The organism is Streptomyces sp. CBMA29, assembly GCF_014596445.1.
In the GTDB taxonomy this organism is placed as follows: domain Bacteria; phylum Actinomycetota; class Actinomycetes; order Streptomycetales; family Streptomycetaceae; genus Actinacidiphila.
Genome location: NZ_MECL01000259.1, coordinates 1 through 43,781 on the forward strand (window position 1 = coordinate 1; position 43,781 = coordinate 43,781).

Here is a 43,781-nt window from a genome sequence, read left to right on the forward strand (position 1 = left end):
ACCGGACGGCGAGGCCGCGGACGGCGACGGATCCGCCGTGGTCGGCGCGGGCGCCGTCGTGGTGTCTGAGGCGTGCGCGACCGTGGTCGAGGGCGAGGAGGAGCTGTGCAGCGCGAGTCCGAGCCCGACTCCCGCGAGGCACAGCACGGCTACCGACGCCACGATGACCCGGCCCCGGGTGACCGCGGGTTTGGCCCGCGGGCCGGGCTCGGCGGTCGCTGCGGCCGCGCGGCCGACGGGAATGCCGTCGCCGTCCTGGGGCGGGGGCAGTTCCGCGTCCGGGTCGAGCCGGTGCGCGACCCGTTCGTCCAGCAGCCCGGTGTCCACCACGCCGGCCGAGTCGATGGTGAAACGCCAGCGGGGCTGATCGGTGCGGCCGACGACGACGACCGCCCACCGGCCGTCCGGATCGTCGGCAAGCCGCTGGAAGCGTTCGCGGTCCCGGCCGCCGGGCGCGCCGCCCAGCAGCAGCACCCCGCCCGCCTCGTCCTCCAGGGCCGCGTCGGTGTCGGCCGGGTCCTGCGGTTCGGCCGGCGCCGATGTGCCGGGGACCGGCTTGAAGCCGACCCGGACCACGCGCACCTCGCGGGACCAGGGGCTGGCGGCCAGTTCGCGGGCCCAGTCGTGGGCCAGCGCCCGCGCCTGCCGGGCGTCGCCCTCCAGGCCGATGAGCCCGCCGACCTCGCCGAGGTTGAGCAGCGCGAAGCCCTTGCTGGTGTTGCCGAGCGGGACCAGCCGCGGATACGGCTCCGGCAGCGACTCCGCCACGCTCGCGCTCTGGAGCCAGCGCAACTGGGCGTGCCAGGTCCGCCCTTCATGGTCCGCGGTCCACCCGGCCGGTGGCCGCTGATCGGGCGTCCTGAGGTGGAACCAGACGGTCTCGGGCCCGACGACCACCACATGGGCCACCGGAACGGCGCGGTTCTCGCGGTCGCAGGCGGTGGCCAGGACGCGGATGACCCGGTCCACGGTCCACAGACCGTGATCGGCACGCGGCGCCGAACCCGGTCGCTGCCCGGACCTTCGCGACCGGCGCAGCCGGGCGCTCCAGTCGGTGCGGCGAGGAAGGCGATCGGCGGATCGGGACGGGGGTGTCACCTGTGTCTCCTTCACTCACGTCGTCACTCGCGTCCGCCCACGCCGTCAGCACGTTCACTCACGTCGTCACCGGGCCGGTCGCGTCGCGCCCGCGGTGTGCCGCGCACGCTGTGTCCTGTGAACGGTGGTTGCCCGCCACGGGGGGTGTCAACGGCGGGCGCGGGGCGGCGGCGGCCCCTTGGGCCCAGGGGCCCAAGGTCGCCCGCGAGCCCTGGACCAGGCATCGCAGCCGTTCCTAGCATCGACCGCGTCCGGGCCCGGCGTGCCGCCGCGTACCGGCAAGCCCGGCAACGTCAGAAGGGACGCACGATGACGAATCTGAACATCACGTATCAGGAGATGTCGGACAGCGCGAGCAAGATGCGCAACAACAAGGCCGACATCGACCAGAAGCTCACCGAGTGCAAGAACATCGTCGACAACCTCACCGGCTCGGGGTTCGTCACCGACCAGGCGTCCGGCAGGTTCGACGAGGTGCACACCGAATTCGTCACGTCGGCCAACCAGGCCATGGAGACGCTGGACCAGTTGTCGCAGTGGCTCGACAAGGCCGTGGACGCGATGCAGGACATGGACACCCAGCTCGCCAGCTCGCTCAACCAGAAGTAACGGGCCGCGGCCGGTCCACCGGCGCCGCCCGCACCCCGCACCGGGCGTGCGGGCGTCCGATTCACGAGGGGGGAACCATGCCCATGATGATCACCATCGCCCGATCCCCCGACTGGTCGGCCGACGTCGCGGTGGACGCCGATCCCACGACCCCGCTCCGCGATGTCGTCAAGAATCTGCTGGACAGTCTCGACGGGTCGCAGCCCCCGACGCTCGGTGGCTCGGCGCAGTCGGCGGTCTACCTCGCCGACCAGCCGCTCGACCTCTCACTGCCCCTGGCCAGCAGCGGCATCCACGACGGCACCGTGCTCTGGCTCGACCGGCCGGGACCCGTCGAGACCCCGCCCGTCGGCCTGGTGACCGTCCGGGCCGTCGCGGGCGCGGGCGCCGGACGGATCTGGTACCTCGGCGCGGGTGAGTACCGCGTCGGATCGGGCGCCGACTGCCAGGTCGACGTGGGCGGCGGGCCGCCGGTGGCCGCCGTCGTCCGGATCTCCCTCGACGCCTCGGTACGGGTGCGCGCCGTCGGGCACTCCGCGCTGCTCGACCGCGTCGCCCTGCCCGACCACGACGTGGCCTGGCCCGAGACGGTCCAACTCCTGGTCGGGGAGACCTTCCTGGAGGCGCACCCCCTGCTGCGCCCCGACGCCGTCGTCGAGCCCTCGCCCGACGGGGAGTACCTCGACTACAACCGCCCTCCCCGGCTGCTTCCCCCCGTGCAGCACACCGTGTTCCGGCTGCCGTCCCAGCCCAGGCCGCCCTCCCTGAACGCGCTTCCGTGGCTGACCGCGGCCCTGCCCGCCGTACTCGGCAGCCTCATCGCGGTGATGTTCCACAACCCGATGTTCCTGATGATGGCGGCGATGTCGCCGGTCATGATGCTCGGAAGCTGGTTCACCGGACGGCGGCAGGGCCGGATCAGCCACCGCCGCCAAGTGGCCGAGTACGGAGCCCAGTTGGCGGCGACCGAGGCCGAGATCGCGACGGCGCTCGAACAGGAACGCCGCGACCGCCGCGCCGCGAGCCCCGACCCCGCCGAACTGCTCGTCATCGCCACCGGCCCGCGGTCCCGGCTCTGGGAACGCCGCCGCACCGACCCCGACCACCTGCTGGTCAGGGTCGGCATCGCCGATCTGCCCACGGCCATCGCCGTCGAGCAGGGCGACGGCACGCGGCGCGGCCGGGACCTGCGGGCGGCCCCCGACGTACCGGCCGCCTTCTCCATCGCGGAGGCCGGAGTCGTCGGCGTCGTGGGACCCGAGGGCTGGCCGCGGCACATGGCGCGCTGGCTGACCGGGCAGCTCGCCGTCCTCCAGAGCCCCCGCGACGTGCAGTTGTACATCCTGACCGATCCGGCGGGCGAGTCCCTGTGGGAGTGGGCCGCCTGGCTGCCGCACTCCCGGCCGCTGCTGGGCCAGCAGGCCCTGTCCCTGATGGGCGCCGACGCCGAAACCCTCGGCCGCCGGGTCGCGGAACTGAGCGAACTCATCCACGTACGCCAGCAGGCCCGGCTCAACGCCGGGCTCGGCGCCGCGTTCGCCGACCCCGACGTCGTCGTGCTGATGGACGGCGCCCGGCGGCTGCGGGCCCTGCCCGGAGTGGTGGCGATCCTCCAGGAAGGCCCGGCGGTCGGCGTCTACAGCATCTGCGTGGACGCCGACGAGCGGACGCTGCCCGAGGAGTGCGCCACCGTCGTCATCGGCGGCGGTTCGCGCCCGGCCACCCTGCGCAGGCAGCGCGCCGCGCAGGTCGACGGCATCGTCTCCGACGAGGTCCCGGAGAGCTGGTACGCCTCGGCCGGACGCAGACTCGCGCCGCTGCGCGACGTCAGCGAGAACCAGGGCGACGCCGCCCTGCCCGCCTCCGCGCGGCTGCTGGAGATCCTGGGCCTCGAGGAGCCGACCCCCGCGGCGATCGCCGCCCGCTGGCGTTCCTCCGGCCGTGGCACCAAGGCCGTCGTCGGCTATTCGCTCAACGGGCCGTTCGCCCTGGACCTGGTCAACCACGGCCCGCACGGACTCGTGGCGGGCACCACGGGCTCGGGCAAGTCGGAGTTCCTGCAGAGCCTGGTGGCCTCGCTGGCCGTCGCCAACCGCCCGGACGCCATGACCTTCGTCCTGGTCGACTACAAGGGCGGCGCCGCGTTCAAGGACTGCGTCGACCTTCCCCACACCGTCGGCCTGGTGACCGACCTCGACCCGCATCTCGTCGAGCGCGCCCTGACCTCGCTGAGCGCCGAACTCACCCACCGTGAGCACCAGTTGGCGGCGGCGGGCGCCAAGGACCTGGAGGACTACCTCGACTACGCGGGCCGCAGGCCGGAACTTCCCCCGATTCCCCGTCTGGTCATCGTCATCGACGAGTTCGCCTCGATGGCGCGTGAACTGCCCGACTTCGTCACCGGCCTGGTCAACATCGCCCAGCGCGGGCGCTCGCTGGGCATCCATCTGATCCTGGCGACGCAGCGCCCGTCCGGCGTGGTGTCGGCGGAGATCCGTGCCAACACCAATCTGCGGGTCGCCCTGCGGGTGACCGACGCGGGGGAGAGCACCGACGTCATCGACGCGCGGGAGGCCGCGGCCATCACGACGGCCACGCCCGGACGGGCGTACGCGCGGCTCGGGCACAGCTCGCTGATCCCGTTCCAGACCGGGCGGGTCGGGGGCCGCCGTCCCATGGCCGACAGGACCGCCGCGACGGCCGCGCCCTTCCTGCGCCCGGTCTCCTGGCTCGACCTCGGACTGCCCGCGCCCCAGCGCCCGCGCACCGTCGCCGAGACCGACGAGGTGACCGACCTGTCGGTCCTGGTGTCGGCCATCGGACAGGCCAACGCCATGCTGGGCATCGCCGCGCAGCGCCGCCCGTGGCTGCCGCCGCTGCCGCTGTCCGCGGTGGTCGACCTGACGGCGGACCCGGTCCGCGGCTCCCGGCAGGACCCGTCCTTCTCGTGGGCTATCCAGGACCTGCCGATGCGGCAGCGCCAGGAGACGGTGACGGTGGACCTGGCCACCTTCGGCCACCTGCACATCGTCGGCGCGCCCCGCTCGGGCCGCTCCATGGCGCTGCGCACCTTCGCCGCCGCGGCGGCCAGCCAGTCCACCGTCGCCGACCTGCACCTGTACGGGCTCGACTGCGGCAACGGCGCCCTGCTCCCGCTCACCCGGCTGCCGCACTGCGGCGCTGTGGTGCAGCGCTCGGAGACCGACCGCGCCGCCCGGCTGCTCAGGCGGCTGCACGCCGAGGTGCAGAACCGTCAACGACTGCTCGGCGAGGGCGGGTTCGCCGATGTGACCGAGCAGCGCGCGGCCCGGCCCGAGGCCGAGCGGCTGCCGCACGTCGTGCTGCTGCTCGACCGCTGGGAGGGGTTCATGGGCACCCTCAGCGAGTACGACAGCGGGTCGCTGACCAATCTGGTCCAGACCCTGCACCGGGAAGGCGCGAGCGCCGGGGTGCACCTGGTCATCGCGGGCGACCACATGCTGCTGAGCGGCCGGATGAGTTCGCTGTGCGACGACAAGCTGGTGCTGCGGCTCTCCGACCGCAGCGACATGGGCCTGGCGGGGCTGAACTCGCGGAAGATCCCGGAGAATCTGCCGCCGGGCCGCGGCTACCGCGCGCCCAGCGCGATCGAGACCCAGGTCGGGCTCGTGGCGGACGACCCGGCGGGCCCCGCGCAGGCCGCCGCCGTGCACGCGCTGGCGGCCCGGCTCACCGAGCGCGAGGCGGGGGTCCCCAAATCGGCCCGCCCCAACCGGATCGCGGTGCTGCCCACCCAGCTCTCCTTCGACCAGGCGTGGGAGATGGTGGAGGAGACGCCGAAGCCCATGTGGGCCCTGGTGGGGGTCGCGGGCGACGACCTCGAACCCGTCGGCGCCGACCTGATGGGCGATCAGCCGACCTTCCTGGTCGCGGGACCGTCCAGGTCGGGGCGGAGCACCGCGCTGACCGTCATGACCGAGTCGCTGCTGCGCGGCGGCGTCGAGATCGTCATCGGCGCCCCCATGAACTCACCCCTGCGGGCCTTCGAGGGCAGGACCGGGGTGCGCGGTGTCATCACCGCGGACGCCCCCACCGAGCAGCAGTTCTCCGATCTGCTCAACACCGGTGACGGACCCGTCGTCCTCGTGGTCGACGACGCCGAGACCTGGCGCGACCTGCCCTGCCGCGACTGGCTGAAGGCGTTCGTGAAGAAGGCGTCGGGAAGCAGGCGCGGCGTGGTCCTCGGCGGGGACGTCGCCTCGGTGGCGATGGGCTTCTCCGGCTGGCAGTCCGAGGTCAAGCGCAACCGGCGCGGCGTCCTGCTGTCGCCGCCCACCTTGAACGACGGCGACCTGGTGGGGGTGCGGCTGTCCCGTTCCCAGCTCGCCGCCAGGGTCGTACCGGGCGCCGCCCTGGTGCACCTGGGCAGCGGCAGCCTGCTGCCCGCCCAGATCCCCCTGCCGCCGACCGTCGGCGGGCCCGCGCACGACACCGCGGCGCACGACACCTCGGCGCGCGACAACTCCGCACACGACAACAGGGAGCAGTGATGGCGGACCTCGTGGTGAAGGACCTCCAGAGCCTCGCGAGCGACCTCGGCGAGCTGATCGGTCAGTTCGAGGGAGCGCTGGACTTCCAGAACGACGACAAGGGCCTGTGGGGTCAGCTCAACGCCAACCTGTCGATGGGCGACTTCGCCGACAACTGGACCGTGCACCGTGACGCGATGGTCAAGTCCATGAAGAGCCTGCGCGACAAGGTCAACAAGGTCGACGAGGCGTGGGCGCAGGCGGACCAGCAGTTGCTGGACTCATTCGAGGACGGCTGACGAGCGTCACAAGGAGAACAGCATGTCCATCAGAAACCTCGACTGGTCGCCACTGGACCGGCACTCGGACCCGATCCACACCGACCTCGACGTGGTGAGCGGCGCGCAGACGCGCTACCAGCACATCGCCGACACCATCGACGACGCGGTCACCAAGCTCCAGCGGATCGTCGACACCGACAGCGACAGCCTGGCGGGCCAGTACGTGGAGGGCCTGAGGTCCGAGGCGACCAGCGTCAAGGACAGCCTTACCAAGGCCGTGGTGCGCTACCACGACGTCGCCGCGGAGATCAAGAAGTACGAGCCCGACCTCGAACAGGGGCTGAACGAGACGGCCGCCGCGCGCACCGACGCCGAAGAGGCCAAGAACGACCAGACCAAGGCGCACGCCATGCCCGACCCGCAGAAGCAGTCGGACGGCACCACCACCCCCGAGGAGCAGCAGAAGGGATCCGACAAGGACAAGGCGAACGCCGACGCGGACGGGAAGCTGGCGGCGGCCAAGACGCGGCTGACCAACGCGATGGACGCGCTGAACGTGGCGGGCAAGCGCTTCGGCGACGCGGTCAACTGCAAGAAGTACGACGACGGCCTGACCGACTCCTGGAAGGACAAGCTCGACGCCGTCATGGCCAAGATCAGCCAGATCTTCGCCATCATCGGCATGATCCTCGGAGTCCTCGCGATCCTCATCCCCGGTGTGAACGCGCTGATCATCGCGGGAGTGGTGGCAGGCGCGATCACCCTGGTCGCCAACATCGTGCTGTACGCGCACGGCAAGGGCAGCGTCGTCGACGTGATCCTCGGGGCCGTCGGTCTCGGCCTCGCGGGCATCGGCGCCATCGCCTCGCTTGCCGCCAAGGGCCTGGCGAACGCGGCCAAGACGCTCGGCCAGTTGGCCGGCCGGCCGCGCCCGGTGACGACCAACCCCCCGCAACTGCACTGGGGTCCGGGCGCGCCGATCGAGCTGACCCCGATGGGCCCCGCGGCGGGCGCGGGCACCCGCACCGGGCCGAGCGTGATCGGCGGGGTGAACACCGTGCCCGGCGACTTCGTCATGCCGATCAACCCGGCCACCGGCTGGACGAACATGTCGGACTGGTTCAACAACCCCGCCACCAACTGGCTGTTGGGAAAATTCGGGGCCATCACCCCCGAACTCGGCTTCTGGGAGTCGGCGGGACTCCAGTTCAAGGGCGCCGGCGCGATGTGGGGAAAGCTGTTCACCGATCCGCTGAACTTCGCCAAGGACTGGGCGGGCGTCATCGGCGGTCTGAGCGGCTTCCGCGACCTGTCGGCCGTCATGGCCGCCATCGGCGGCAAGATCTCCCCGCTCTGGTACGTCTGGGGCGGTCTCAACGGCGCCTTCGGCATGGGCGGTCTGATCTACACCGGCGGACGCCTGGTCGGCTGGATCCCCGCGGTCAACCCGCCCGGTGTGGCCGCCTCATGACCAGTGGAGACGACATGAGCGACGACCTGGCCGCGGCGGACGGGCTGCCCTGGCACTGGGAATGGGTGCCCGGCATCCGGCCGGACGACGAGGAGTACGCGGCCTGGACCGCGCACATCGTGGCGCTCTTCGCCGACTGGACCTCCGAGGGCCTGGACGCGGCGCGGCTGGCCTGGCCCGCCGAGGCGGGCGTCGAATTCCCCTTCACGTCCGACATGGTGGGGCAGGGCGCCGCCGAATGGCTGCTGCACCGGGCGGGCCAACTGCCCGCGTGGTCCCGGCTCGCCTGGGGAGCGGCGTTCGTGCAGGGCAGCGCGCGCTGGGCGCCGGTCCCGGTGGTGGTGGAATTCCGCCGTCCCCGGGAGGAGGACCCCAACTACCTGATGGAGGTCGTCGGCGCCTCCGGCCGCGACGGCGACGCACGGCAGCCGACGATCGACTACGTGACGACCCCGATCGGCGACGGAGTGCAGGTCTTCGCCCTCGGACGGACCCCGGAGGGGGCGGCGTTCGGCCGCGCCGAAGCCGCGATGCGCCTGGACGTGCCGCCGGTCGGCGGCGCCGCGAGCGTCAGCTCCGACGTCGTACTGACCACCGTCGTCTTCGAGATGGGCCTGATGGCGCTGATCAGCGCCGGTGTGGAGCAGTTGATGCAGCAGATCGCCCACGACTGCGCACCCCCGGCCGACGGGGGCCCGGCCAGACTCGGGTTCGCCACCACCACCGAGGGGAGCCAGCGGTGATCGACTTTGAACTCGTCCTCCCCGACGGCTGGGTGCAGATTCCCACCACGCCCGACACGACCGCGCTGCGCCGCAGGACCGTCGACGCGGTGATCCGCCACCATGTGCCGGACTCGCTGCCGCGCGACTCGGCGGGCCCGTGGCGGCGGATGCTGCGCAAGGAGCTGACGGAGGCGACGGAGGAGGCCGCGCGGCAGAACGCCCGCTCGGTGCTGCTCCCGCTCCAGGAGTTCAGCGGTGTCCGGCTGCCCGGATCGATGCTGGTGACCGTTCTGGAGAGCCAGGACGAGACCGAGGACCCGGAGAAGCTGCTGGCCTCCCTCCTCGCCGACGCCGGAGCCGACGGCACCTATCTGGAGATCGGCGGAGCCCCGGCGGTACGGGTCGCCTCGGTGGTGGACAGCGGCCGGGTCGGCCGCAAGGCGCCGTCCTGGCGGGTCTCGTACTACGTCTCCAACCCCGACGCGCCCGGCACCTGGGGGCTGCTGACCTTCACCGTGCTGACCGACGGCGACCTCGACGCCGAACCCGTACAGGCCGTCGTGCTGCTCTTCGACATGATCGTCACGACGCTGCGGTGGGCGAACCGCGTCGACGTCCCCACCCAGGACGAGGTGCTGGCCCAACTGGCCGAGATGGACCAGCCCGCGCCGGGTCACCAGCCGACCGGCTCGTCGGCCTCCGCGCGCAGCGAGCCGTCGGCCGACGCCTCCGGCGCGTGAACCGAACGCGAAGAAAGTATGAAGCGGCCCCGGCCACGCTGGTCGTATGACAGTCGTCGCCACTTCCGCGCCGATCAGCCCGACCCGGGTGCGGATCGCCATCGTGAGCCCGGACATCCTCGCCCAGATCCGCCAGGTCTTCGCCCGTAAGAACCTCGACGTGGAATTCCTGCGCATGCCCTACGTCGAGGTGGCTGTCGCCCCCGCCGCCGCGCCCGCGCCCGCGCCGAGCGCGGTCTTCACGAAGGACCTGCGGCCCGCGCCCATCGGGCAGGTGCCGCCGCCCGCCGCGTGGCCCGCGTAGCCCTCGTGTCCCGCGTGGCCTTCGGGTCGGGTGGAGTCGGCGGGCATCTGCTGCTTCCCTTCGGGGAGTTGTCCGGGTCCTGGCGCCGTACGGTCGTCGCGCGTCATGCGGACTTCCGGATTTCGAGCAGGTCGGGGACGGGGGCGAGGTCTTCCAGGAGCTGACCGGTCGCGCCGTCGATCGTCGCGCGGGCCGCCGTGCCGAGCGAGCCGACCGGGGTCCAGGCGGCGCCCTTGTGCGCGCCGTCGAGCAGCGCCTGGAGGCGGGCCATGTCCGCGTCGATCAGGGTCAGTTGTCGCGGGTCCCGCCGGGTGATCAGCGGGCGCAGCACCGTCAACAGCTCTCGCGTACCGGCCAGGTTGGCGTTCGCGGTCGCCAGATTCGTCCCGCTGCCCTCGTCGGTGTCGCCGGTCAGCTCGAACTGGAGGGTGTTCTCCAGGATCTCGTGGCTGCGCAGCGGCAGGTCGGAGGGGTCGAAGTCCTGCGTGGGGAACGCCTTGCGCAGGCCCGCCGCGTCGGCGCCGAGCCGGACGGCGAGCGGCTTGAGCGAGGCCGCGGACTCCCCGTGCCACAGCCCGTACTCGATGCGGTGGAAGCCGGTGAAGGACGGGTCCTTCTCGCCGCCGGGCAGCCCGTCCTTGCGGCCGTTGATCTTCGCGTCGAAGTCGGCGAAGGTGCCGTAGGCCGCGCCAAGCGCGGAGTACGTGTCGTGCGCGGTGAGCCAGTCGGCGCGCGCCGCGGTGAGGTCGCCCGCCGCGAGGTCGGCCGTCAGCGTGCCGGTCTGGCCGACGAGCGTGCCGAGCCCGGTGTTCACATAGGCGCGGTACGACGCGAGCGGCGGCTGGAGTTCGGACGCCGCCAGCGGAAGGACGGCCTTGGTGGTGCTGCCGCCGGAGACCCGTACGGACGCCGAGGTGACCGCCTTGCCGCTGGTCGGCACGCAGCGCCAGGCGTAGTCGCCGCTGCCGACGGTGGCGACCAGGTCGCGGGTGGTGCCGGGGGCCAGGCCCTCGATCTCGCCGTAGACGGCGTTGGTGGAGGGGTTGATCAGATAGACCTCGGACGCCTTGTCGCCGGTGTTGCGCATCGAGAAGGTCTGGCGGCCGGGCTCGGGGGCGCTGAAGCCCTTGCCGCACTCGGTCGGCGAGACGGCGACGGTCTGCGCTCCCGCGGGCTTGCCGTCGCCGAAGGCCACGACCAGGCCGCCGATCAGGGCGGGGATCGCGACGACGGCGGCCGGGAGCAGCCATACGGGACGGGAGCGGGTACGGGCGGGGGCCGCCGTAACAGCGGGCACGGCGGCGGTGTCCGGTTCGGCAACGGGCGCCGTCTCCGCCGTCCTCGGCTCGGCCGCCTTCTTGGATACGGGCTTGGATACCGGCGCGGGCGCGGGCTTGGATACCGGCGCGGGCGCGGGCTTGCGCCCGCCGCGTACGAACAGCGTCATGACGATCGCGAGGTAGCCGACGTAGGCGGCGACCTGGAGCCAGGTCATGGCCGGGGTGAGGTTGAGGACGCCCTGGAGGAGGGCCGCGTACCAGGAACCGGCGTCGATGTGCGCGCTGAGGTCGAAGGCGTACGCCGTCTTCCCGGCGATCACGCCGCCTTCCTGGAGGTCGCGCAGGCCGTAGCCGAGGACGCCCGCGGCGATGACGATCAGGACGGCGCCGGTCACGGTGAAGAAGCGGCTCAGGTTGATCTTGAGCACCCGCCGGTACAGGCCCCAGCAGAGCCCCGCGGCCAGGACCAGGCCGATCGCGGCGCCGGCCAGCGGGCCGCCGGACTCCCCCGCGGCGCGGGCGGTGGTCCACAGGAAGAGCGCGGTCTCCAGGCCCTCGCGGCCGACCGCGAGGAAGGAGGTGAGGATCAGCATGCCGCCGCCCATGGCGAGCGCCGCCGTCACCTTCTCCCGGATCTCACCGGACAGATTGCGGGCCGAGCGGCGCATCCAGAAGACCATCGCGGTGACGAAGGCGACGGCCACGACGCTGAGCGTGCCGCCGAACGCCTCCTGCGCGGTCGCCGAGAGATTCGCGGCGGTGAAGGTGAGGACCGCCCCGAAGCTCATCGACAGGGCGATGGCGGCCAGGACGCCCGTCCACACCTGCGGGAGCCGGGACTTGGCGTCGCCGCGCACCAGGGTGGCCACCAGGATCGAGACGATCAGCCCGGCTTCGAGACCTTCCCTGAGTCCGATGAGGAAGCTCGGAAACGCGTCGTCCCACATCGATGTTCGTCCTCCCGGACCCGTGCTTAGGTGTGCCTGGCCTGACTTAGGCATACCTATCCTGCGGATCGGGGCCCGCGAAGTCTCTCTGCTCCGGTTCCGTATTGGGTAAAAAGGACACCGGGTGACACCGGGTGACACCTGATGCGCGCGGGCCGCGCGGGCCGCTCCCCCGCTCAAGGGGGGATCGGCGATCCCTGGACAAGTGGGGCCTTCATCCGGCCGTCGCCGCCGCCCACGCTGGAGTCATGACCACGCACACGGGCCCGAACGCGGACCCTCACCAGCACACGGACACGGACACGGACTCGACCACGGACAGGACCACGGACGGGACCGCACCCGCCAGGATCGCGATCGTCACCGGCGCCAACCGCGGGCTCGGCCGCGCCACCGCGCTGCGGCTCGCCGCGGACGGCGTCGATCCGATCATCACCTTCCGGTCGCACGAGGACGAGGCGGCGGCCGTGGTCGCCGAGGCGAGGGCGCTCGGCCGCACCGCGTACGCGCTCCGCCTGGACACCGCGCGAACCGCCGGATTCGCGGACTTCGCCGACGAGGTGCGGCGGCTGCTCAAGGAGGGGTGGGGGCGGTCGGACTTCGACTACCTCGTCAACAACGCGGGCTCCGCCGTGACGGAACCCTTCCTCGAAGCCACCGAGGAGGGCTTCGACACGATGCTGAACGTCCACTTCAAGGGCGTCTACTTCCTCACCCAGCGGCTGGTCCCGCTGCTCGCCGACGGCGGCCGGATCGTCAACCTCTCCACCGGGCTGACCCGCTTCACCAGCGAGGGCCTGTCGGCGTACGCGTCGATGAAGGGCGCCGTGGAGGTGTTCACCCGCTATCTGGCCAAGGAGCTGGGCCCGCGCGGCATCACCGCGAACGCCGTGGCGCCCGGCCCCACCGGCACCGACTTCGGCGGGGGCTTCATGCGGGACGACGAAGGCGTCAGGGCCGCGCTCTCCGGCCAGGCCGCGCTCGGCAGGGTCGGGGCGGCCGAGGACATCGGCGGTGTGATCGCCGCGGTGCTGTCCGGCGGGACCGGGTGGATCACGGGACAGCGGATCGAGGCGTCGGGCGGGTTCCTGCTCTAGTCCCGCGGGTTACCGCTCCAGCCGGGCGGGTCGCTCCTGCGACCGGGCAGTTCCCTCGCCCGCCGCACGGGATACGTATCCGCACGCCGTCCCCGCGCCCTTGTCTCTCCTCCCCCTCCGCTGGAAAGCGCTCGCGCACCCCTCTCGATGCGGCATCGCCCGCCCCCACTCACTGTCAGGAGCGAACCGTCATGACACGTAAGAACGCACTGGACACCGCGGTGCCCGATCTCAGCGGAAAACTGGCCGTCGTCACGGGCGGGAGCGACGGGATCGGGCGGGGGCTGGGCGGGCGGCTGGCGCGGGCGGGCGCGGAGGTCGTGCTGCCGGTGCGGAACGCGGCGAAGGGCGCGGCGGCCGTGGAGCGGATCCGGGCCGAGGTGCCCGGGGCGCGGGTGTCGACGCGGGAGCTGGACCTGGCGTCGCTGGAGTCGGTCGCCGCGCTCGGCCGGACGCTGGTCGCCGAGGGCCGGCCGGTCGACATCCTCGTCAACAACGCGGCGGTGATGACCCCGGCGACCCGGCAGACCTCCGCGGACGGCCTGGAGTTGCAGTTCGCGACGAACCACCTCGGGCATTTCGCGCTGACCGCGCACCTGCTGCCGCTGCTGCGCGCGGCGGGCGGCGCCCGGGTGGCGACCCAGTCGAGCATCGGCGCCCGCCAGGGGGCGCTGGCCTGGGACGACCTCCAGGCGGAACGCGGCTACGCGCCGATGAAGGTCTACAGCCAGTCGAAGCTCGCGGTGCTGATGTTCGGCCTGGAACTGCACCGGCGCAGCGTCGCGGGCGGCTGGGGCATCACCAGCACCCTCGCGCATCCGGGCCTGACCTCGACCAATCTCCAGACGGCCGGGCCGAATCTGGGCCGCGCGAAGCGGACGACCTGGCTGGACCGCGCCTTCCGGTGGCAGTCCAGGCTCGGGCTGTTCGTGCAGACCGTGGACGACGGGCTGCGGCCGGTGCTGTACGCGGCGACCGCGCCGGGGGCGGTGGGCGGCGCCTTCTACGGTCCCGGCGGTCTCGGTCATCTGACCGGCCCCGTGGTGGAGCAGCCGCTGTACCGGTCGGCCCGGAGCGAGGAGGAGGCGCGGCGGGTCTGGCAGGTGTCGCAGGAGCTGGCGGGGGTGCGGTTCCCGGACGGCGTGACCGCCGCCGAGAGCTGAACCGAGCCGTACCGGCGGGAGGACGCGACCCCGCAAGTGCGGGAGACCGCGGACGTACAGGCAGGTGGGCGCGGACGCACGTGCGGGAGACCGCGGACGTACAGGCGGGAGACTGGGGTCATGGACCGAGAACAGCTGGCGGATTTCCTGCGCACCCGGCGTGAGGCGCTGCAACCCGAGGACGTGGGGCTGCCGCGCGGGCCGCGGCGGCGTACGCGGGGGCTGCGGCGCGAGGAGGTCGCCGCGCTGTCCGGCATGTCGACCGACTACTACAGCCGGATCGAGCAGGCGCGCGGCCCGCAGCCGTCGGCGCCGATGCTGGGTGCCATCGCGCGCGGGCTGCATCTCTCGCTCGACGAGCGCGACCACCTCTTCCGGATGGCGGGGCACAGCGCCCCGGAGCGCGGATCGGGCAGCGACCACGTCAGCCCCGGTCTGATGCGGATTCTCGGACGCCTGGACGACACTCCCGCGCAGGTCATGACGGATCTCGGCGAGACGCTGACGCAGACCCGGATGGCGCTCGCCCTGCTGGGCGACGAGACCGGGCACACCGGGATGGCTCGCAGCTTCGGCTACCGCTGGTTCACCGACCCCGTCACCCGCCGCATCTACCCCGAGGCCGACCACCCCACCCACAGCCGGATCTTCACCGCCGGGCTGCGCGCGACGCTCTCCCGCCAGGGCCCCGGCTCGCGGGCCGCCGCCCTCGTCGACGCCCTGCTCGCCGTGAGTCCCGAATTCGCCGCTCTCTGGAGCGCCCACGAGATCGGCGTCCGCCACCCCGACGACCTCAAACGCATCCGTCACCCCGAGGTCGGCATCCTCCACCTGCACTGCCAGGTCCTCCAGGACCCCGCCCAGTCCCAGACCCTCCTGGTCTTCACCGCCACCCCCGGCACCGACTCCTACGAGAAGCTCCAGCTGCTGTCGTCCCTGGGCGAACGCGGCGCGACGGCGTAGTTCGGACGCTCTCGTACGGGTACGGGTGTCGGGTCGGGTACGGGGTCGGGTTCGGGGTCGGCCCCGTACCGCTGAGGCCCGGGGTCAGACCTGTTCCGACTCGCCTTCCACCGCGAGCTGCCACTCCGCCTGGAGGCGGGCCAATTCCGTCAGCTCGTCCGGGGTCCACGAGGTGCGGCCCGCGCTGAGCCGACGTATCCGGGCATTGAGCTCGGCCGCGTCGGTGAACGCGCGATCGGGAGCCTGAGGCGTGCTGGGCATGGGCGCAAACATATCCACGATCCGATAAACGCCCAGTATACGCCGAGCCCATCCCCCGGACCCCTCGGGTGTAATCCATCCCACTCCGGGGCACGCGCGTGGCCGTCCCCTTCGCGCCCCCGCCGCGCCCCCTCTGCGCGCCGGCTCAGCGCCGGTCAACACAGCTCAGCGCCGCTCAGTGTTCGGGGCAGAGCGTGTAGCGCAGCGTGAGATTGAGGGCGCGGCCCTGGTCGTCGGTGAGGGGGTGGGTGTCGGTGCCGAAGCGTTCCGCGGCGAGGTGGTCGACGTTCCGCGCGCCGCCGTCGAGAGCGCCGCACTGGTCGCGGCCGGTGCGCACCGCCTTGTCGGGGTCGTCGGCCAGCGTCGGTTCGACGGCCTTGAGCCCGGCCAGGAATCCCGAGCGCGTGGCCTCGTCGGGCTCCGGCGGCAGATCGGCCGCCGCGTCGACGCCGCTGGTGCCGCCGGAGGGCGCGGTGCCGTCCGACGGCGCGGTGCCGCCGGAGGGCGCGGTGCCGCCGGACGCTGTCGAGGACGGGCCCGTCCGGTCCGAGCCCTCCTTGCTGTCGCCGCCGGAGGAGCAGGCGGTCAGGCCGGTCAGTGCGAGCAGTGCGGCGGCGGCCATACCGGCGGCGGCGATTCGGGTACCCATCGCCCCAGCGTGCCGGACCGCCCACCGGCCGTGGCCGCCTGTGACGGCCCTGTGACCGGACCAGAACCGGACGCGCACGGCGGCGACCCGACAGAGCGGGCACCGAGGCCAGGGCGGGTGAGCCGCGCGGACACGGGGCTCGTTGGCCAGGTTTTTACGTTTCGCCGGGGCGGCGTTCCGGATCATGGCCGCCCCCGCCTCGCGAGCCAGATCCGGACCTGCGGGGGCCCGCGTGAGGTGGCGGCGCCGTGCCGTGCTCCGCTTGCCGGGCCGGAGGGCAACGCCGGGTGGCCCGGGGGCGGTCGCGGTCTTGTCGGCCGCCGGGGCCCGGCCTAGCGTCGGGGCCTCATCCACTCGTCACGCGTTCGGTACGCCGGCCACGGAGGCCGTCGTGCCGCGTGACGGGGTGCGCAGCCGAGGAGCGTGGCCGTCATGCCCGCCGAACACGTCACGCACAGCGCCGGAACCGGACCCGGCCGCCGGGGGCTGCTGCGCGCGGGCGCGGGCCTCACGGCCGCCGGGGCGCTCGGCGCGGCCGGAGTCCTCGCGTCCGCGGGACCGGCCGCCGCCGACCTGCCGGTCACCGCGCCCTTCTCGCTGAAGGGCGGCGGGGACCAGGTGTTCTGGCGCAAGAAGCTGCACGAGACGTCCTGGGCCATGCAGTCCTTCGCCTACGACAACGTCAACGGCCACATCTACTTCGCCCAGCACCGCCCGGGGGACAACGCCAACACCGCGGACAACGGCATCCACCTCGGCGACATCTGGATCGTCCGCACCGACCTGACCGGCAACGTGCTCGGCACCATGGCACTGCACCAGTTCGGCCACGGCTCCTCGATGGCCGTCGAACCCACCGGCACCGGTTCCGCGCCGTACCTGTGGATCGAGGGCGACAACTACAACGTCGCCAAGGGGGCGTACGAGGACAGCGGCTACCGGCTCACCCGCTTCCGCTACACCGAGGGCATCACCCTCACCTACGGCAACCCGTCGGTGATCCCGATCCAGGACCGTACGCCTACCGTCAACAGCTACGCGGGCCTGCCCCGCCCCGCGATCGACCCCGTCAACAACATGCTGCTGGTCCGCTACGCCACCCAGTCCACCTCGCCCAACCCCTGGCGGCTGGTGGTCTTCACGCTCTCGGACGCGGCGGCCGGACGGCTCTCCGAGGACGACCGGAAGGCCGAACGAGCGCTGCCCACCAACGTCCAACTGAAGATCCCGGAGGACGCCGCCTTCCAGGGCGTCACCCTCTACGGCGAGTACGCCTACCTCCTCTACGGCAAGCCGGGCGGCCCCTCCTACCTCGCCGCCGTCAGCATGAACGACACCGGGGGCCAGCACGGCGAGGTCTTCCACACCACCGCAGGGAAGACGATCCCGGGCCGCGAGCCGCAGGGCTGCGCGATCTCGGTGGCCGACGGCCAGCCCCGCCTGACCTTCGGCTTCTCCGGCAAGACCGGCACCACGACCGACCCCAGCTTCGACGCGAGCCTCTTCTACAAGAACACCTTCGCCTGAGGCCGCCCGCAGCCGCACCGCCATCCCGACACCCGGCCGCGCGAACAGTTCCAGTCACACCCCAGGGCCAATCCGCCGGCTACGGCACCACCGGCTGTCCACTCCAAGGGGACCTTGCGGATGAACGTACCGCCCACCCTGCGGTCCGCAGGGTGGGCCCGGACGCTGGCTGATCCGGTTATCCGGGCCTACCCTGCGGAATTCGGTGGTAACAGGGCTCTGCGGTGATGGAACTAGCTGCGATCCGACGACCATCCCGGTCGAGCGTGGTCGATGGATATGACTTGCCCCGATCATCCGGTCGCTCCCCCCTCCCCCCTCCCCCCCAAGCCTCGCCAGAAGTCTGTTCTGGCAGAGATTTCCATTGCCGGGCGGGCAGCCCGGATGTGGTGAAGGCCGTGCCGTGCTACGCGCTCGAGCGGGCGGGGCGGGCAGCGGTTGCCGGTGCGAGGGTGGTGGTTCGCCATCCGTACCAACCGCGGCACAGCACGTAGGCGAGGCCGGTCGCGATCACGAGGACGAGGTCGATCGGCCACGTCGCTTTCGCATCGGGTGTGTCGCCTGCTGCGATGGCGAACACGGTGATCGCGATCTTGTGGGCGAACACGAGTTCCCATGGGCCGCGCTGTGTGCGCGGTGACACCATGAGCATGGCGAACAGGCCGACGAACACGAGGTAGGCGAACGTCCGCCAGGCTTCCGACATCAGGCGTTCGGGTGCCACGGTGGTCATGATCGAGATCCCGTTGGCGAACGCGACGAGGGTGGCGATCCCACAGAGGGCCAGCAGCCCGCGTCCGATCCGGTCTGCCGTGGTCGTGGGTCCGTCGGTGGTGGCGTGAACGTCGGCTTGGCGCGTCATGGCGGGTTTTCCTCTCAACGATTTTCGGTGGGTGTCATGCGAAAGCCGTGGTCGCGCGACACTCGTCTGCGCGGTCGGCTTGGTGGTGGCGTGGACCCGGAAGCCGGGTGCCCGGATGACCCAGGTGGTGAATATCGACCACGGGTCGTGAGCGGCTGTTCGCTGGTCGAAGTCGGGCGCCGACTGGTGCGCGGCGGGCGTGGGTGACGCCTGGGCGAACGCGGCGGTTGCGGCGGCCGTGGGGGCCAAGCGGTGATCACCGTGGGATGGCCGGCCGGGCGGGGAGCGGCGTGTACGGGTGGATTCGACCTTCATGACAACCTCCGGCGTCACTTTGTTAGATGCACTCAGGTTTGTTAGAACTTCTAACACCATGCAGGAGGCGCGAGGGCGCGTCAAGGGCTCGGGCGGCATTTCTGTTAGATGCCATCACGACAGCGATGGGTTTTCACCACAGCGTGTGGGCGACGCGGAAAAGCGGCCAACCACGGCAGGGACCCGTACGTCACCTCGCGAGCCGTACCGCGAACAGGTGCGCGAGGAGGCGAAGAGCAGGTGCGCGAGGAGGCGAAGAGACTGGCCTGGGAGCAGATCGCCACGGCGGGGGCGTCGGCGCTGTCGGTCAATGCGATCGCCAAGCGCTGCTCGCCCTCGTCATCCGCGTACGCGACCTCGAAGCGTTCCACCAAGGCCGGGGCACCCCAGCCATAAGACCGACTTTCGGCACTGCGGCACTCTCCCGAGCAGCCTCCGGGCGTCGACCACAACCCCGCAACCGACCCCGCGGAATAGGTCAGAACCCCGCAAGGTGCACGCGGAACGGACACCTGCGCCCCGCCAGCCCTCCGGCTCCGCAAGACCCGCAGACCCGCAGACGCGCGGACGCGCGGACCCGCAGACCCGCAGACCCGCAAGCCGAGGGCTTGGGCCGCTGACCAGGGCCCTCCGCCAGCTAATGGAATTCACCGATGCCCGACGCCACGGTCTTCGACCAGGCCACCGCGGTGATCGAGAAAGTCAGGGCCCAGCCCATCGACGCGCTGGAGGCCCTCGCGCTCCAACGCCCCGTAAGGGACCCGCTGCTGCGCTCGGCGATGCATATCCGCCAGGCGCTCGTAGTGTCGTCCAAAGCGGTCGTCGTGCATCAGGATCGCCTGCACGCCATGCGCGCCAGCCTTCTACGACCTGGAACGGATCACCCGGTCGACGGCGGATCTGCGCGTCGTCCCGGCTGAGAGCCAGGCCCGCCCGCAGGCGATCGGCCACATCATCGACGCCGCGAAGCCGCCACGCCTCCGGACCGGCCTCCGGGAATCCGCCTTGCCAAGGCCGCTGTCGCCGGCTCCGTGCAGTCAGGACGCGCCCCGGGCCCGGTCACCCGGGCAGGCCGCCATCCCGGCCGCTACCGGACCGGTGGTGGCCGCCGACCGGTCCCGCCGGTGATTCCGGATTACGACTCAGAGACGTCGATGAAATGACCTTGTCCAGGCACAGGCGCCGAAAAGAAGTGGGACATCTCAGTCCGCGACGGCAGGTGGAGCGCCCACGGTCGTCGTGTACTGCGGCTTTCTGCCGCCCAGGCCGAGAGCCGAGTCCTGCTGGCGATCATCTATCACCTCGGCGCCCAGGAGGAGCACTACCCGACGATCACGCCCCAGCGGTCCGCCTGGCCGCCACACCGCGATGTCGATCCGCACCGTCCGAAACACGACGCCCCTTGAAGGACTTGCCCATGCCCACCGAACGCCCCGCATCGTGGACCCCCGCCTACCCTGCGCTGCTTCGGCTCCTCGATGCCGTCATCGAGGCCGCCGGCACCGCCCCGCGCCCCACTGCGGACCTCACCTCGCTGCGCCGGGTCCGCCGCGACCTCGTCCTGATGGGCCAGGGGCACCAGCCCTACCCCGACAGCCCGCTCGGATGGAGTCCGCACGCCGCCTTCCGGCTCATCCGCCAGGTCATCACCGCCGCTCCGCTCGGACACCCCGCCGTAGGCACCGTGCTCCGGCTCGCCGCGGACGTCGCCGACCAGAACGCGGCGGCCCGCGCCGCCGCTTCCGTGAAGGAGGGCTGAGGCTGAGTCGGTCGTGTCGTCGCGGTGGGTGCCCCCGAAGCGGGCGCCGATCGCGCGGGCCAGCTCCTCCAGCGTCATCTCCACGCGCCGCCCGTCCGCGGCCCGGCCCTCCGCCACCTCCGCCTCGGGGTCCGCCGGGGCGGGGAGGTCCACGGCCCACTGGCCGTCGTCGACCATCACGATGTCGCCGACCGTCCACGGCCGCCCGCCGCTGCGGATCTTGCGCTCCAGCCCGGCCCCGTCCCCGTGTCTGCCGCCCCGCTCCGCCATGCGGTTCCCCTCTGGCCTCGTACGGCCGTGCGCCGCAGCCCAGTTACGACAACCGGCCGCCCCGGTCCGTTCCCGGGCAGCCGGTTCTTCGGCCTCCGGGCCCAGTCCGCCCACGGCAGACACGATCCCGCCGGAAAGGACTACGTACCTCGGCACACCGGACGTCAACGTACGGGTGTCGGGAAAAACCACAAGTCAACGAGGGGACAGTCCCCGTTTTGAACACCACCGAAGGCAACCTCGCCACGCAACGCCCCTCCCTGGCCAGCGACGGCAGCGCGGAGCCGGTGCTCAGCCTGCTCAGCGAGCGCGGCTGAGCGCTGGTGGACACCCCGGAGGCCAACGTGCACTGCACCAGCCCGGCACCGTCCGGGCCACCCCCGCCGAAGCCGACGCAGAGCCTTGGGTGCAGGAGTTCGGCATTGGCGTTCCCAGCCGGGCCGTCGCCGCCTTCCTCGAAGCACTGACCGGCCACGTCGACCGCTGACCCACCGGCGCTCCGGCCACGGCCGGACCGCGCCTGCCAACTGCCGCCCGCACGAAGGAATCGCCTTTGCTCTCACACGCCACACACCGGTTCTCCGGTCCCGCCATCACCGCCTTCGGCCTCGCCCTGACGGCCACCACCCCGGCGCACACCACCGGGTTCGTACCCAGCCTGGTCATCACCGTCAGCGGCCTGGATGCACACCTGGGACTACGCCTACGAGCAGTCCCTCACCCGCGACACCGACATCGTCGCCCTCCTCGCAGCCCGGCCGAGCGGAGCCCACTTCGCCGACATCAGCCACGCGATGGGTGGCCGCCCCCTCCACACCGCCAGGTCACTGTTCCGTCTCCTCCACAAGGGCCTGGTGACGGTGGCCGACGAGAGCGCGCCGATCGCGGAGCGCCTGTTCCTGCTGGCCGCCTGAACCTCGTTCGCCACCGGTCAGGCCCCGCGCCGGGCCGACCGGTCCTCGACCGAGAGGACCTCCGTGGCCTTCCATACCCCGCTGACCAACCACCACGCCGACCGCACGCCGTGCCCGGCCGAGCACAAGCACACCAGCTCCGGCAAACCGCTCCACCCCACCACTTCGTCCCCGCCTGTATCCAGCTTCCCGGAGGTTCCCGTGCCCCAAGACCTGACCGTCGGCTACCTGCTCCAGCAGCTCCAGGACCTCAGCCCCAACCTGCAGATCCGACTCGCCGTCAACCCCGACTGGCCGTACGCCCACTTCCTCGGCACCAGCCTCGTCATCAGCGACGGCGTCGTGTTCATCGCCGAGGACGGCCAGGAAGGCTACCTCCCGCCCGGAATCCGCGACGCCCTCGCCTGGGCCTGAACCCGCTATCCCCACCCGATCCCACGCTTCCACCACGCTGCCGCTGCACACGCTCGCCTTCCAGCCGATGCCCACCGGCACCGGCGGCGCGCTCGTCCGCCGCATCTCCGGCCTCCCCGGCGGACCCCTCGACGTGATCTGGCTCCCAACACCCGCCACCCGACTCCCCCTCGGCCGCATCCGCCTGCTCTGGGAACCCGCCCCGCACGCAGGCTGGACCGTCCACGCCCACCTCGGCCTGGCCACCACCGAGGTGCTCCTCGCCCCACTGGCCGCCGCCCCCGACCACTGGCCCAACCTGATCCGCCCCACCCTCTACGAGGTCACCGGCCTCTGCCACGCCCTCGCCTACGCCACCACCGTCCTAGACTTGTCCAAACCAACTCGCCGAAGCCCGACTCCGCGACCGCGACTGCAGAAATATTTCTCCTGCTGAACCTTTCCGGACTCTCGCAGGTCAGTCGGGCCTGCCGATCCGGGAACATAGGCGCGGTTACGACATATCCGAAAGTCATTACCCCTCATCCCACTCCGGGGCATCCCGCAGGGTGGTTGACCTCAATGAAGAACCGGCACAAAATGCATCACTTACCCGGCTTGCTGAGAGCAGCGAGGCCATAGGTAAACGAACTGACGCCGAGAACTATGGCTCCCAGGATTCCCGAGTCATGAACCCACCCCAGAAGACGACTCACCCCGGCGACCAATACTCCCAGAATTAGGCAGCAAACTGACCGCACAAGCGGATGACGGATGCACATGGGATACTTTCTTTCAAATTATGCAGCCAGATCCCATGGCGATGGGATCTGACCACAGGTGTCAGATATCTGGAAGAATCTCCCTAGAATCGCCGGGTAAGTCAGGCGTCCACTCTTAGCCTAGAGACAGAATCCCTTAAGAGGTCCTAACAAAGGCTTTGCGCGAGTTGAGGGTTGAGGGTTGACCATGCAGGCGGCTTCAGTGGCCGATGTCGCATGCTTCGTAGCTTTTCAACCCAACCGTCAGTAGGGGCGGCACGAGTGTGTGCATGTACCAGCTCAGGTCGGTGAAGTCGACCGAATCAGGTAGACGCCGCCGGTTGATGGTCGGGGTGAAGCTGCAGCTCATGCGGCCGGGGTAGAACAGAAGCAGACCGCCGGTGTTCGCTTCCGCGTGGTAGATGCAGACGGCCACGTGGTGGTGCGAGTTCTCGGGTGCGTCCAGGATGGCCAAGACATCCTGCGTGTGGTCGCGGGTGGTGGACTGCCAGTCGTACAGGTCGTCGTCGTTCACCATGTACGAGAGTGGCTCCTCAAGCGCCCATCCTGCGGCGGCCAGGGCTCTGATGGAGGTGCGGACCATGAGCTCGCGGGCGAAAGTGAAGTCGATGTCTGCGGTCCGAGACGACACGGATGGCTCCTGGTGAAGGTTCGACGGCACCGCATGGTTGCCGAGGATGTACCGAGCTGTCGATCGAATTGAGGATCAAGAGCCTGAGCAGAGGCGTTGGACGTGTCTGTGGGTGATGAGGCAGGTGGCGAGGCCGAGGAAGGCTTCGTGGATGTCGTCTCGTCGTTCCCAGCGGATGCGGAGGCGTCGGAAGCCGTGCAGCCAGGCGATGGTGCGCTCGACGACCCAGCGGTGGATGCCGAGGCCGGAGCCGTGAGGGGCGCCTCGGCGGGCAATGACCGGTTTGATGCCATGAGCCCAGACAAGCCGGCGGTACTTGTCGTGGTCGTAGCCCCGGTCGGCCAGCAACATGTCCGGTCGTCTCCTCGGCCGGCCGACCAGGCCCGCAACGGACGGAATCTTCGCGAGCAGGGGCATCAGCTGTGTCACGTCGTTGCGGTTTCCGCCGGTCAGCGACACTGCAAGCGGGATGCCCTGCCCGTCGACGAGGACGTGGTGTTTGCTGCCCGGCCGACCGCAGTCTCGTCAGCAGGACGGCATGGAGACGGTCCCACACGACGGCCTCGTTCCACGCGGCAAGGCGCCGCCAGCACGTCATGCCCGAGCCGAAGCCGAGCTCTTGGGGCAGGTACTCCCACTGGATGCCGGTGTGGAGTACGAACAGGATCCCGCACAGAGCCTGCCGGTCGGGCACCCGCGGCCGGCCCGCCACCAGCTTTGGCGCCGGGACCGGCAACAACGGCTCGATCAGCGACCACAATTCGTCCGAGACGATCCACGGCCGGGAGTTCCTCTTCGCCACGAACGGACCAACGAGCGTCCAAGCCGACAGTCACATGATCAACGACTTCTGTTAGGACCTCTAAGGGGGTCGATGGTGCTATTCTGCACGAATCACGCGAAGCCAGCACCGCAGGTAAGAAAATGTAGCCGAAGCACCCAACAAAGCTTGCAGTACGATCACAATTATAGAAGGTTCGCTCACATGTGTCACTTCGAGGCCAAAGAGAGTCCAGTAGATAACCCAGATGAGCGTCCCGACAAAAAGAACGCGCTTTGATGTTTTGACGCCGGGGTTTATCAACTGCTCCCGAATGGGACGGTCTTCCACTCAAGCATCCTTTCCGCGCCAGAGACATGGGGCTGTGCGTCCACGATCCCTGGACGCACAGCTCCGTTGTTTTAACGACTACCTGAAAAATCCTTGACGGCTACGGGACCAGTAAGGAGTTGATCTTGAATTACGCGCCGGGCGGAAGACTCCTTGCGACTTTTTCTCCAATATTCCAGAATAGTCCACAGCAGTCGCGAAGGCGCCAAATTCGTATCCGAATATATGACCCACGCCACTCAGCCCGTACCACGCGCTCGTTCTCTATGAAGACAAGCAGGGGTGGGTCTTGCACCGAGATCGTAGTGAGCGATCCTCATCACCGGAAGCCGCTCTGGGCAATCCATGCGCGCTTTGCCCGTATTGAGAATATTTACTGGATCTTGGATCCCGGGCGACTGCCGTTTCGATAGATCTGTTGACCATCTGCGCTGACTAGCGAATCTGGGGTGACTCCGCAGCCACGCATGGACTGCCCTTCGGGTGGCAAAGATGTGTACGCCTCGGCCACGAATAACCCAGCATATTAGGTGCGGATGTCACGTTGCTGTAGGTCTTTGAGGACGCTGGCCACGGTGGCGAAGTCGTTGTCCACGTGGAGCACGGTGTGGCCGTGGTGGACCGCAGTTGCGCAGACCAGTAGGTCGATCGGGCCTGCGGAGCGGTGCTGGCTGCGCTGGGTGAGTTTGTACTGTGCAGTGTCCACCCAACGCCATGCGTTCTTCGGCACCGCCGAGAGTGGACACAACGCGTCCAGTTCCTCGGCCAGTTCGTCTCGGTGGGACGGGCTGGTGGCCGAGAACAGGAACTCGGTGCGCGTGGGTTCACAGACGCGGAACACTCCGGCTGCGATGTGGCCCTCCCAGGGTCGCAGCTCCCCCGGGGTGCGGAACAGATGCCACAGAGCCGAGGTGTCGAGGAGATACGAGATCACTGGAAGGCCGCCCGCCGGGCATGCTTGACGGCGTCATGGGCGGCGGCGGCCTGATCGAACTCGCCCTGTGCCCCACGCGCGGCTAGCTTCTCAGCGGCCTCCAGTCGCTTGACTCGGTCCACGTAGTCCCGCAGGGCCGCGTTGACCGTCTCCTTCTTCGTTGTGACGCCCATCAGTCGCATGGCCTCCGCCAGTGCCTCGTCGTCGAGATCAATCTGGGTGACCGACACAACCATCGTCTCCTTAATGTTGATGTATGTATCTACGATACATCACCAACATTACCCCTCGGAAGGCGGCAAGTTTTCTGTGGGCAACGGGGATGGGGTCCGGTGGTTCGCGGCGGGGCCGTCGGCCGGCAGGGTGATCGACGGCAGAGGCAGCCAGGGGGCGTGGCCCTGATGAGCTAGTTGCGGTCTGCCTCGTTCGAGCCATATTTCTGGGCCATTCGGCCATGTCCGACTAGGTCGGATATCAACGTCCCCAACGTATCCCCATGATCATGGAATCATGATCCAACTGGGCTGTGAGGATCCCCGGGCTGGCCGCTCTGCCAGCAAAGATGCTGACCAGAAGGCCCTAGCTCCACCAATGCAGGGTGGGGCGGGTGGGACTCGAACCCACGACCGACGGATTATGAGTCCGCTGCTCTAACCGGCTGAGCTACCGCCCCGTACGGTGCGCCTCGCGCGCCGTCTGCCGCAGCATAGCTGCTCATACGATCTGTCGCCCTCGCGGGTCACAGACGCGTCATTGGGTGGACTCGCGGGGGCGGGGAGTTGGTTCCCGGGGACATGAAAAAGGACCCCAACGGGGTCCTGATCCGGCGCTCCCCCGACTGGACTCGAACCAGTAACCTGCCGGTTAACAGCCGGCTGCTCTGCCAATTGAGCTACAGGGGACCGAGCTCCCCCGACTGGACTCGAACCAGTAACCTGCCGGTTAACAGCCGGCTGCTCTGCCAATTGAGCTACAGGGGATCGCTCTGCGTGCGGCGAATGCACTCGTCAGGGTGTCCCCGGACGGCGCGCGTTCGCTGCGACACATACATTAGCGCAAGTGAGGGGGTGCTCCGCCAACCAGTTGCGCCAGGGTTGTCACCCGGGTGCACAGGGTAGGCGCGCAGCACACGGCACCTCGGCCCGACTTGTCCAGTGCCTCCCATGCCTGACGTGTCCGACGGAGAGAGGGTGGAGCCCATGCGCTACCGGCTGACGTTCATCAGTGGAGCCGTCGTCGGCTATGTGTTCGGCGCGCGCGCCGGGCGCGAGCGGTACGAGCAGTTGCGCAAGAGCGCGCAGCGCGTCGCGCAGAACCCGGCGGTGCGCAACGCGGCGGAGAGCGCCGCGCAGACCGGCAGGAGCGCCGCGGTGAAGGCCGCGGACACGGTGACGGCGAAGGTCGGCGACCGGCTGCCGGAGTCGGTGACCGAGCGGGTGAAGGCACTGCGCGACCGCAGCGCGCCGCCCGAGGACGACTGGGGCACCTCCAACACCTGACGGGCGCGGGTGGAAAGACGTCCGGAAACGTCCCGGCCCCTACCGCGGCCCCTACCCCGGCCCGTACCCGGCCCCTACCCCGCCCGCTTCTCGAACACCTGACGCAACCTGATGCACAGCTGTCACCCCGCGTCCGCCCCTCGTGCGGCATCATCTCGTCCATGGGGAAAGTCGCGGGCATAGACAGCTCCACCACCGGTACGACCGTCGTCGTGTGCGACAGCGAGACCGGGGCGGTACTCAGGCAGGGCCATGCGCCGCACCCTCTGGACGACGGCGAGAAGCCGACCGAGATCGACCCGCAGGCGTGGCTGCTGTCGCTGGGCGAGGCGGCCAAGGACGGCGTCCTCGAAGGGGTGCAGGCGATAGGCATCTCCGGGCAGCAGCACGGGCTGCTGGCCCTGGACGCGGGCGGGGTGACCGTACGCCCGGCGCTGCTGCGCGGTGACAAGCGGGCGCAGGCGCAGGCCGTGGACCTCACCGACGAGCTGGGCGGGGCCGCCGGGTGGGCCGAGGCGGTCGGCTCGGTGCCGCAGGCCGCGTATCCGGTGGCCAAGCTGCGCTGGATCGCGCAGCACGAACCGCAGACGGCCAAGCGCATAGCCCAGGTGCTGCTCCCGCACGACTGGCTGGTGTGGCAGTTGCTGGGGCGGCCCGCGCGCCGTACGACCGACCGCGGCGACGCCTCGGGCACCGGCTACTGGTCGGCGGCCACCGGCGAGTACCGCACGGATCTGGTCGAGCGGGCGCTCGGCCACCAGGTGGCGCTCCCCGACGTGCTGGCCCCCGCGGAACCCGCGGGACAGACCCCCGAGGGCCTGCTGATCTCCGCGGGCACCGGCGACAACATGGCCGCCGCGCTGGGCCTCGGTCTCGGCCCCGGCGACGCGGTGGTCTCCCTGGGCGCGGCGGGCACCGTCTTCGCCGTGCACCACGAGGCGCTGAAGGACCCGACGGGTACGGTCACCGCCTTCGCCGACGCGACCGGCCGCCATCTGCCGGTGGTGCAGGTGCGCAACGCGGTCCGTACGCTGCGCGGCACCGCCGATCTGCTGGGCACCGACCTGGCCGGGCTGTCCGAGCTCGCGCTCCAGTCGACGCCCGGCGCGTACGGGCTGGTGCTGCTGCCGTATCTGGAGGGCGAGCGGACGCCCGATCTGCCGCACACCGCGGGGACGCTGGCCGGGCTGCGGCGCGACTCGATGAAGCCGGAGCACCTGGCGCGGGCCGCCTTCGAGGGCATGCTGTGCGGGCTGACGGACGCGCTGGACGTGCTGCGCAACAAGGGCGTCGAGGTGCGCCGGGTGTTCCTGCTGGGCGCGGCGGGCGAGCTGCCCGCGGTGCGGGCCATCGCGCCCGCGCTGTTCGGCACGCAGGTCGTCGTGCCGCCGGCCGCCGAGTACGCGGCGCTGGGCGCGGCGCGGCAGGCCGCCTGGTCGCTGGGCGTGGTCCTCGGCTCGCAGTCGCAGACCGAGCCGCCGCCGTGGGCCGAGGCGGCCACCCAACTGCTGGAGCCGGGCGACGACTCCGCCGTGGGGTCAGCGGTGCGTCAGCAGTACGTCGCGGTGCGCGAGCAGACTCACCCGGGGGCTTTTGCGTCGCTTTGATCCCATGCGGCTTCATCCCGTGCGGCTTCATCCCGTGCGGCTTAGTCCCATGCAGCTTCATCCCGTGCGGCTTAGTCCCATGCGGCTTCATCCCGCGCGACTTAATCCCGCGCGACTTAATCCCGTGCGGCCCGGCGGTGTCGGAAGATAAGATTCTCCGCCGATCAAGACGGGCAAAGGGCGGGCAAAGCTCGGCGGGCCGGGGCAACGTCCCCTCCCCCGCGCCGCGTCTCCGTACGCGCCTTCCGCCGCCTGCGTACGTCCCGCCGGGGACGCGGCGCCCGTACCGCCGACACCGAGGTTTCAGTGTGCTGATCAGACTCCTGCGGGCCCACCTGGGCCCGTACAAGCGACCCATCGGTCTCTTGGTACTGCTCCAACTCGTCCAGACCATAGCCACCCTCTACCTGCCCACGCTCAACGCCGACATCATCGACAACGGAGTGGTGAAGGGCGACACCGGCTACATCGTGGAGCTGGGCGGCGTCATGATCGGGGTGACCGTCGTCCAGGTCTGCTGCGCGATCGGCGCGGTCTTCTTCGGCGCCCGGACCTCGATGGCGGTCGGCCGTGACATCCGCGCGTCGGTCTTCGACCGGGTGCAGAGCTTCTCGGCCCGCGAGGTCGGGCAGTTCGGGGCGCCGTCGCTCATCACCCGCACCACCAATGACGTGCAGCAGGTGCAGATGCTGGTGCTGCTGACGTTCACGCTGATGGTGTCCGCGCCGATCATGTGCGTCGGCGGCATCATCATGGCGCTCGGCCAGGACGTGCCGCTGTCGTCGCTGCTGCTGGCCGTGGTGCCGCTGCTGGGCATCGTGATCAGCCTGATCATCCGCAGGATGCGCCCGCTGTTCCGCACGATGCAGACCCGCGTCGACACCGTGAACCGGGTGCTGCGCGAGCAGATCACCGGCATCCGCGTGATCCGCGCCTTCGTCAAGGACGACTACGAGCAGCGCCGCTTCGCCGAGGCCAACGACAGTCTGACCGATGTGTCGCTGGCCACCGGAAAGCTGATGGCGCTGATGTTCCCGCTGGTGATGGGCGTGGTGAACATCTCCAGCGTCGCCGTGCTGTGGTTCGGCGCGCACCGCATCGACAGCGGCGGGATGCAGATCGGCGCCCTGACGGCGTTCCTGAGCTATCTGATGCAGATCCTGATGTCGGTCATGATGGCCACCTTCATGTTCATGATGGTGCCGCGCGCCGAGGTCTGCGCCGAGCGCATCGAGGAGGTGCTGGGCACCGAGTCCAGCGTCGTACCGCCACTAGCGCCCGTCACGGCCCTGCGCCGCCACGGCGACCTGGAGCTGACCGACGTCGAATTCGCCTACCCCGGCGCCGAGGCGGCCGTCCTGCGCGGTGTCAGCCTGGTCGCCAGGCCCGGCGAGGTGACCGCGATCATCGGCTCCACCGGCAGCGGCAAGTCGACGCTGCTCGGCCTGATCCCGCGGCTGTACGACGCGACGGGCGGCCGGGTGCTGGTCGACGGCGAGGACGTCGCGGAACTGGCCCCCGCGCTGCTGGCCGAGACCGTCGGCCTCGTACCGCAGAAGCCGTACCTGTTCTCCGGCACCGTCGCGTCCAACCTGCGGTACGGCAAACCGGACGCCACCGACGAGGAACTGTGGCACGCGCTGGAGGTGGCGCAGGCCAAGGACTTCGTGGAGCGACTCGACGGCGGGCTCGACGCGCCCGTCGCGCAGGGCGGCAGCAACGTCTCCGGCGGGCAGCGGCAGCGCCTGGCCATCGCGCGGGTCCTGGTCCGCAAGCCGGAGATCTACCTCTTCGACGACTCCTTCTCGGCGCTGGACTACGCGACGGACGCGGCGCTGCGCCGCGCGCTGCTGCGTGAGACCGCCGCCGCGACCGTGCTGATCGTCGCCCAGCGGGTGTCCACCATCCGTGACGCGGACCGGATCGTCGTCCTGGACGAGGGCCGGGTCGTCGGCACCGGCACGCACACCGAGCTGATGTCCGGCAACGAGACCTACCGGGAGATCGTCCTGTCCCAGCTCACGGAAGCCGAGGCCGCCTGATGAGCGACGACGAGCACAAGCCCGCCGCCGCGCAGCGCCCGCCGCGGCCGATGGGCGGGCCCGCGCGCTTCATGAGCGGCGGCCCGGTCGAGAAGCCGATGGACTTCGGCGGGTCGCTGAAGCGGCTGCTGGGTCTGATGCGTCCCGACCGTTTCCTGCTCTGGCTGGTGCTGGTGCTCGGCACGGCGAGCGTCGCGCTCGCGGTGACCGGGCCGCGCATCCTCGGCCACGCCACCGACCTGATCTTCGCCGGGGTGATCGGACGGCGGTTCCACGGCGGCACCAAGCAGCAGGCGCTCGACACGCTGCGCGCGCACGGTGACGGCCGGGTCGCCGACATGCTCAAGGGCATCGGCTTCACGCCGGGCCAGGGCATGGACTTCGACGCCATCGGCAAGGTGCTGCTGGTGGTCCTCGCGGTGTACGTGGCCGCGTCCGTCTTCAGCGTCTTCCAGATGCGGACCGCGACCAAGGTGATCAACCGGGCGATGTTCCGGATGCGCTCCGACGTCGAGGACAAGCTGGCGAAACTGCCGCTGTCGTACTTCGACCGGCAGCCGCGCGGCGAGGTGCTGAGCCGGGCCACCAACGACATCGACAACATCGGCCAGACGATGCAGCAGACCATGGGCCAGTTGGTGAACTCGCTGCTGACCATCGTGGGCGTGCTGGCCATGATGTTCTGGATCTCCTGGCTGCTGGCGCTGATCGCGCTGGTCACCGTGCCGGTGACGCTATTGGTGGCCACGCGGGTCGGCAAGCGCGCGCAGCCGCAGTTCATCCAGCAGTGGAAGACCACCGGCAAGCTCAACGCGCACATCGAGGAGATGTACACCGGCCACTCGCTGGTGAAGGTCTTCGGGCGCGCGCAGGAGTCGGCGGCGGCCTTCGAGGAGCAGAACGAGGCGCTGTACCGCTCGGGCTTCAAGGCGCAGTTCATCTCCGGCACGATCCAGCCGATGATGATGTTCATCGGCAATCTGAACTACGTGCTGGTGGCCGTCGTCGGTGGCCTGCGGGTCGCGTCGGGCGCGCTGTCCATCGGTGACGTCCAGGCGTTCGTGCAGTACTCGCGGCAGTTCAGCCAGCCGCTGACGCAGGTGGCGAGCATGTCGAACCTGATCCAGTCCGGCATCGCGTCGGCCGAACGGGTCTTCGAACTGCTCGACGCCGAGGAGCAGTCGGCGGAGCCGGCGACGCGGGGCGCCCGGGTGCCGGTGCGGGGCCGGGTCGCGCTGGAGGACGTGAGCTTCCGCTACGACCCGGACAAGCCGCTGATCGACCGTCTGTCGCTGACGGTGGAGCCGGGTCACACGGTCGCGATCGTCGGCCCGACCGGCGCGGGCAAGACCACGCTGGTCAATCTGCTGATGCGGTTCTACGAGGTGTCCGGCGGCCGGATCACCCTGGACGGCACCGATGTGGCCACGCTCTCCCGCGAGGAGCTGCGCTCCTCGATCGGCATGGTCCTCCAGGACACCTGGCTGTTCGGCGGCACGATCGCGGAGAACATCGGCTACGGCAGCGAGGGGGCGAGCGCCGAGCAGATCGAGGAGGCGGCGCGCGCCGCGCACGCGGACCGCTTCATCCGCACGCTGCCCGAGGGCTACGACACGGTGATCGACGACGAGGGCGCGGGGGTCAGCGCGGGTGAGAAACAACTCATCACCATCGCGCGGGCGTTCCTGTCCGATCCGACGATCCTGGTACTGGACGAGGCGACCAGCTCCGTCGACACCCGTACCGAGGTGCTGATCCAGCGGGCGATGGCCAAACTCAGCCACGGCCGTACCAGCTTCGTCATCGCGCACCGGCTGTCCACGATCCGCGACGCCGACGTCATCTTGGTGATGGAGTCCGGCGCGATCGTCGAACAGGGCACGCACGACGAGCTGTTGGCGTCCGAGGGAGCGTACGCGCGGCTGTACGCGGCGCAGTTCGCGCAGGCCGTGGCGGAGGTCGACTGAGACCACGGGTCTCGGGAACCAGCGGATACGGCGGCGCGGGGCGTTGGTAGCCTGTGCCGCCGTGTCTCGGGAAGGGCAGAAGCAATGAGCAGCGCGACCAGCGCACCGTCGGGAACGGGTACGGGTACGGGTACGGGCCCGGGTGCAGGCGACGGGCCGAGGCAGGGACGACCGGGCGGTTCCGACCCGGTGCGCTGCCCCGCGCGGCGCGAGACCTCGACGCTGGCCCGGCGCAGCGCGCGGGTGCCGATCTGGTATCTGCGGGTGATCGGCGTCGTCGATCTGCTGTCCGCCGTCTCCCTGACGATCCGTCAGGAGATGTCGAACCACAACACCGGTGAGCTGTTCACCCCGTTCATGCTCTTCGCGGGCTTCGGCTCGGCCGCCGCGACGCTCTTCATGGCCATGATGCTGGCCCGCCACAAGCGCGTGGCGTGGATCGTCTTCATGGCGCTGTGCGGCGGCTACGCGGCCCTGTCGGTGTGGGCGCTGTGCTACGACGACCTGCGGCGGCACCCGTTCAACTGGGTGTCCACCGCGCTCACTTTGACCGTGCTGTGCTTCGGCGCGCTCGGCCGCCGCGAATTCCACGGCAAGGGCGACCGCACCAACCCGCAGCTCGCGCTCGCCGTCCTCGGCGTCGGCGCGCTGCTGTCGGTCCTGGTCGGCACCACCCTGGTCACGGCCGTCGGCCCGGAGCGCGCCAGCGTCGGCGACCGCGTCTGGTACGTGGCGCTGCGGCTGACGACGCTGAGCCGCGACTCCGACATCGAGCCGAATCTGCACATCAGCCCGTGGGTCAGCAGCGGTCTCAACCTGGCGGGCCTGGGCCTGCTGCTCGCCGTGCTCTACGCGCTCTTCCGCTCCCCGCGCGGCCGGGACCTCCAGAGCCGCGACGACGAGGACCGGCTGCGCGAACTGCTCGCCCGGCACGGCGCCCGCGACTCGCTCGGCTACTTCGCGCTGCGCCGCGACAAGTCCGTCATCTTCTCGCCCAGCGGCAAGGCCGCCGTCGCCTACCGCGTGGTCGGCGGTGTGGCCCTGGCCTCCGGCGACCCGATCGGCGACGTCGAGGCATGGCCCGGCGCCATCGACGCCTGGCTGGTGGAGACCCGCGACCACGCCTGGATCCCCGCCGTGATGGGCGCCAGCGAGGAGGGCGGCACGGTCTACGCCCGGCACGGACTGGACGCGCTGGAGCTGGGCGACGAAGCCATCGTCGAGACCGACGAGTTCACCCTGGACGGCCGGGCGATGCGCGGCGTGCGGCAGGCTTACAACCGGGTGCGGCGCGCCGGTTACACCACCCGTATCCGGCGGCACCGCGACATCCCGGCCGACGAGACGGCCGCGCTGATCGAGGCGGCGGACCGCTGGCGGGACGGCGCCACCGAGCGCGGCTTCTCTATGGCGCTCGGCAGGCTCGGCGACCCGGCCGACGGCGACTGCGTGATGATCGAATGCCTCGACGGCGAGGGCGAGTTGAAAGCGCTGCTCAGCTTCGTGCCGTGGGGCCCGAAGGGGCTGTCGCTGGACCTGATGCGGCGCGACCGGGACAGCGAGAACGGCCTGGTCGAGTTCATGGTCCTCGACTTGATCGAACGCGCCGCCGACGTCGGCGTGGAGCGGGTGTCGCTCAACTTCGCGATGTTCCGGTCGGTGTTCGAGGACGGCGCCCGGCTGGGCGCGGGTCCGGTGCTGCGGCTGTGGCGCTCGGCCCTGATGTTCTTCTCCCGCTGGTGGCAACTGGAATCGCTGTACCGCGCGAACGCCAAGTACCGGCCCATCTGGGAGCCGCGCTTCCTGCTCTTCGCCAAGAGCGCGCATCTGCCGCGGATCGGGCTGGCGAGCGCGCGCGCCGAGGGCTTCGTGGTGGCGCCGAGGCCGCTGGCGCGGCTGCGCAGGGACGGCTAGCGCTCTCCGCGCGCGGGTTCTCGGGTTTCCCTCTGCGCGAGGGGTGCGCCAGGGAAACCCCGGACAGGGGGGACCGTTGGTACGGGAACGCGCCGTAGGCGGGGCCTCAGTCCAGATAGCCGCGGAGCTGGTCGGCGAAGGCGTGGTCGCGGAGCTTGTTGAGGGTCTTGGACTCGATCTGGCGGATGCGTTCGCGGGTCACGCCGAAGATGCGGCCGATCTCCTCCAGGGTGCGGGGGCGGCCGTCGGCGAGACCGTAGCGGAGCTGGACGACCTTGCGCTCGCGCTCGCCGAGCGTGGACAGCACCGCTTCCAGGTGCTCGCGCAGCAGCAGGAACGCCGCGGACTCCACGGGCGAGGCGGCGTCGCCGTCCTCGATGAGGTCGCCGAGCGCGACGTCCTCCTCCTCGCCGACCGGCGCGTGCAGCGACACCGGCTCCTGGGCCAGCCGCAGCACCTCGCTGACCCGTTCCTCCGGCAGGTCGAGCTGGGCGGCGACCTCCTCGGTGCTCGGCTCGTAGCCCCGCTCCTGGAGCAGCCGCCGCTGCACCCGCACCACCCGGTTGATCAGCTCCACGACGTGCACGGGGACCCGTATCGTCCTGGCCTGGTCGGCCAGCGCCCGCGACATCGCCTGGCGGATCCACCAGGTCGCGTACGTCGAGAACTTGTAGCCGCGCGCGTAGTCGAACTTCTCCACCGCCCGGATCAGCCCGAGATTGCCCTCCTGGACCAGGTCGAGCATGGTCAGGCCGCGGCCGATGTACCGCTTGGCGACCGAGACGACCAGCCGCAGATTGGACTCGATGAGGCGACGCTTGGCCATCCGGCCGAGCACCACCAGGCGGTCGAGGTCGACGGCGAGCTGCGAGTCCAGGTCGGGGAAGGCGCCGAGCTTCTCCTCGGCGAAGAGTCCGGCCTCCACCCGGCGGGCCAGGTCCACCTCTTCGGCCGCCGTGAGCAGCGGGATACGGCCGATCTCGCGCAGATACTGCCGGAAGAGATCGGCGGACGGGCCCGCGGACTCCTCCCGCAGCCGCCGTACCGGCGCCGCGTCCTCGTCGTCCCGCTCGTCGGTGACCACGCGTTGCTCCGGCACCCGCGACCCCGCGAGGTTCCCTGGCGGTTCCGCCTGGGGCTCCATCGCCACCACCTCGGCCACGGTCGTGAGGGTCTGGATCTGGGTGTGGATCTGGCTCTGGGTCTGCACGGAAGCGACCTCCAGAAGTGAGCGCGTCCTCGGGCTCGCAGCGCGTCTTGCCGGACAGGCCCTGGGCGCCGTCACCCAGTGTGGCCCACGACGCGGCTCCGCTACGAGGGGCGTGCGCTCCCTTTTTCACACAAGGTCACCGCTCAGGTCCGTGCGGTGACGCAAGGCATATGCCCGGTCGTACGCCCGCGGCGGCTACAGACCCGCCGCGCCCTGTTCGCGCAGCCGCTGGCCGTACTGCTGGAGCGCCCACAGCTCGCCCAGCGACGCGGTGACCTCGGGCGAGTCCTGCGGGACGCCCTGCGCGGCGAACCGCGCCTGTGCGGCCTGCACTTGGGCGATGCGCCGGTCCACCGCCTTCATCCTGACGTCGACCAGCACACCGCCCGCGTAGAACTCGGGCGCCTTGTGCATGATCGGCTCGACGGCCAGTTCGGTGACCATCATCCGTACGGTGTCGTCGGGCGCGGCCTCGCGGACCCGTACGAGATAGTCGCCGTCGGCCGCCTCGACGCCGCCCGCCTCGGCGATCACCCGGCGCACGGCGGCGTAGGGCGGTCCGGTGAACTCGTCCTCGCCGTACGCGTCGAAGGCCGGGGAGACCAGCTTCGGGTACTGGAGGGCGAGCTTGAGCAGCTCGCGCTCGACGCGGTGGGCGGGGCTGCGCAGGTCCAGGCGGGGGCCGCGCGGCGCGTTCTGCGCCGGGACGCCGGAGGACCGCCGGTCGCCGCCCGCGTACGGGCCGCCCTGGCCTTGGCCCTGACGGCCGTACTGCGGGCGGTTGTCGGTGCTGCCGCCGCCCGCCGCGCGGGCCCTGGCCATCGCGCGGACCCGGCGGATGATCGACTGCTCCTCGGACTGCGTGCCGATCCCGGCCATGCCGACCAGCCGGATCGCGTAACGGTCCCGCAGCGCCTGGTTCTTGATCGCGGCGACCACGGCGACCGCCGCGTCCACGGCCGCGACCCGGCCCTCGTCGGTGTCCAGGTTGTAGCGGGCCACGATGGAGCGCAGCGCGAAGGCGAACAGCGGGGTGCGGCCGTCGATCAGCCGCTGGATGGCCGCGTCGCCCTCGGCGAGGCGCAGTTCGCACGGGTCCATCCCGCCGGGCGTGATCGCGATCGACGTCTCCGCGGCGAATTTCTGGTCGTCCTCGAACGCCCGCAGCGCGGCCTTCTGGCCCGCCTCGTCGCCGTCGAAGGTGAAGACCACCTCGGCGGTCGAGTTGTCCATCAGCAGCCGGCGCAGGATCTTGATGTGGTCGCCGCCGAAGGAGGTGCCGCAGGTCGCGATGGCCGTGGTGACCCCGGCGAGATGGCAGGCCATCACGTCGGTGTACCCCTCGACGACCACCGCCCGGCCGGTCTTGGCGATCTCCTTCTTGGCCAGGTCGATGCCGTACAGCACCTGGGACTTCTTGTAGAGCGGCGTCTCGGAGGTGTTGAGGTACTTCGGACCCTGGTCGTCCTCGCGCAGCTTGCGCGCGCCGAAGCCGATCACCTCGCCGGTGATGTCCCGGATCGGCCAGATCAGCCGCCCCCTGAAACGGTCGATCGCCCCGCCCCTGCGGCTCTCGGAGGCCAGCCCCGCGGTGATCAGCTCCTTGTCCGTGAAGCCCTTCCCCCGCAGATACCGCACCAGGTGATCCCACCCGGCGGGCGCGTACCCGACCCCGAAGTGCTCCGCCGCCGCCTGGTCGAAGCCGCGCTCGGCCAGGAACTTCCGGCCGATCTCCGCCTCCGCCCCGCCCAGTTGCTCCCCGTAGAACTGCGCGGCCGCCTTGTGCGCCTCGACCAGCCGAATCCGCTCGCCCTGCTGCCGCCCGGGGACATGGCTGCCCTCCTCGTACCGCAGCGTGATCCCAGCCTGCCCGGCCAGCCGCTCGACAGCCTCGGTGAACGACAGGTGGTCGAGCTTCATGACGAACGCGAGGGTGTCCCCGCCTTCCCCGCAGCCAAAGCAGTGGTAAAGGCCCTTGGAGGGGCTGACCTGGAAGGAGGGGGATTTTTCGTCGTGGAAGGGGCACAGGCCCTTGAGATTGCCGCCGCCGGCGTTCTTGAGCTGGAGGTATTCGGAGACGACGGCGTCGATCGGGACCGCGTCCCGTACCGCCTTCACGTCTTCGTCTCTGATCCTGCCCGCCACTCGCGCAAGTCTACGGCGCTGGTGGGGCGGCGGAGCGCGGGGCGGGCAGTGGCGGCGAAGGTCTTGACCCGGGCGGGGGTGAGGACTAGCTTCGCGGATCGTTAGGAACCTTTCCTATTGGGGGGATGTCGCCGCATGCCGGAGCTTCGCAGATGGACCACCGCCGCGGCGACGGCTGTCACCTCGACCGCCGTGCTGGCGGCGCTGTCGCTGGCGGGCGGCGCGGACACCGCACAGGCCGCGACCACCGGCGAGGTCCGGGTGAACCAGGTCGGCTACGCGGGAAGCGGCGCCAAGGAGGCGTTCCTGCTGGCCAAGCGCGCGGTCGGCACGGCGTCGTGGAAGCTGGTCGGCCGCGGCGGCCGGGTCGTCGCGCACGGCAGCACGGGGGCGAGCCTGGGCCGGTGGAACAGCGCGTATCCGGCCGTCTACCCGATCGACTTCAGCGCGGTGCGCACGGCGGGCACCTACCGCCTGGTGGTCGGCGGCGCGGCCACCGCCACCTCGCCCGCCTTCACGATCGGCTCGGCGAAGGCCGTCTTCGGCGGGCCCGCAGCCGACGCCACCGCCTTCTTCCAGGCCCAGCGCGACGGCGCGAGGACGATCCCCGGGCAGCTGCGGCGCAAGCCGTCGCATCTCAACGACGCGCACGCCGCCGTCTACGCGTGGCCATCGTTCACCGACCCCGACGGCGACACGATCACGGCCGCGCCGAAGAAGATCGCGGGAGCGGCCCCGGTGGACGTCTCGGGCGGCTGGTTCGACGCGGGCGACTACCTGAAGTTCACCGAAACCACCTCGTACGCCGTCGCCGCGCTCCAGATCGCCGCCCGGCAGACCGGCGCGGGCCCGGCCTCCGCCCTCGACGCAGAGGCGCAGCACGGCCTGGACTGGCTCGACAAGATGTGGGACGGGAAGACGAAGACCCTGTACATCCAGGTCGGCCTCGGTTCCGGTACGGACAGCGGCGGCGTCGTCGGCGACCACGACGTGTGGCGGCTGCCGGAGAAGGACGACAAGGACTCCACGCATCCGTTCCTGAAGAACCGCCCGGTGTTCAGAGCGGGCGCTCCCGGCGCGAGGCTCAGCCCCAACCAGGCGGGCCGGCTCGCCGCCGACTTCGCGCTCGCCGCCCAGCGGTACGCGGCCACCGCGCCCGCGAAGGCCCGCGCGTATCTGAACACCGCCGCGCAGATCTACGGCCTGGCCGACACCCACCCGGGCACGCTCGTCACCACCGTGCCGTACGGCTACTACCCCGAGACGAGCTGGAAGGACGATCTGGCCTTCGGCGGGGCCGAGTTGGCGCTGGCGGCGCAGCGGCTGCACGACCGGCGCGGGGCGGACTGGCTGAAGCAGGCGACGAGTTGGGCGAAGGCGCACCAGAGCGAGGGGGGCGCGGACACGCTGAACATGTACGACACCAGCGCGCTCGCCGACCTCGACCTGGCGCGGGCGATCAGGGCGGCCGGGCACCCGAGCGGCCTGGCGGTGACGTACGCCGATCTGGTCGGTTACGTGAAGGGGCAGATCGCCAGCGGGCAACGGCGGGCGGCGGCCGACCCGTTCCACGCGGGCGCGGTCTACGACGACTTCGACGCGGACTCGCACACGCTGGGTCTCGCGGCCACCGCGCGGCTCTACCGCTCGGTGACCGGCGACACCTCGTTCGACCGCTTCGCGGTGCGACAACTCGACTGGCTGCTGGGGGCGAACGCCTGGGGCACGTCCTTCATGGTCGGCCAGGGGCAGACCTTTCCGCGGTGCACGGCGGGCGAGTTGGGCAACCTCGCGGGGAGCCTGACCGGTTCGCGACCGCTGGAGGTGGGCGCGATCGTCAACGGGCCCAACGGCGCGGAGCAGTTCAGCGACGGTCTCGGCGACTACCTGGACGGGATGCGGCCGTGCCCGCCCGGCGGCGCGGACCCGTACAGCGCCTTCAACGGGCGCGGCAGCCGGTACGTGGACGACGTGCGGTCGTGGCAGAGCTCGGAGCCGGCGCTGGACATGGACGCGTCCGGGCTGCTGGCCTTCTACCTGTCGAAGTAGCCGGGACAGCCGGTTGTCTATGCGAGGTCCTTGGTGATGAACACGTAGTGCGGGCCGATCGGTTCGACGACGAATTCCTCGCCGATCGCCGTGAAGCCGAAGTGCTCGTAGAAACCGGCGGCCGACGTACGCCCGTTGCACCAGGCCAGTTCGGCGCCGCGGGCCGCGGCCTCGCGCAGGCCCGCGATCAGGGCCGCGCCGCCGAACCCCTGGCCGCGGACCTCGGGCGCGCTGCCCATGCCGCGGAAGCGGTACGCGTGGGGTCCGGCTCCGCCCGCCAGCGCCTCGCCCGCCTCGCCGGTCAGCGGCTCGGGGAAGAAGGTCGCGCAGCCGCGTACGGCACCCTCCTCGTCGTAGGCGGCGATATGGAAGGTGCTCTCGCGCGAGTCCTCCGGATAGACGGCGGTCTCGCGCGGCAGGCCGGTCCGCAGCACCGCCCACCGCAGGGCGAAGATCTCCTCGACGGGTACGACGGCGGTGCGGGCGACGGGCATCCGGGGCCTCATTTCCTGGTCAGTCCAGGAACGAGGTTAGTGGCACCGCCGGATCGGACAGCCGCTCGGGGTCGACCGCGCGGCCGGAGCGGATGAGCCGCTGGATCGGGTCGGTGACGTCCCACACATTGACGTTCATCCCCGCCAGCACCCGACCTTCGTTCAGCCAGAAGGCGATGAACTGCCGCTTGCCCACATCGCCGCGGCACACCACCTGGTCGTACGAGCCGGGCGCCGCGTTCCCCGAGAACTCCATGCCCAGGTCGTACTGGTCGGAGAAGAAGTACGGGACCCGGTCGTACGACACCGGGCGGCCGAGCATGGCGCGGGCCGCGGCGGGGCCGCCGTTCAGCGCGTTCGCCCAGTGCTCGACGCGCAACCGGCCTCCCAGCAGCGGGTGTTCGGCGTTGGCGACGTCGCCCGCGGCGAAGATGTCGGGGTTCGACGTGCGCAGCGAGGCGTCCACGGCGATGCCGCCGCCCTCGGCCGGGTCGACCAGGTCGAGTCCCGCGGTCTCGGCCAGCGCGGTGCGCGGGGCGGCGCCGATCGCGGCGAGCACGTCGTGCGCCGGGTGCTCCTCGCCGTCGTCGGTGAGCGCGGCGAGCACCATGCCGTCCTGGCCGGTGATCTCGGTGAGCCGGGCGCCGAAGTGGAAGCGGACGCCGTGCTCGGCGTGCAGGTCGGTGAAGACCGCGCCCAGTTCGGGGCCGAGCACCGAGTGCAGCGGCGTCGGCGCGGACTCCACGACGGTGACCTCGGCGCCGTAGCCGCGGGCCGCGGCGGCGACCTCCAGGCCGATCCAGCCCGCGCCCGCCACCACCAGGTGGCCGTTCTCCCGGCCGAGGCTGGTCAGCACGTGCTTGAGCCGGTCGGCGTGCGCGAGCCTGCGCAGGTGGTGCACCCCGGCCAGGTCCGTGCCCGGGATGTCCAGGCGGCGCGGCTCGGAGCCGGTGGCGAGCAGCAGCTTGTCGTACATCAGCGTCGTGCCGTCGCCGAGGCGGACGAATTTGGCGGCCGGGTCCAGGTGCACGACCGGCTGGCCCAGGTGCAGTTCGATGTCGTGCTCGGCGTACCAGGCGGTGTTCTGCACGAAGACCGAGTCGCGCTTGTCGGCACCGGTCAGGTAGCCCTTGGACAGGGGCGGGCGTTCATAGGGGTGGTCGCGCTCGTCGCCGATCAGTATCACCCGGCCGGTGAAACCCTCGGCCCGGAGCGTTTCGGCCGCCTTCGCCCCGGCGAGCCCTGCTCCGACGATCACGAAGGTTTCGTGTGCGTCCACCACGGTGGCCCTCCAGGCGGGTCGGCGATCGGTACGTGTGCGAGCGTACGTGTACGTGTCGTGCGGTGCTGTGAGCGTGATGCTGTGTGCGTGGTGCTCGTGCGTGGTGCTCGTGCGTCCTGCTTGTGCGTTCCGCATGTGCGTACATACGAGCGTCCCGCACGTCAGGGCCGTCCGGAAGAGCGCCGCGCCGTCCTTCCCCTCGTGCTTCCTGCGCCCAGTGGGCATCCGGCCATATGCCGGGCGGGTATCCCGGCGTACCGGACGCCCCGTTTCCGGCGGTTACGCGTACAGCCGCGCGTGCAGGGCGGTGGCCGCCGCGTCGGTGAGGGAGGCGATCTGGTCGACGACCGCGCGGCGGCGGGCGCGGTCGTCGGGAGCGGCGTCGAAGATCCCGCGGAACTGCGGGTCAAGGCCCTCGGGGGCCCGCTCCAGCAGCCGCTGTGCCAGCTCGCCGATCACCACGCGCTGCTCGGCGCGGCGCTTGGCCTGCGCGGCGCGCTGCATGACGTACCGGTCCGCGACCGCCTTGAGAACGGCGCATTCGAGCCGCTGCTCGCGCGGCACGACGAGCTCCGCGCGGTAGCGGGTGAGGCGGCCGGTGCCGTAGCGCTCGCGGGTGGCGCTCTCGGCCGCGAGGCAGAAGCGGCCGATGAGCTGGGAGGCGGCGTCCTTGAGCCGCGCCTGGGCGAGCGCGGTGCCGTCGTAGCCGTGCGGCCACCAGGGTTGGTCGAGCAGCCGGTCGAGCGCCGCGGCCAGCTCGGCCGGGTCGGTGCCGGGCGGCACATAGCGGGCGGCGGCGCAGCCGAACACCTCGGCGCGCTCGGGGGCGGAGGTCAGCGCGCCGGGGTCGATGTGCCCGGCCTGGAGGCCGTCCTCCACGTCGTGCACCGAATACGCGACGTCGTCGGCCCAGTCCATGACCTGCGCCTCGAAGCACTGGCGGCCGTCGGGCGCGTCCTGCCGCAGCCAGTCGAAGACCGGCAGGTCGTCCTCGTACGCGCCGAATTTGGGGCTGCCGGGTGTGGTGGGGTGGCCGCCGCGCGCCCACGGGTACTTGGTCGCCGCGTCCAGCGCGGCGCGGGTGAGATTGAGGCCGACGCTGACCAGCGCGTCGCCGCCCGCCGGGTCCGGCACGAATTTCTTCGGCTCGATGCGGGTCAGCAGCCGCAGGCTCTGCGCGTTGCCTTCGAACCCGCCGCAGTCCTCGGCGAATCCGGCCAGCACCAGCTCGCCGTTGTGCCCGAACGGCGGGTGTCCGAGGTCGTGCGCCAGGCACGCCGTCTCGACCAGGTCGGGGTCGCAGCCGAGCGCCGCGCCCAGTTCCCTGCCGACCTGCGCGCACTCCAGCGAGTGCGTCAGCCGGGTGCGCGGGCTGGTGTCGATCGCCGCCGCGCTGTTGACGCCCGGGTCCACGACCTGCGTCTTCCCGGCCAGCCTGCGCAGCGCCGCCGAGTGCAGCACCCGCGCCCGGTCGCGCTGGAACGCCGTACGGCCCGGCCTCTTGTCCGGTTCCGTGACATACCGCTCCATATCGGCCTCGCCGTAGGGCCCGTACCGCTCGTACGGGCCCAGGTGCGCGGATGCCGCCCGCTGTGACCGGTCCTTCTCTTCCATACCCGTGACGGTAACCGGCCCCGGCGACCTGCGGCGTACGCGAGGGTGTCAGACCGGGCGGCGAGGGTGTCAGACCGGGCGCGCGACCGGCGGCCGGGCCGCCGGAGCCAGCGGTGGCCTGCCCCGCCGGCGGGCTTCGTCGTGCAGGAGAGCTTCGTCGTACCGGTGCAGTACGAGCTCGGCCATCGCGTCGTGCGCGCCGAGCGGGGCCGCAGCGATCCAGGGCGCGGCGGCCGAGGTCTGCGCGGCGAAACGGCCGGGGGCGGTGAAGTACGAGGCGACCGCGATCCGCCGGTGGCCGCGGGCGGAGAGCGCGGCCACGGCCTCGGCGACGGTCGGCGCGGCGGCCGAGGCGTACGCGGGC

The 43,781-nt window shown here is 71.0% G+C and carries 38 protein-coding genes, 3 tRNA genes and 2 pseudogenes; 24 read left to right on the top strand and 19 right to left on the bottom strand.

Features of this window, described 5'->3' with window-relative positions:
• On the bottom strand, window positions 1-969 hold a 969-nt coding region (locus tag BGM09_RS34885), incomplete at its 3' end, for a hypothetical protein (RefSeq protein WP_223188031.1).
• Window positions 970-1,407: 438 nt separating this feature from the next.
• Between BGM09_RS34885 and BGM09_RS34890 the strand changes: the two genes are divergently transcribed.
• The 7 genes from BGM09_RS34890 (at window position 1,408) to BGM09_RS34920 (ending at window position 9,736) form a co-directional block, all read left to right on the top strand.
• Window positions 1,408-1,707, top strand: coding sequence for a WXG100 family type VII secretion target (locus BGM09_RS34890; RefSeq protein ID WP_188285763.1), 300 nt, complete (start codon window positions 1,408-1,410; stop codon window positions 1,705-1,707).
• A 77-nt stretch (window positions 1,708-1,784) separates the two neighbouring features.
• The gene (locus BGM09_RS34895) at window positions 1,785-6,236 is read left to right on the top strand and encodes an FtsK/SpoIIIE domain-containing protein (protein WP_188285764.1); all 4,452 of its coding nucleotides are present in this window, start codon (window positions 1,785-1,787) and stop codon (window positions 6,234-6,236) included.
• Window positions 6,236-6,514: a hypothetical protein gene (locus BGM09_RS34900; protein ID WP_188285765.1), complete on the top strand. Its 279-nt coding sequence runs from the start codon at window positions 6,236-6,238 to the stop codon at window positions 6,512-6,514. Before BGM09_RS34895 ends, BGM09_RS34900 begins: the two co-directional genes overlap by 1 nt.
• A 22-nt stretch (window positions 6,515-6,536) precedes the next feature.
• Window positions 6,537-7,967, top strand: a complete 1,431-nt coding sequence (locus tag BGM09_RS34905) for a DUF308 domain-containing protein (protein ID WP_188285766.1) — start codon at window positions 6,537-6,539, stop codon at window positions 7,965-7,967.
• 14 nt (window positions 7,968-7,981) lie between these two features.
• Window positions 7,982-8,710: a hypothetical protein gene (locus BGM09_RS34910; RefSeq protein ID WP_188285767.1), complete on the top strand. Its 729-nt coding sequence runs from the start codon at window positions 7,982-7,984 to the stop codon at window positions 8,708-8,710.
• On the top strand, window positions 8,707-9,432 hold the full coding sequence (locus tag BGM09_RS34915) for a hypothetical protein (RefSeq protein ID WP_188285768.1): 726 nt from the start codon (window positions 8,707-8,709) through the stop codon (window positions 9,430-9,432). The genes BGM09_RS34910 and BGM09_RS34915 overlap by 4 nt, the downstream gene beginning before the upstream one ends.
• A 46-nt stretch (window positions 9,433-9,478) precedes the next feature.
• The gene (locus BGM09_RS34920; RefSeq protein ID WP_188285769.1) at window positions 9,479-9,736 is read left to right on the top strand and encodes a hypothetical protein; all 258 of its coding nucleotides are present in this window, start codon (window positions 9,479-9,481) and stop codon (window positions 9,734-9,736) included.
• Between the two features lie 103 nt (window positions 9,737-9,839).
• On the opposite strand, the gene efeU is transcribed toward BGM09_RS34920, so the two are convergent.
• Window positions 9,840-11,963, bottom strand: a complete 2,124-nt coding sequence (gene efeU, locus BGM09_RS34925; RefSeq protein ID WP_188285770.1) for an iron uptake transporter permease EfeU — start codon at window positions 11,961-11,963, stop codon at window positions 9,840-9,842.
• A gap of 248 nt (window positions 11,964-12,211) precedes the next feature.
• Here efeU and BGM09_RS34930 point away from each other — a divergent pair, with 248 nt between their 5' ends.
• From BGM09_RS34930 to BGM09_RS34940, 3 genes are all read left to right on the top strand, one after another.
• Window positions 12,212-13,060, top strand: coding sequence for an SDR family NAD(P)-dependent oxidoreductase (locus BGM09_RS34930; RefSeq protein WP_188285771.1), 849 nt, complete (start codon window positions 12,212-12,214; stop codon window positions 13,058-13,060).
• A 191-nt stretch (window positions 13,061-13,251) separates the two neighbouring features.
• Complete coding sequence (locus tag BGM09_RS34935; protein WP_188285772.1) at window positions 13,252-14,223, top strand: SDR family oxidoreductase; 972 nt, start codon at window positions 13,252-13,254, stop codon at window positions 14,221-14,223.
• A 120-nt stretch (window positions 14,224-14,343) separates the two neighbouring features.
• Complete coding sequence (locus BGM09_RS34940; RefSeq protein ID WP_188285773.1) at window positions 14,344-15,186, top strand: helix-turn-helix transcriptional regulator; 843 nt, start codon at window positions 14,344-14,346, stop codon at window positions 15,184-15,186.
• Window positions 15,187-15,270: 84 nt separating this feature from the next.
• On the opposite strand, the gene BGM09_RS34945 is transcribed toward BGM09_RS34940, so the two are convergent.
• Complete coding sequence (locus tag BGM09_RS34945; protein WP_188285774.1) at window positions 15,271-15,447, bottom strand: hypothetical protein; 177 nt, start codon at window positions 15,445-15,447, stop codon at window positions 15,271-15,273.
• A gap of 175 nt (window positions 15,448-15,622) precedes the next feature.
• The gene (locus tag BGM09_RS34950; protein WP_188285775.1) at window positions 15,623-16,096 is read right to left on the bottom strand and encodes a hypothetical protein; all 474 of its coding nucleotides are present in this window, start codon (window positions 16,094-16,096) and stop codon (window positions 15,623-15,625) included.
• Window positions 16,097-16,528: 432 nt separating this feature from the next.
• Between BGM09_RS34950 and BGM09_RS34955 the strand changes: the two genes are divergently transcribed.
• Entirely contained in the window at window positions 16,529-17,623 is a 1,095-nt protein-coding gene (locus BGM09_RS34955; protein ID WP_223188032.1) for a hypothetical protein, read from the top strand.
• A gap of 406 nt (window positions 17,624-18,029) precedes the next feature.
• Here BGM09_RS34955 and BGM09_RS38320 read toward each other — a convergent pair whose 3' ends face one another.
• Window positions 18,030-18,800 carry a hypothetical protein gene (locus BGM09_RS38320; RefSeq protein ID WP_223188033.1) on the bottom strand — a complete coding sequence of 257 codons (771 nt, stop codon included), beginning with the start codon at window positions 18,798-18,800 and terminating at the stop codon, window positions 18,030-18,032.
• 240 nt (window positions 18,801-19,040) lie between these two features.
• On the opposite strand from BGM09_RS38320, the pseudogene BGM09_RS38325 reads away from it, so the two are divergent.
• From BGM09_RS38325 to BGM09_RS34985, 6 genes and pseudogenes are all read left to right on the top strand, one after another.
• Window positions 19,041-19,148: pseudogene (locus BGM09_RS38325) on the top strand (TetR/AcrR family transcriptional regulator); the annotation flags it as partial.
• Window positions 19,149-19,453: 305 nt separating this feature from the next.
• On the top strand, window positions 19,454-19,720 hold the full coding sequence (locus BGM09_RS38330; RefSeq protein WP_223188034.1) for a hypothetical protein: 267 nt from the start codon (window positions 19,454-19,456) through the stop codon (window positions 19,718-19,720).
• Window positions 19,721-20,217: 497 nt separating this feature from the next.
• Window positions 20,218-20,559 (top strand): hypothetical protein, encoded by a 342-nt coding sequence (locus BGM09_RS34970; RefSeq protein WP_188285776.1) that lies wholly within the window; start codon window positions 20,218-20,220, stop codon window positions 20,557-20,559.
• Between the two features lie 953 nt (window positions 20,560-21,512).
• On the top strand, window positions 21,513-21,743 hold the full coding sequence (locus BGM09_RS34975) for a hypothetical protein (protein WP_188285777.1): 231 nt from the start codon (window positions 21,513-21,515) through the stop codon (window positions 21,741-21,743).
• Window positions 21,744-21,806: 63 nt separating this feature from the next.
• Window positions 21,807-22,157, top strand: coding sequence for a hypothetical protein (locus BGM09_RS39070; protein WP_317453015.1), 351 nt, complete (start codon window positions 21,807-21,809; stop codon window positions 22,155-22,157).
• Window positions 22,158-22,224: 67 nt separating this feature from the next.
• Entirely contained in the window at window positions 22,225-22,593 is a 369-nt protein-coding gene (locus tag BGM09_RS34985) for an esterase (RefSeq protein WP_188285778.1), read from the top strand.
• Between the two features lie 524 nt (window positions 22,594-23,117).
• Here the strand turns inward: BGM09_RS34985 and BGM09_RS34990 are convergent.
• Both BGM09_RS34990 and BGM09_RS34995 read right to left on the bottom strand, forming a co-directional pair.
• Window positions 23,118-23,549: a hypothetical protein gene (locus BGM09_RS34990; RefSeq protein ID WP_188285779.1), complete on the bottom strand. Its 432-nt coding sequence runs from the start codon at window positions 23,547-23,549 to the stop codon at window positions 23,118-23,120.
• 75 nt (window positions 23,550-23,624) lie between these two features.
• Window positions 23,625-24,297, bottom strand: a pseudogene (locus tag BGM09_RS34995) (IS5 family transposase).
• Between BGM09_RS34995 and BGM09_RS38335 the strand changes: the two are divergent.
• On the top strand, window positions 24,191-24,406 hold the full coding sequence (locus tag BGM09_RS38335) for a hypothetical protein (RefSeq protein ID WP_223188041.1): 216 nt from the start codon (window positions 24,191-24,193) through the stop codon (window positions 24,404-24,406). The pseudogene BGM09_RS34995 and the gene BGM09_RS38335 overlap by 107 nt on opposite strands.
• A 23-nt stretch (window positions 24,407-24,429) precedes the next feature.
• Here the strand turns inward: BGM09_RS38335 and BGM09_RS35000 are convergent, their stop codons facing one another.
• The 6 genes from BGM09_RS35000 to BGM09_RS35025 all read right to left on the bottom strand — a co-directional run bounded on the left by BGM09_RS35000 (window position 24,430) and on the right by BGM09_RS35025 (window position 26,574).
• A complete protein-coding gene (locus tag BGM09_RS35000; protein ID WP_188285780.1) occupies window positions 24,430-24,660 on the bottom strand; it encodes a hypothetical protein in 231 nt (76 codons plus the stop codon).
• A 526-nt stretch (window positions 24,661-25,186) separates the two neighbouring features.
• The gene (locus BGM09_RS35005; protein WP_188285781.1) at window positions 25,187-25,594 is read right to left on the bottom strand and encodes a PIN domain nuclease; all 408 of its coding nucleotides are present in this window, start codon (window positions 25,592-25,594) and stop codon (window positions 25,187-25,189) included.
• Window positions 25,591-25,824: a type II toxin-antitoxin system VapB family antitoxin gene (locus BGM09_RS35010; RefSeq protein ID WP_188285782.1), complete on the bottom strand. Its 234-nt coding sequence runs from the start codon at window positions 25,822-25,824 to the stop codon at window positions 25,591-25,593. The genes BGM09_RS35005 and BGM09_RS35010 overlap by 4 nt, the downstream gene beginning before the upstream one ends.
• Before the next feature lie 369 nt (window positions 25,825-26,193).
• Window positions 26,194-26,267: transfer RNA gene (locus tag BGM09_RS35015), tRNA-Ile, on the bottom strand.
• Window positions 26,268-26,423: 156 nt separating this feature from the next.
• Window positions 26,424-26,496, bottom strand: a tRNA-Asn gene (locus BGM09_RS35020).
• A gap of 5 nt (window positions 26,497-26,501) precedes the next feature.
• Window positions 26,502-26,574, bottom strand: a tRNA-Asn gene (locus BGM09_RS35025).
• Window positions 26,575-26,793: 219 nt separating this feature from the next.
• Between BGM09_RS35025 and BGM09_RS35030 the strand changes: the two genes are divergently transcribed.
• From BGM09_RS35030 to BGM09_RS35050, 5 genes are all read left to right on the top strand, one after another.
• Entirely contained in the window at window positions 26,794-27,093 is a 300-nt protein-coding gene (locus tag BGM09_RS35030; RefSeq protein ID WP_188285794.1) for a YtxH domain-containing protein, read from the top strand.
• A 161-nt stretch (window positions 27,094-27,254) separates the two neighbouring features.
• Complete coding sequence (locus BGM09_RS35035) at window positions 27,255-28,700, top strand: FGGY family carbohydrate kinase (protein WP_188285783.1); 1,446 nt, start codon at window positions 27,255-27,257, stop codon at window positions 28,698-28,700.
• Window positions 28,701-29,008: 308 nt separating this feature from the next.
• Entirely contained in the window at window positions 29,009-30,742 is a 1,734-nt protein-coding gene (locus BGM09_RS35040) for an ABC transporter ATP-binding protein (RefSeq protein WP_188285784.1), read from the top strand.
• Between the two features lie 50 nt (window positions 30,743-30,792).
• On the top strand, window positions 30,793-32,709 hold the full coding sequence (locus BGM09_RS35045; RefSeq protein ID WP_188285795.1) for an ABC transporter ATP-binding protein: 1,917 nt from the start codon (window positions 30,793-30,795) through the stop codon (window positions 32,707-32,709).
• 84 nt (window positions 32,710-32,793) lie between these two features.
• Window positions 32,794-34,623, top strand: a complete 1,830-nt coding sequence (locus BGM09_RS35050; protein WP_188285785.1) for a phosphatidylglycerol lysyltransferase domain-containing protein — start codon at window positions 32,794-32,796, stop codon at window positions 34,621-34,623.
• A 106-nt stretch (window positions 34,624-34,729) separates the two neighbouring features.
• On the opposite strand, the gene BGM09_RS35055 is transcribed toward BGM09_RS35050, so the two are convergent.
• Window positions 34,730-35,833 (bottom strand): RNA polymerase sigma factor, encoded by a 1,104-nt coding sequence (locus BGM09_RS35055; protein WP_411158407.1) that lies wholly within the window; start codon window positions 35,831-35,833, stop codon window positions 34,730-34,732.
• 195 nt (window positions 35,834-36,028) lie between these two features.
• The gene (gene dnaG / locus BGM09_RS35060) at window positions 36,029-37,978 is read right to left on the bottom strand and encodes a DNA primase (protein WP_188285786.1); all 1,950 of its coding nucleotides are present in this window, start codon (window positions 37,976-37,978) and stop codon (window positions 36,029-36,031) included.
• Between the two features lie 135 nt (window positions 37,979-38,113).
• Here dnaG and BGM09_RS35065 point away from each other — a divergent pair, with 135 nt between their 5' ends.
• Entirely contained in the window at window positions 38,114-40,027 is a 1,914-nt protein-coding gene (locus BGM09_RS35065) for a glycoside hydrolase family 9 protein (RefSeq protein WP_188285787.1), read from the top strand.
• A 17-nt stretch (window positions 40,028-40,044) separates the two neighbouring features.
• Here BGM09_RS35065 and BGM09_RS35070 read toward each other — a convergent pair whose 3' ends face one another.
• The 4 genes from BGM09_RS35070 to BGM09_RS35085 form a co-directional block, all read right to left on the bottom strand.
• Window positions 40,045-40,521, bottom strand: a complete 477-nt coding sequence (locus BGM09_RS35070; protein WP_223188036.1) for a GNAT family N-acetyltransferase — start codon at window positions 40,519-40,521, stop codon at window positions 40,045-40,047.
• 19 nt (window positions 40,522-40,540) lie between these two features.
• Window positions 40,541-41,803: an NAD(P)/FAD-dependent oxidoreductase gene (locus BGM09_RS35075; RefSeq protein ID WP_188285789.1), complete on the bottom strand. Its 1,263-nt coding sequence runs from the start codon at window positions 41,801-41,803 to the stop codon at window positions 40,541-40,543.
• Window positions 41,804-42,082: 279 nt separating this feature from the next.
• Window positions 42,083-43,333 (bottom strand): deoxyguanosinetriphosphate triphosphohydrolase, encoded by a 1,251-nt coding sequence (locus tag BGM09_RS35080; protein ID WP_411158408.1) that lies wholly within the window; start codon window positions 43,331-43,333, stop codon window positions 42,083-42,085.
• A gap of 153 nt (window positions 43,334-43,486) precedes the next feature.
• Window positions 43,487-43,781 (bottom strand): CbiX/SirB N-terminal domain-containing protein (locus BGM09_RS35085; RefSeq protein ID WP_317453016.1); only part of this gene is annotated, 295 nt, incomplete at its 5' end.

Bases quoted from the DNA above. Each gene is read 5' to 3' on its own strand.
- BGM09_RS35065 (WP_188285787.1), top strand. From the start codon at position 38,114: ATGCCGGAGCTTCGCAGATGGACCACCGCCGCGGCGACGGCTGTCACC.
- BGM09_RS35070 (WP_223188036.1), bottom strand. From the start codon at position 40,521: ATGCCCGTCGCCCGCACCGCCGTCGTACCCGTCGAGGAGATCTTCGCC.
- BGM09_RS34900 (WP_188285765.1), top strand. From the start codon at position 6,236: ATGGCGGACCTCGTGGTGAAGGACCTCCAGAGCCTCGCGAGCGACCTC.
- BGM09_RS35050 (WP_188285785.1), top strand. From the start codon at position 32,794: ATGAGCAGCGCGACCAGCGCACCGTCGGGAACGGGTACGGGTACGGGT.
- BGM09_RS34935 (WP_188285772.1), top strand. From the start codon at position 13,252: ATGACACGTAAGAACGCACTGGACACCGCGGTGCCCGATCTCAGCGGA.
- BGM09_RS35080 (WP_411158408.1), bottom strand. From the start codon at position 43,333: ATGGAGCGGTATGTCACGGAACCGGACAAGAGGCCGGGCCGTACGGCG.
- BGM09_RS35045 (WP_188285795.1), top strand. From the start codon at position 30,793: ATGGGCGGGCCCGCGCGCTTCATGAGCGGCGGCCCGGTCGAGAAGCCG.
- BGM09_RS38330 (WP_223188034.1), top strand. From the start codon at position 19,454: ATGCCCGACGCCACGGTCTTCGACCAGGCCACCGCGGTGATCGAGAAA.
- efeU (WP_188285770.1), bottom strand. From the start codon at position 11,963: ATGTGGGACGACGCGTTTCCGAGCTTCCTCATCGGACTCAGGGAAGGT.
- BGM09_RS34975 (WP_188285777.1), top strand. From the start codon at position 21,513: ATGCACACCTGGGACTACGCCTACGAGCAGTCCCTCACCCGCGACACC.
- BGM09_RS38320 (WP_223188033.1), bottom strand. From the start codon at position 18,800: ATGAAGGTCGAATCCACCCGTACACGCCGCTCCCCGCCCGGCCGGCCA.
- BGM09_RS34930 (WP_188285771.1), top strand. From the start codon at position 12,212: ATGACCACGCACACGGGCCCGAACGCGGACCCTCACCAGCACACGGAC.
- BGM09_RS34920 (WP_188285769.1), top strand. From the start codon at position 9,479: ATGACAGTCGTCGCCACTTCCGCGCCGATCAGCCCGACCCGGGTGCGG.
- BGM09_RS34905 (WP_188285766.1), top strand. From the start codon at position 6,537: ATGTCCATCAGAAACCTCGACTGGTCGCCACTGGACCGGCACTCGGAC.
- BGM09_RS34955 (WP_223188032.1), top strand. From the start codon at position 16,529: ATGCCCGCCGAACACGTCACGCACAGCGCCGGAACCGGACCCGGCCGC.
- BGM09_RS35035 (WP_188285783.1), top strand. From the start codon at position 27,255: ATGGGGAAAGTCGCGGGCATAGACAGCTCCACCACCGGTACGACCGTC.
- BGM09_RS34940 (WP_188285773.1), top strand. From the start codon at position 14,344: ATGGACCGAGAACAGCTGGCGGATTTCCTGCGCACCCGGCGTGAGGCG.
- BGM09_RS38335 (WP_223188041.1), top strand. From the start codon at position 24,191: ATGCCGGTGTGGAGTACGAACAGGATCCCGCACAGAGCCTGCCGGTCG.
- BGM09_RS34970 (WP_188285776.1), top strand. From the start codon at position 20,218: ATGCCCACCGAACGCCCCGCATCGTGGACCCCCGCCTACCCTGCGCTG.
- BGM09_RS34950 (WP_188285775.1), bottom strand. From the start codon at position 16,096: ATGGGTACCCGAATCGCCGCCGCCGGTATGGCCGCCGCCGCACTGCTC.
- BGM09_RS34910 (WP_188285767.1), top strand. From the start codon at position 7,982: ATGAGCGACGACCTGGCCGCGGCGGACGGGCTGCCCTGGCACTGGGAA.
- BGM09_RS34985 (WP_188285778.1), top strand. From the start codon at position 22,225: ATGCCCACCGGCACCGGCGGCGCGCTCGTCCGCCGCATCTCCGGCCTC.
- BGM09_RS34890 (WP_188285763.1), top strand. From the start codon at position 1,408: ATGACGAATCTGAACATCACGTATCAGGAGATGTCGGACAGCGCGAGC.
- BGM09_RS34895 (WP_188285764.1), top strand. From the start codon at position 1,785: ATGCCCATGATGATCACCATCGCCCGATCCCCCGACTGGTCGGCCGAC.
- BGM09_RS35030 (WP_188285794.1), top strand. From the start codon at position 26,794: ATGCGCTACCGGCTGACGTTCATCAGTGGAGCCGTCGTCGGCTATGTG.
- BGM09_RS34945 (WP_188285774.1), bottom strand. From the start codon at position 15,447: ATGCCCAGCACGCCTCAGGCTCCCGATCGCGCGTTCACCGACGCGGCC.